The 57671-nt window shown below is 59.3% G+C and carries 46 protein-coding genes, 1 tRNA gene and 1 pseudogene (1 of these 48 running past the window's edge); 17 read left to right on the forward strand and 31 right to left on the reverse strand.

The features are described 5' to 3' along the window. Window positions 1-41: 41 nt before the first annotated feature. Both AC1DA5_RS07895 and AC1DA5_RS07900 read right to left on the reverse strand, forming a co-directional pair. Complete coding sequence (locus tag AC1DA5_RS07895; protein ID WP_058236156.1) at window positions 42-677, reverse strand: MarC family protein; 636 nt, start codon at window positions 675-677, stop codon at window positions 42-44. After that, window positions 674-1522 carry a PHP domain-containing protein gene (locus AC1DA5_RS07900; RefSeq protein ID WP_285016071.1) on the reverse strand — a complete coding sequence of 283 codons (849 nt, stop codon included), beginning with the start codon at window positions 1520-1522 and terminating at the stop codon, window positions 674-676. The genes AC1DA5_RS07895 and AC1DA5_RS07900 overlap by 4 nt, the downstream gene beginning before the upstream one ends. An 85-nt stretch (window positions 1523-1607) precedes the next feature. Here AC1DA5_RS07900 and AC1DA5_RS07905 point away from each other — a divergent pair, with 85 nt between their 5' ends. Further along, window positions 1608-3158 carry an aminopeptidase P family protein gene (locus tag AC1DA5_RS07905; RefSeq protein WP_480289803.1) on the forward strand — a complete coding sequence of 517 codons (1551 nt, stop codon included), beginning with the start codon at window positions 1608-1610 and terminating at the stop codon, window positions 3156-3158. A 34-nt stretch (window positions 3159-3192) separates the two neighbouring features. Here the strand turns inward: AC1DA5_RS07905 and AC1DA5_RS07910 are convergent, their stop codons facing one another. Then, window positions 3193-3879 carry a YflT domain-containing protein gene (locus tag AC1DA5_RS07910; RefSeq protein WP_480289805.1) on the reverse strand — a complete coding sequence of 229 codons (687 nt, stop codon included), beginning with the start codon at window positions 3877-3879 and terminating at the stop codon, window positions 3193-3195. 95 nt (window positions 3880-3974) lie between these two features. On the opposite strand from AC1DA5_RS07910, the gene AC1DA5_RS07915 reads away from it, so the two are divergent. The 4 genes from AC1DA5_RS07915 to AC1DA5_RS07930 all read left to right on the forward strand — a co-directional run bounded on the left by AC1DA5_RS07915 (window position 3975) and on the right by AC1DA5_RS07930 (window position 7790). Next, on the forward strand, window positions 3975-5282 hold the full coding sequence (locus AC1DA5_RS07915; protein ID WP_257590375.1) for a magnesium transporter MgtE N-terminal domain-containing protein: 1308 nt from the start codon (window positions 3975-3977) through the stop codon (window positions 5280-5282). Continuing rightward, on the forward strand, window positions 5275-5859 hold the full coding sequence (locus AC1DA5_RS07920) for a DUF1003 domain-containing protein (RefSeq protein WP_058236161.1): 585 nt from the start codon (window positions 5275-5277) through the stop codon (window positions 5857-5859). The genes AC1DA5_RS07915 and AC1DA5_RS07920 overlap by 8 nt, the downstream gene beginning before the upstream one ends. 66 nt (window positions 5860-5925) lie before the next feature. After that, on the forward strand, window positions 5926-7071 hold the full coding sequence (locus AC1DA5_RS07925; RefSeq protein ID WP_371935796.1) for an Mrp/NBP35 family ATP-binding protein: 1146 nt from the start codon (window positions 5926-5928) through the stop codon (window positions 7069-7071). 65 nt (window positions 7072-7136) lie between these two features. Further along, on the forward strand, window positions 7137-7790 hold the full coding sequence (locus AC1DA5_RS07930; protein WP_070725563.1) for an O-methyltransferase: 654 nt from the start codon (window positions 7137-7139) through the stop codon (window positions 7788-7790). A 67-nt stretch (window positions 7791-7857) separates the two neighbouring features. Here the strand turns inward: AC1DA5_RS07930 and AC1DA5_RS07935 are convergent, their stop codons facing one another. Both AC1DA5_RS07935 and AC1DA5_RS07940 read right to left on the reverse strand, forming a co-directional pair. Beyond that, window positions 7858-8022 carry a DUF3117 domain-containing protein gene (locus tag AC1DA5_RS07935; RefSeq protein WP_070725565.1) on the reverse strand — a complete coding sequence of 55 codons (165 nt, stop codon included), beginning with the start codon at window positions 8020-8022 and terminating at the stop codon, window positions 7858-7860. Between the two features lie 125 nt (window positions 8023-8147). Further along, window positions 8148-8897 carry an LOG family protein gene (locus AC1DA5_RS07940; RefSeq protein ID WP_058236163.1) on the reverse strand — a complete coding sequence of 250 codons (750 nt, stop codon included), beginning with the start codon at window positions 8895-8897 and terminating at the stop codon, window positions 8148-8150. Between the two features lie 88 nt (window positions 8898-8985). On the opposite strand from AC1DA5_RS07940, the gene AC1DA5_RS07945 reads away from it, so the two are divergent. Both AC1DA5_RS07945 and AC1DA5_RS07950 read left to right on the forward strand, forming a co-directional pair. Then, window positions 8986-9849 carry a purine-nucleoside phosphorylase gene (locus AC1DA5_RS07945; protein ID WP_058236164.1) on the forward strand — a complete coding sequence of 288 codons (864 nt, stop codon included), beginning with the start codon at window positions 8986-8988 and terminating at the stop codon, window positions 9847-9849. 26 nt (window positions 9850-9875) lie between these two features. Next, window positions 9876-11573, forward strand: a complete 1698-nt coding sequence (locus tag AC1DA5_RS07950) for a phospho-sugar mutase (RefSeq protein WP_092648265.1) — start codon at window positions 9876-9878, stop codon at window positions 11571-11573. A 6-nt stretch (window positions 11574-11579) separates the two neighbouring features. Here the strand turns inward: AC1DA5_RS07950 and deoC are convergent, their stop codons facing one another. The 12 genes from deoC to AC1DA5_RS08010 form a co-directional block, all read right to left on the reverse strand. Further along, window positions 11580-12233 (reverse strand): deoxyribose-phosphate aldolase, encoded by a 654-nt coding sequence (deoC, locus tag AC1DA5_RS07955; protein ID WP_058236166.1) that lies wholly within the window; start codon window positions 12231-12233, stop codon window positions 11580-11582. 22 nt (window positions 12234-12255) lie between these two features. Next, window positions 12256-12804 carry a hypothetical protein gene (locus AC1DA5_RS07960; RefSeq protein WP_092648264.1) on the reverse strand — a complete coding sequence of 183 codons (549 nt, stop codon included), beginning with the start codon at window positions 12802-12804 and terminating at the stop codon, window positions 12256-12258. Further along, on the reverse strand, window positions 12801-14096 hold the full coding sequence (locus tag AC1DA5_RS07965; protein WP_480289808.1) for a thymidine phosphorylase: 1296 nt from the start codon (window positions 14094-14096) through the stop codon (window positions 12801-12803). Before AC1DA5_RS07965 ends, AC1DA5_RS07960 begins: the two co-directional genes overlap by 4 nt. Next, window positions 14086-14526, reverse strand: coding sequence for a cytidine deaminase (locus AC1DA5_RS07970; RefSeq protein WP_257590374.1), 441 nt, complete (start codon window positions 14524-14526; stop codon window positions 14086-14088). Before AC1DA5_RS07970 ends, AC1DA5_RS07965 begins: the two co-directional genes overlap by 11 nt. 28 nt (window positions 14527-14554) lie before the next feature. Next, the gene (locus AC1DA5_RS07975) at window positions 14555-15820 is read right to left on the reverse strand and encodes an ABC transporter permease (protein WP_058236170.1); all 1266 of its coding nucleotides are present in this window, start codon (window positions 15818-15820) and stop codon (window positions 14555-14557) included. Beyond that, on the reverse strand, window positions 15817-17043 hold the full coding sequence (locus AC1DA5_RS07980) for an ABC transporter permease (protein ID WP_257590373.1): 1227 nt from the start codon (window positions 17041-17043) through the stop codon (window positions 15817-15819). Before AC1DA5_RS07980 ends, AC1DA5_RS07975 begins: the two co-directional genes overlap by 4 nt. Beyond that, complete coding sequence (locus AC1DA5_RS07985; RefSeq protein ID WP_058236172.1) at window positions 17040-18617, reverse strand: ABC transporter ATP-binding protein; 1578 nt, start codon at window positions 18615-18617, stop codon at window positions 17040-17042. The genes AC1DA5_RS07980 and AC1DA5_RS07985 overlap by 4 nt, the downstream gene beginning before the upstream one ends. A 105-nt stretch (window positions 18618-18722) precedes the next feature. Then, the gene (locus tag AC1DA5_RS07990; protein ID WP_480289811.1) at window positions 18723-19853 is read right to left on the reverse strand and encodes a BMP family lipoprotein; all 1131 of its coding nucleotides are present in this window, start codon (window positions 19851-19853) and stop codon (window positions 18723-18725) included. Window positions 19854-19966: 113 nt separating this feature from the next. Further along, complete coding sequence (locus tag AC1DA5_RS07995; protein ID WP_058236174.1) at window positions 19967-21028, reverse strand: mannose-1-phosphate guanylyltransferase; 1062 nt, start codon at window positions 21026-21028, stop codon at window positions 19967-19969. Between the two features lie 70 nt (window positions 21029-21098). Beyond that, window positions 21099-21731, reverse strand: a complete 633-nt coding sequence (locus tag AC1DA5_RS08000) for a 50S ribosomal protein L25/general stress protein Ctc (RefSeq protein WP_092648260.1) — start codon at window positions 21729-21731, stop codon at window positions 21099-21101. Window positions 21732-21892: 161 nt separating this feature from the next. Beyond that, window positions 21893-22873, reverse strand: a complete 981-nt coding sequence (locus AC1DA5_RS08005) for a ribose-phosphate diphosphokinase (RefSeq protein WP_058236176.1) — start codon at window positions 22871-22873, stop codon at window positions 21893-21895. Between the two features lie 255 nt (window positions 22874-23128). Then, window positions 23129-23199: transfer RNA gene (locus AC1DA5_RS08010), tRNA-Gln, on the reverse strand. An 80-nt stretch (window positions 23200-23279) separates the two neighbouring features. On the opposite strand from AC1DA5_RS08010, the gene AC1DA5_RS08015 reads away from it, so the two are divergent. The 5 genes from AC1DA5_RS08015 (at window position 23280) to AC1DA5_RS08035 (ending at window position 28864) form a co-directional block, all read left to right on the forward strand. Beyond that, window positions 23280-23903, forward strand: a complete 624-nt coding sequence (locus AC1DA5_RS08015) for a TetR/AcrR family transcriptional regulator (RefSeq protein ID WP_058236177.1) — start codon at window positions 23280-23282, stop codon at window positions 23901-23903. 43 nt (window positions 23904-23946) lie between these two features. After that, on the forward strand, window positions 23947-24453 hold the full coding sequence (locus AC1DA5_RS08020; protein WP_058236178.1) for a MarR family winged helix-turn-helix transcriptional regulator: 507 nt from the start codon (window positions 23947-23949) through the stop codon (window positions 24451-24453). Between the two features lie 38 nt (window positions 24454-24491). Then, window positions 24492-25253, forward strand: a complete 762-nt coding sequence (locus AC1DA5_RS08025; RefSeq protein ID WP_058236179.1) for an ABC transporter ATP-binding protein — start codon at window positions 24492-24494, stop codon at window positions 25251-25253. Next, window positions 25238-26941 carry a hypothetical protein gene (locus AC1DA5_RS08030; RefSeq protein WP_157886311.1) on the forward strand — a complete coding sequence of 568 codons (1704 nt, stop codon included), beginning with the start codon at window positions 25238-25240 and terminating at the stop codon, window positions 26939-26941. The genes AC1DA5_RS08025 and AC1DA5_RS08030 overlap by 16 nt, the downstream gene beginning before the upstream one ends. Window positions 26942-27088: 147 nt before the next feature. Continuing rightward, a complete protein-coding gene (locus tag AC1DA5_RS08035; RefSeq protein ID WP_480289815.1) occupies window positions 27089-28864 on the forward strand; it encodes an ABC-F family ATP-binding cassette domain-containing protein in 1776 nt (591 codons plus the stop codon). Between the two features lie 79 nt (window positions 28865-28943). Here AC1DA5_RS08035 and AC1DA5_RS08040 read toward each other — a convergent pair whose 3' ends face one another. The 3 genes from AC1DA5_RS08040 to AC1DA5_RS08050 are packed head-to-tail and all read right to left on the reverse strand — an operon-like array spanning window position 28944 to window position 32777. Further along, window positions 28944-30011, reverse strand: a complete 1068-nt coding sequence (locus AC1DA5_RS08040; RefSeq protein WP_480289817.1) for a substrate-binding domain-containing protein — start codon at window positions 30009-30011, stop codon at window positions 28944-28946. 58 nt (window positions 30012-30069) lie between these two features. Then, on the reverse strand, window positions 30070-31173 hold the full coding sequence (locus AC1DA5_RS08045) for an ABC transporter permease (protein WP_058236186.1): 1104 nt from the start codon (window positions 31171-31173) through the stop codon (window positions 30070-30072). A 17-nt stretch (window positions 31174-31190) separates the two neighbouring features. Next, complete coding sequence (locus tag AC1DA5_RS08050) at window positions 31191-32777, reverse strand: sugar ABC transporter ATP-binding protein (RefSeq protein ID WP_480289819.1); 1587 nt, start codon at window positions 32775-32777, stop codon at window positions 31191-31193. 237 nt (window positions 32778-33014) lie between these two features. Here AC1DA5_RS08050 and AC1DA5_RS08055 point away from each other — a divergent pair, with 237 nt between their 5' ends. Beyond that, on the forward strand, window positions 33015-35714 hold the full coding sequence (locus AC1DA5_RS08055) for a glycoside hydrolase family 172 protein (RefSeq protein ID WP_480289821.1): 2700 nt from the start codon (window positions 33015-33017) through the stop codon (window positions 35712-35714). On the opposite strand, the gene AC1DA5_RS08060 is transcribed toward AC1DA5_RS08055, so the two are convergent. From AC1DA5_RS08060 to AC1DA5_RS08090, 7 genes are all read right to left on the reverse strand, one after another. Next, window positions 35694-36644, reverse strand: a complete 951-nt coding sequence (locus AC1DA5_RS08060) for a 4-(cytidine 5'-diphospho)-2-C-methyl-D-erythritol kinase (protein ID WP_058236188.1) — start codon at window positions 36642-36644, stop codon at window positions 35694-35696. The two genes, AC1DA5_RS08055 and AC1DA5_RS08060, sit on opposite strands and share 21 nt — an antisense overlap. Next, a complete protein-coding gene (rsmA, locus tag AC1DA5_RS08065) occupies window positions 36637-37575 on the reverse strand; it encodes a 16S rRNA (adenine(1518)-N(6)/adenine(1519)-N(6))-dimethyltransferase RsmA (protein WP_480289823.1) in 939 nt (312 codons plus the stop codon). The genes AC1DA5_RS08060 and rsmA overlap by 8 nt, the downstream gene beginning before the upstream one ends. A 27-nt stretch (window positions 37576-37602) precedes the next feature. Then, a complete protein-coding gene (locus tag AC1DA5_RS08070) occupies window positions 37603-38931 on the reverse strand; it encodes an aggregation-promoting factor C-terminal-like domain-containing protein (RefSeq protein WP_257525363.1) in 1329 nt (442 codons plus the stop codon). Between the two features lie 89 nt (window positions 38932-39020). Beyond that, on the reverse strand, window positions 39021-40148 hold the full coding sequence (locus AC1DA5_RS08075) for a transglycosylase family protein (protein ID WP_480289825.1): 1128 nt from the start codon (window positions 40146-40148) through the stop codon (window positions 39021-39023). 147 nt (window positions 40149-40295) lie between these two features. Then, entirely contained in the window at window positions 40296-41219 is a 924-nt protein-coding gene (locus AC1DA5_RS08080) for a TatD family hydrolase (protein WP_480289827.1), read from the reverse strand. Between the two features lie 78 nt (window positions 41220-41297). After that, window positions 41298-42569: an HNH endonuclease signature motif containing protein gene (locus AC1DA5_RS08085; RefSeq protein WP_480289829.1), complete on the reverse strand. Its 1272-nt coding sequence runs from the start codon at window positions 42567-42569 to the stop codon at window positions 41298-41300. 106 nt (window positions 42570-42675) lie between these two features. Next, window positions 42676-43140 carry a maltose acetyltransferase domain-containing protein gene (locus tag AC1DA5_RS08090; RefSeq protein WP_058236243.1) on the reverse strand — a complete coding sequence of 155 codons (465 nt, stop codon included), beginning with the start codon at window positions 43138-43140 and terminating at the stop codon, window positions 42676-42678. A gap of 123 nt (window positions 43141-43263) precedes the next feature. Here AC1DA5_RS08090 and AC1DA5_RS08095 point away from each other — a divergent pair, with 123 nt between their 5' ends. Continuing rightward, on the forward strand, window positions 43264-45795 hold the full coding sequence (locus AC1DA5_RS08095) for a DUF4268 domain-containing protein (protein WP_058236190.1): 2532 nt from the start codon (window positions 43264-43266) through the stop codon (window positions 45793-45795). A 447-nt stretch (window positions 45796-46242) separates the two neighbouring features. Here AC1DA5_RS08095 and AC1DA5_RS08100 read toward each other — a convergent pair whose 3' ends face one another. Together AC1DA5_RS08100 and AC1DA5_RS08105 are read right to left on the reverse strand one after the other, a co-directional pair. After that, a complete protein-coding gene (locus AC1DA5_RS08100; RefSeq protein WP_257525367.1) occupies window positions 46243-46926 on the reverse strand; it encodes a hypothetical protein in 684 nt (227 codons plus the stop codon). Window positions 46927-47150: 224 nt separating this feature from the next. Further along, a complete protein-coding gene (locus AC1DA5_RS08105) occupies window positions 47151-48803 on the reverse strand; it encodes a hypothetical protein (protein WP_257525369.1) in 1653 nt (550 codons plus the stop codon). On the opposite strand from AC1DA5_RS08105, the gene AC1DA5_RS08110 reads away from it, so the two are divergent. Further along, window positions 48772-50130 carry a hypothetical protein gene (locus AC1DA5_RS08110; RefSeq protein ID WP_154955681.1) on the forward strand — a complete coding sequence of 453 codons (1359 nt, stop codon included), beginning with the start codon at window positions 48772-48774 and terminating at the stop codon, window positions 50128-50130. The two genes, AC1DA5_RS08105 and AC1DA5_RS08110, sit on opposite strands and share 32 nt — an antisense overlap. A 2-nt stretch (window positions 50131-50132) precedes the next feature. Next, the gene (locus tag AC1DA5_RS08115) at window positions 50133-51584 is read left to right on the forward strand and encodes a hypothetical protein (protein ID WP_058236193.1); all 1452 of its coding nucleotides are present in this window, start codon (window positions 50133-50135) and stop codon (window positions 51582-51584) included. A gap of 218 nt (window positions 51585-51802) precedes the next feature. Here the strand turns inward: AC1DA5_RS08115 and AC1DA5_RS08120 are convergent, their stop codons facing one another. Together AC1DA5_RS08120 and AC1DA5_RS08125 are read right to left on the reverse strand one after the other, a co-directional pair. Then, window positions 51803-52243 (reverse strand): hypothetical protein, encoded by a 441-nt coding sequence (locus AC1DA5_RS08120; RefSeq protein WP_257525370.1) that lies wholly within the window; start codon window positions 52241-52243, stop codon window positions 51803-51805. Between the two features lie 620 nt (window positions 52244-52863). Continuing rightward, window positions 52864-53118 (reverse strand): annotated as a pseudogene (locus AC1DA5_RS08125) (GMP synthase (glutamine-hydrolyzing)); the annotation flags it as partial. Between the two features lie 853 nt (window positions 53119-53971). Between AC1DA5_RS08125 and AC1DA5_RS08130 the strand changes: the two are divergent. Next, on the forward strand, window positions 53972-57671 hold the 5' portion of the coding sequence (locus AC1DA5_RS08130; protein ID WP_257525371.1) for an LPXTG cell wall anchor domain-containing protein. It continues 758 nt past the right edge of the window; the window shows 3700 of its 4458 coding nt (coding positions 1-3700); its start codon is at window positions 53972-53974; its stop codon lies beyond the right edge, outside the window.

Raw genomic sequence — 57671 nt, forward strand, 5'->3', positions numbered from 1 at the left:
AATGACTCAACCATAGATATGTCAACAAAATTAGCTCAGCGCTACAACCCCGCATGACGCACAAAAGTGAAGATCGCTGTCATCACCATCTGTGTGGCAATCGCCGCCAGCAGCAAACCGGCGATCTTCGTCAGGATCATGATGCCACCCTGGCCTAGGAATTTGGCCAGCTCAACGGAAAAACGCATCGTCAGCCAAATCACCACGTGCATCAGCACGACAGCCAGGGCAACTGCCACCCACCCGGAGATCGTCTTACCCGAATTCGTCACCGCCACCATGACGGCAACGATTGCGCCCGGACCGGCCAGGAGGGGCGTGCCCAGCGGAACCAGCGCGACGTTGACATTGTGATCCCCGGTGTCAGGTTCGTCCTGGTCTTTTTCCGTCAGCAACTCCATCGCCACTAGGAACAACAGGAAACCGCCCGACAGCTGCAGCGATTCAGTGGAAATCTCCAGAAACTGCAAAATGTACTGTCCGATCGCAGCGAACAGCAAGATCACACCCAGCGAGGTGACCGTGGCCTGCACTGCGGCGCGCCTCTTGTCGGCCACCGAATAGCGCCCCGTGAGCGACAAAAACACCGGGACCGTCCCAATCGGGTCCATGATGACAAACAGCTTCGTAAACGTCGTGGCGAGCAAACCGATATTGAGGATCTCAGCGACGTTCACGGGCGTACGACCTCCAGGCTGGCTTGTTCTTCCACTGCCCGATAAACATACTCTGATGTCAGATTTTCTCCAAGCTGGTTCGGCTTTCCCTGGCCGTGATAGTCCGACGATCCAGTCACATGCAGTCCCAGCCGATCCGCGATGCGCTCCACTTCCTCACGAGCAGCAGCGTCGTGGTCGCGGTGGTCACGTTCCAGACCGAATAAACCGGCTTCCGCCATGTCAGCAATGACGTCTTCGCTCAGGATTCGCTGCCTCGCCCTCGCCCTCGGATGCGCCAGAACCGGGACACCGCCCGCGCGACGAATCAGACGAACGGTATCAACCGGATCAGGAGCCCAGTAGTGCACGTAGTACTTCAGTGACGGATGCAGGGCGCCGTCAAATGCAGCCCCGCGATCAGGGAACACACCTGCCTCGACCAATGCGTCAGCAATGTGAGGGCGCCCCACCGGCACATTCTCGCCCCGCGTCTGCGCAACGACAGCGCCCCACGTGATCGGAAAGTCTGCTGACAGGTTCTGCACAATCTTGCGCGCCCGTCCCTCGCGCGACTCCCGCGAGCGCCGCATCGTCTCAACCAGCTCAGGGAACGAGGGGTCAGGCATGTACGCCAGCACGTGAGCACTGATCCCGTTCGACGCTGTGGACATTTCAATGCCACGCATGAGCGCCACCCCGGTGCGCTCCACCATCGCCGCCGCGTCCTCCCATCCGGCGGTCGTGTCGTGATCAGTCAGCCCCACCACGTCCAGGCCCACGCGGGATGCAGCCATCATGAGTTGAGCGGGAGTGTCCGTCCCATCCGAGCAGGCCGAGTGAGTATGCGGGTCAATGCGGATCATGTATGTACCGTATCGGCACACGCGCGCTAAGGAAAACTGGCGGGCTCAGCGCAGCATTGATCGCTGAAAGTGAGAACATAGAAACATGAGTGAGAACGAAACCGAATCTGAACAATCAACTGATCAAACGATGGCTGACCGCGGCAATACGCGCTCCCGCCGTCCCACCTCAGAGGCGTTCCGCGCTTTCATCGGCTCGAACTGGGGTCCTCGTCCCAGTGACCCGCCCGAACGAGGCGGAGCAGCGGACTTCCTGGCAGCCCGGCACCAACTCGCCGGCGCACCCTTTGCCGGACAGCGCCTGGTTATTCCAGCCGGCACCTACAAGGTACGTTCCAATGACTGCGACTACCGTTTCCGCCCGCATTCAGCGTTCGCGCACCTGTCCGGCCTGGGTGGAGAAAAGGAGCCTGACACCGTCCTCGTCCTCGACCCCATTGACGAGGGCGACGCATCAGGCGCTACCCATGAAGCTGTCCTGTACTTCAAGCCGCGCGCTTCACGATCCTCAGAGGAGTTCTACGCTGATTCACGCTACGGCGAATTCTGGGTGGGAGCACGCCCATCGATCGCTGAGATGGAAGCAATGACCGGCCTCAGGTGCGCGCATATCGACACGCTGCGCGACGCGCTGGCTAAAGATGCCGGCCAGGTTCAGCTGCGCATCGTGCCCGGTGTTGATGGGAACGTGGAAGCAATGGTTAACGAAGTGCGCCAGCAGGCGGGGCTACCCGTCGGCGGGGACGCACTGCCCGATGATGAGAAGCTCCAGGAGCATCTGTCTGAGATCCGCCTCAAGAAGGATGAATACGAGCTGTCGGAACTGCGCCACGCGGTTGAGGTCACCAAACAGGGTTTTGATGACATTATCCGCAGCCTGCCTCGCGCAGTCGGACACCGCCGTGGGGAGCGCGTCATTGAAGGTGCATTCGGTGCTGTCGCCCGCGAGGAGGGCAACGGCCTGGGCTATGAAACAATCGCCGCTTCCGGTAATCACGCAAACACTCTGCACTGGATTGACAATGACGGTCCCGTTCGCGAGGGCGACCTGGTTCTGGTCGACGCCGGCATCGAAGTCGACTCCCTCTACACCGCCGACATCACCCGAACACTGCCTGTCAACGGCACCTTCACCGAACCGCAGAAGAAGGTCTACCAGGCTGTGCTCGATGCGTGTGAAGCAGCCTTGAAGCGTGCAGGGCAACCGAACACCCGTTTCCGCGATATTCATGACGCGGCGATGGAGGTACTGGCGGATCGCCTCGAGCAGTGGGGCATTCTGCCGGTCAGCGCGAAGGAATCACTGTCCAGTGAAGGCCAGCAGCACCGCCGGTGGATGCCGCACGGCACGTCTCACCACCTGGGTCTCGACGTGCATGACTGCGCGCAGGCTCGTCGCGAGCTGTATCAGGATGCGCTGCTGGAGCCAGGTATGACCTTCACCATTGAGCCGGGACTGTACTTCCGTGCCGACGACCTCGCTGTTCCCGAGGAGCTGCGCGGAATCGGCGTGCGTATTGAAGATGACGTGCAGGTCAACGCTGATGGTTCAGTGACCCGCATTTCCGAGGACATTCCCCGCACCATCGACGATGTCGAAGCATGGATTGCCGAGGTGCAGGCCAGCGGCAAGTAACCGCTGACCGTTCGCACGAAGGCGGGGGCTACTGCTAAGCGGTGTCCCCGCCTTCTTTGCTGGGCGCCGCCCACGGGTCGACCGATTCATTCCGTGGAGCCTCGTCCGCCTGTTCCTGGTCTTGCTCGCGCTGTCCTTCTTCCAGGCGCACACCGAAACGTGGCTGTTCATCAGCACGTGAGCCGTACTCAGTCGGACCAGTCGGTTCCGGGCGCTGCCTGCGCTGACGGATCGGCTGGATCAGGTTGCCACGCGTATTTTGCAGCAACTTGTAGGCCTCTTCAATCTGCGCCGCTGCCAGCACCGCGTAGCGTGAGGCTACGGTCTGTGAATGCGACGTGAAATCTCGACGCGACCCTGTCAGCGCGTAGAACAGCACCGACATGATGACACCGATCAGTGCGCCACCACCCAGCGACAGCAGCATGAACGGCAACATGTTGCTTTGGAGTGAAAAGGACATCAGCAGCCCGATGAAAGCGCCCCACAATGCGCCCGACGCAGCACCCGACGCGGCGACCTTCCCGGTCGTCAGCTTGCCGGTCACACGCTCCACCATGTGCAGGTCCGTGCCGACAATCGTGATGAACTGAACATCGAATCCCTGATCACTCAGATAGTCAACCGCATCTGACGCTTCCATATAGGTCTTGTATGAGCCAACCTCTGTACCGGATGGCATTGTTGGCGCAAGGAGCGCCGAACCGTGGCGGCGTGCCATTTTTAATCCTCTTTCACATCACACCATAAAGTTTTCCTACGCCTCGTGAAACCTCACATCACCTGACGCGTATGAATTCAGCCTAGACTGATTGTGTGAATACTGCTGCTCCAACCACCGTGACGCCCGGACGTCGCCGCATCTTCGTCGCCAAGCTTGCCGGCACAGGCGTTTTTGACCCGTTGGGTGAAAAAGTTGGCACCATTCATGACGTCGTCGTGGCCATGCGACTCAAGACCCCGGCGAACGTCATCGGCTTCGTCATCGAGGTCGGACCGCGTCGCAGGATCTTCCTGCCTTTCACTCGCGTCACCTCCATCGAATCCGGAGCTGTTATCATCACGGGCCTGCTGAATCTGCGCCGCTTCAATCAGCGGCCAGCTGAAGCACTCGTCATTTCCCAGCTCTTCGACCGCATCATCACAATGAACGATGGCAGCGGCGAAGCAAAAATCCTCGACGTGGCGATGGAGCAGCGTCGCCCTCGTGACTGGGTGCTCACCAAACTGCACGTCCAGCGTCAGCGCCTCAACACGTTGGGATTCCGCCGCGGAGGCGAAACCCTGACCGTCGATATTCCACAAACCACCGGACTCTTCATTGCCGACTCCGACCAGACCGCCACCGCACTCATCCAATACACCGAGGACATGAAGGCAGCTGACCTGGCGGACTTCCTGCATGACCTGCCCGCTGACCGCCAGCTCGCGGTCGCTCAGGAACTGCCTGAACACCGACTGGCCGACGTGCTCGAAGAACTCGGTGATGATGACCGCGTGCAAATCGTGTCCGCATTGGAGACTGGACGCGCCGCCGACATCCTCGACGAAATGCAGCCTGACGACGCGGCCGACCTGATCTCTGAGCTGCCTGATCCGATTGCGCAATCCCTGCTGGCTCGGATGGGTCCCGAAGAAGCACAGGACGTGCGAAGGCTGCTGACCTATGCCGAATCAACGGCCGGCTCGCTGATGACCACCGAGCCCGTCATCCTCGGCCCTGACGCAACCGTGGCGCAGATGCTGGCCGCTGTGCGGCGCACTGACCTGCCCGCATCGCTGGCATCCATCGTGTGTGTCACGCGCCCACCCCAGGAAACACCGACCGGCCCGTTCCTGGGGGTTGTGCACATCCAGCGCGCGCTGCGTGAACCACCCCAAACACTGCTGGGAACGATCCTCGATGATGACATTGAGGCCGTCTCCCCCACCGTTCACATCGCGACAGTCACTCGTCTGATGGCAACGTACAACCTGTCTCTGGTGCCCGTCACCGACGAGGACGACGTTCTTCTGGGCGCTGTCTCCGTTGACGACGTCCTGGACGCGTTGCTGCCGACCGACTGGCGTGACTTTGATGATGACGTGACCGACAAGTTGATGGCAAGGAGCATCGATGGCTGACCGTTTGGACACACCCGCTGACCGCCGCCGCAGGCTCCCGCGCATCAACCTCGAATCGGAAGGAATGGGGCGCGCAGCCGAACGCCTCGCGCGTTTTTCCGGCACCCCGCAGTTCATCGTCTATCTGACGGTGTTCGTCGCCCTGTGGATCGGCTGGAACACTCTGGCGCCCGACAGGCTCCAATTCGACAAGGCAGAACTAGGTTTCACCGCACTGACGCTGATGCTGTCACTGCAGGCATCGTACTCGGCACCTCTGATCCTGCTGGCGCAGAACCGTCAGGACGATCGTGACCGCGTACAGGCCGAGCAGGACCGGCAGCGCGCCGAACGCAACCTGACGGACACGGAATACCTCACGCGCGAGATCGCCGGTTTGCGTTTGAGCCTGCAGGATATGGCCACCCGCGACTTCGTACGCTCCGAACTTCGTGACATGCTCGACGAACTCCAGGAAGGCAACGGAACCGACGAGGCGTCCCTACGCGCCCGGATCCGCGCCGAACTGGAAGACGAAGTCCGCCAGGAAGTGACCCAACAGGTCCGCGCCGAACTGGCTGGGCAGAAGGACGCCTAGCATTATCCGTCCCCGTGTGGCGTGACCCACCTGGCGAGTTTGTGTCGGCCAAGTACGATGGATTACATGTCTGAAACGTCCATTGAACACGCTGTCCACTCCGCTCTTGAAACGGTGATGGATCCGGAACTGCACCGCCCGGTCACCGACCTCAACATGATTGACGAGGTCCGTATCGACGGGACCACCGCTCATATCGGTGTCCTGCTGACCACTGCGGGCTGTCCCCTCCACGAGACGATCACGCGCGACATCAAGGCTGCGGTGGGTGCCGTTGACGGTATCGAAACCGTCGAGGTCACGATGGGCGTCATGAATGACGAGCAAAAGAAAGCTTTACGTGAAAAGCTCAACGACGGGAAGGCCGAACGCGAGATCCTCTTCAACAAGCCCGATTCACTCACCCGCATCATTGCGGTCACATCCGGCAAGGGCGGGGTTGGCAAGTCGTCCATGACGGCGAACCTGGCCGGAGCAATGGCGTCCGCCGGCCTGAAAGTTGGCGTCCTCGACGCTGACATTTATGGCTTCTCCATTCCGCGCATGATGGGCGTGGTTCATGAGCCGCAGGTTCTGGACGGCATGATCATTCCGCCGATCGGTGCCGGCGGCGTCAAGGTCGTCTCAATCGGCATGTTTGTTCCGGACGGCCAGGCCGTCGTGTGGCGCGGACCGATGCTACACCGCGCACTCCAGCAGTTCCTCGCGGACGTATTCTGGGGTGACCTGGACGTTCTGCTCATCGATATGCCTCCCGGCACCGGTGATGTGGCAATCTCCATCGCACAACTGCTGCCAACCTCTGAAATCCTGGTCGTCACCACTCCGCAGGTTGCGGCGGCAGAGGTTGCGGAACGTGCCGGCTCCATCGCAGCGCAGACCCAGCAGCACGTCCTCGGCGTCATCGAGAACATGTCCTACCTGGTCCAGCCGGACGGGTCGCGCCTCGAAGTGTTCGGCACCGGCGGCGGCGAATCCGTATCGGCACGCCTGAGTGCACAACTCGGATACGACGTGCCGCTCCTGGCCCAGATTCCGCTCGACATTCACTTGCGCGAGGGCGGCGACTCCGGCTCCCCCATCGTCCTGAGTGGCGAAGGTGACGCAGCAACCGTCTTGAAAACGGTGGGCGCGCTGCTGGGACAGCGCAAGCGCGGACTGGCCGGAATGCACCTGAACGTGACACCTGCACAGGGAGGGCGCCTCGGATAGCGCGGCACGTGAAATCACCAGCCGCCGTTCAATCAAGGTAGGCTTGAGGACAACGTGAATGATTCATGTGGGTGTGGGAGGACGTCGTGACATCAGATAAAGCGCAAACCTGGGTTTTTTCAGAAGAATACGTCAGCGAATCTGAGACCATTCGGCGCGCGCGCGACGTTGCCATCGAGCTGGGAGCTGAGCCTATTTCAACAGGTGTCGGCGCAACGCTGCGGATGCTTGCCTCGTGCACCGGAGCGAAAGCTGTCCTGGAAATCGGCACGGGTGCAGGTGTGTCAGGCCTGTGGATGCTTGAGGGGATTCCGACCAACGGTGTGCTCACCACAATTGACGTGGAACCTGAATTCCATCGTCATGCCCGCCGCGCATTTGAATCGGCCGGCCGGGGTTCCGGCCACACACGCCTGATCTCTGGCAGGGCGCTTGATGTACTGCCCCGCATGGCAGCCGGTGCCTACGACATGATCGTCATTGACGCTGACGTGAAGGAAACGCCCGAATACCTCGACCATGCGCTGCGCATCCTCCGCCCAGGCGGCACAGCGGTGGTGGTACACGCATTGTGGCATGACCGAGTCGCAGATCCGGCCCGCCGTGACGAGGAAACCGTTGTCATGCGTGAAGTGATTCGCGTGATGGGTGAAACGGAGGATTTCGTCACCTCGCTGCTTCCGGTCGGTGACGGCGTCCTGGTTGCTGTCAAAGCCTGACCGGGCATAAACGAAGGGTCTCACCATGCATCTGCCGCACGATGAGACCCCTTGGTCCAGCTACACGTCACACAGCCTGTGACAGTGCCTCGGAGAGGTCTTTCGCCTCCTCAGGCGTGAGCTCGATGACCAGCCGTCCGCCACCTTCACTGGGAATACGCATCACAATGCCGCGCCCTTCTTTGGTGGCCTCGAGGGGACCGTCACCAGTCCGAGGTTTCATGGCTGCCATGTCTCACGCTCCTTGGTATGGTTTTCACTGCTGCCGACACGCAATCTGCGCTTGGCAGTGGACACATCCATTCTACCGTGACTGCCGCAAAATGGGATGCGCACAGGCGAAATTACGCTGAAAAATCACTCTTTCGTGCGTTCACGAATGATGGCGACAGCTTCACGCGGATCGTCAACGAGCGTGAACAGGTCCGGGTCACCGGGCGAAATCGCACCGTGAGTCACCATTGTGGAACGTACCCACTCGACCAGCCCACCCCAGTAGTCTGACCCGATCAAGACCAACGGAAATGCCTGGACCTTGCCGGTCTGCACCAGCGTGACCGCTTCGAACAGTTCATCCATCGTGCCAAAACCACCGGGCATGACGATGAATCCACACGAATACTTCACGAACATGGTCTTACGGGCGAAGAAGTAGCGGAAGTTGATCCCCATGTTCACCCACTGGTTCATTGCCTGCTCCATCGGCAGCTCAATGCCCAGGCCGACGGAAGCCCCGCCCGCTTCAAAAGCACCTTTGTTCGCCGCCGCCATCGCCCCCGGACCACCGCCGGTGATGACGGCATATCCCGATTCGACCAGCAGTCGGCCAATCATCTGCGCGTATTCCCAATACGGATCGTCTTCCTGCGTGCGTGCCGAACCAAAGACCGACACAGCCGGCCCCAGCTCGCTCAGCGCTCCGAACCCTTCAACGAACTCCGCCTGGATCCTCAGCACGCGCCACGGGTCTTCATGCACCCAGTCAGTGTCTTTCTGTGGCCGCAGCAAGCGCGTTTCCGAGGTTTCCTTCGGTATCTGGTTTCCTCGCAGCATAACGGGGCCGCGCATATAGGTGCGTTTGTGGGGATGGTTTTCCTGACTTTCCATCAACCTCTCCTTGGTGTGATCGGCATGTCAGCGACGTTGCCCGATTGTTTACAGAAAAATAATAGGTCCTCGTTGTAGCGTTATCCTCATGACCCGATCTGACGTTCACACTCACGGCACCTGCGACGACTCTGCCGACCCCACACCTGGTGAACTTGCGCGGCACGCAGCGGACACCATTGCGCGCCGCTCCGGCATCGACCACCACGACATTGCGCTCGTGCTGGGATCAGGATGGGGCGGAGCAGCCGACCTGATCGGTGAAACAATCAGCGAAATCCCTGCAGCAGAAGTGCCGGGCTTCTTTGCTCCCGCAGTGGCTGGCCACGTTCCCGTCATGCGCTCAATTCGGGTGCACGGATCTGACACAGTCGCCCTCGTCCTGGGTTCACGAACGCACTACTACGAAGGCAAAGGAGTGCGAGCGGTTGCCCACGGGATGAGGACGGCAGCGGCCGCAGGAGCTCGCACCGTCGTCCTGACCAACGGGTGTGGAGGGCTGAACCCACAGTGGAGCCCCGGCCAGGCGGTTCTGATCCGCGACCATATCAATCTCACCGGCGCTTCCCCGCTGGAGGGCGCTACATTTGTCGACCTGACCGACCTGTATTCGCAGCGTCTGCGCACTGTCGCTCACACGATTGACCCGACCTTGCCTGAAGGCGTGTATGTCCAGTTCCCCGGCCCACACTATGAAACCCCCGCCGAAGTGAAGATGGCAGGGATCCTGGGCGGCGACCTGGTGGGCATGTCCACCACGCTCGAGGCGATAGCGGCGCGCGAAGCCGGCATGGAGATCCTCGGCATCTCACTCATGACGAATCTGGCAGCAGGAATCTCACCTGAACCCCTCTCGCATGCCGAGGTGATCGCAGCCGGTCAGGAGGCCGCTCCCAGAATTGCGCGCCTCTTGGCTGATATCGTTCAGGCAATCGCAACTGATGCTGAGTGATAGCGGAAGGACTGACAGTGACACACATGGATATCGACGTTGAAGCTGTTCGCCGGTGGATTGACGACGATCCTGACGAAGCGACCGCACGCGAGCTGACGGATCTGCTTGAGCAGTCCGCGACTAGCGAGGATGCGCGCATTGAACTGGCCGACCGTTTCAAGGGCCTCCTCGAATTCGGAACAGCCGGGCTGCGCGGCCATCTCGGAGGCGGGCCGAACAGAATGAACCGCGCTGTGGTGATCCGCGCTGCAGCCGGCCTCATGGAGGTTCTCAAACGCCATGCGGGCCCGGACTTTTCGATCGTCATCGGCTGCGATGCCCGATATGGGTCGCGCCAGTTCGCCCTCGATACGGCGGGGGTTGCGACCGCAGCCGGCGGCACTGCCTACGTCCTGCCGCTCGCCATGCCCACGCCCCTCACAGCGTTCGCATTGCGCCACCTGGAAGCCGATGCGGCAGTGATGGTGACGGCCTCGCACAACCCGGCCGAAGATAACGGCTACAAGGTCTACCTGGGTGGGCGCGTGGTCACAGATTCTGGTCAGGGCTCTCAGATCGTCCCGCCTTTCGATGCGGAAATTTTCGAGGCGATCCAGGCCGTCACTTCTGTTCGTGACGTTCCGCGCGCCCAGTCAGGCTGGCATGAACTCGACGACTCAGTCGTGGAAGCCTATCTGGATCGAGTCACCTCACTGGTGACGGGCGGGCCAGAAAATGCGCAGCTACGCATCGTCGTGACCTCCATGCACGGTGTGGGCGGAGCAACGATGAGTGAAGCACTGCGCCGGCGCGGCTTTTCCGATGTTCACGTCGTTGCCCAGCAGCAGGATCCTGATCCGGATTTCCCGACCGTGCGTTTCCCCAATCCTGAAGAGCCGGGGGCACTGGACCTGGCGATGCAGCTGGCGCGCGACGTTAATGCCGACATCATCCTGGCGAACGATCCAGATGCTGACCGCTGCAGCGCCGCGCTTCCCGATCCCTCCATCGAGGGTGGCTGGAGGCAGTTGACCGGAGATCAGGTAGGCGCACTGCTGGGACTGCGGGCAGTCACGCAGGCACGTGGCGGCGAGGGCAACCCGACCGTTGCCAACTCGATTGTGTCCTCACGTCTGCTGTCGCGCATCGCGCAGACGCACGGCGTGACACACCGTGTCACACTGACCGGTTTCAAGTGGATTTCCCGCGTACCGAACCTGGTCTTCGGCTATGAAGAAGCTTTGGGATACTGCGTCGATCCGGGGTATGTGCGCGACAAGGACGGCATTTCAGCGTGCCTGCAGTTGGCGCGCTTTGCAGCAGAACGCAAGGCTGACGGCTCTTCTCTTCGGGCAGTTCTCGATGAGCTGGCCTGCGAGTTCGGCCTGTATGCGACCTCTCCCCTGACTATCCGTGTCGATGACCTGGCCACAATTACGACCGGTATGGCGAATCTGCGCGAGCGCGGTGTGGATTCGCTGGCCGGCTCCCCCGTCATCGAGACAACAGACCTGACGAACGGCTCTGAGCAGCTCGATCTGCCCGGTACGGATGCGCTTATTTTCCGCACCGAATCCGATGACCGCGTGGTGGCTCGCCCCTCGGGCACTGAGCCGAAGTTGAAGTGCTACTGCGAGGTTGTGATCCCTGTTTCGGATGGGAATGTGGACGCGGCCCGAACACAAGCCGCCGAGCGCCTCGAGCGGGTCAAAACTGACCTGCGCGCAGCGCTCGGCGTGTAGCGCAACCTAGTCGTCCAGGCCGTCCAGCACGGCGGCCGAGGAGGACAGGCCAAGCCGGGAGGCGCCTGCTTCGATCATGGCGAGCGCGCTCTGAGCATCGCGAATTCCGCCCGATGCCTTGACTCCCAGGCGGTCTCCCACGGTCTGACGCATGAGTTCAACGGCGTGGACCGATGCGCCGCCCGAAGGGTGGAAACCGGTGGATGTCTTGACGAAGTCCGCTCCGGCAGCTTCTGCCTGCTTGCAGGTCTCCACGATTTCCTCATCGGTCAGGACGGCTGATTCGATGATGACTTTCAAAACCGAGTCGGGGCATGCTGCACGCACGGCCGCAATGTCGGCGCGCACACCATCCCAGTCTGCCTGCTTAACCAGCGCAAGGTTCACAACCATGTCAATCTCGTCAGCACCGTCACGAACGGCTTGAGCAGCTTCAGCGGCTTTCACCTCGGCCTTGTGCGCGCCGGAAGGGAATCCGCACACGCACGCCACGTGGAGTCCTTCAGGGGCGTCGATGGGCAGCATCGACGGTGACACGCACACGGAGTAGGTGCCCAGTTCCTGAGCCTGTGCAATCAGCGCGCGCACGTCCTGGTCGGTTGATTCCGGTTTGAGCAATGTGTGGTCGATCATCTGTGCGACGTCGGATCGAGTGGTCATGGGGTGTCTCCTTTTCAGTAGGTCAGGGCGCTACCACAAGGCTGGGCAGCGTCCAGTTTCCAAATTCTTGCCGAGGGTGCCCAGCGCGAGCCTGTGTGAACACGCTGGGAGAAGTAGTGATGACTTTCCCGCTGGATGGCTCGAAAACCACCCACTGCGAGTCAGCGGATTCCGCTGCGAGCACGGCGATGACGTGCCGAGGGATGAGGCGGTGCGCCCCCACGTAGACGAACGCATCGATTCCGCTGTTGACTGCCCGTTGAACCCGGTCAACACCCCCGCATTCCCATGGCGTCCAGCCGTAGCGCACTCCTACCGCGCTTGATGCCAGTGAAGCCAGTGCCCACGGCGAGGTGCCTAAGGCCTGCGGCCACGGGATCCCCACCCGCGCGGCCTGAGCGTGCAGCGCAACCTGGATCCGGTCAACAGCATCGCGCCGAGCATTCAGATAGGCGTGCTGCGGTCCGCCCGCCCGCGCGGCAACCGCTGCAAGCGCAGCGATCCCGCACGTTGTGCCGTCAACCTGATGCGGCATGACTGCGGGAAGTGGCCGAGGGTGCGCGGTGTTCACTGAGGATCCACTCGACCCAGCACGACGGAGTCAGCACCGCCGCGGCGATCAGGGCCAATCGCGATGGCTCCCGACAGGGCTTCACGCGCCCGCTCGATTCGCTCAGGTGTCTGCGTGTGCAGCGTCAACAGCGGCTGCCCCTTCGTGACGGCCTCACCCGGTTTGGCGTGGATTTCGATGCCTGCTTCCGCCTGCACGGCATCTTCCTTGCGTGCGCGGCCAGCCCCCAGGCGCCACGAGGCCACACCGATCGAGAGTGCATCCATCGCGGTGACATATCCGGAAGCTTCGGCAGCAATGACTTCCGTGTGCTGGGCAGCCGGCAGCGCAGCGTCAGGATCCCCGCCCTGGCCTGCGACCATTTCACGCCACTTGTCCATCGCGCGGCCATCAGCGAGCGCTTCAGCCGGGTCAACGTCTCCTCGTCCAGCCTGACGCAGCATTTCGCGTGCCAGAGCAACGGTCAGTTCCACCACGTCAGAGGGTCCGCCACCGGCCAGGACCTCCACAGCTTCACGCACTTCCAGCGCGTTGCCGACAGTACGTCCCAGCGGCGTGGACATGTCGGTGAGCAGCGCACAGATCGACAGACCTGCATCTGAACCAAGGTCCACCATCGTGCGTGCCAGTTCGCGCGCATGGTCAATGTCTTTCATGAAGGCACCGGAGCCGACCTTCACGTCCAGCACCAGTGAGCTGGTGCCTTCAGCAATCTTCTTCGACATAATCGACGATGCGATCAGCGGAATACAGTCAACGGTTCCGGTCGTGTCACGCAGCGCGTACAGCTTGCGGTCAGCGGGAGCCAACCCAGACCCTGCCGCGCAGATCACTGCCCCAACCGTATCCAGCATGTGCATGATTTCGTCATTGCTCAGGTTCGCGCGCCACCCGGGGATCGATTCCATCTTGTCCAGGGTTCCGCCGGTGTGCCCCAGGCCGCGCCCGGACAGCTGCGGCACGGCCACGTCATACACCGCGACGAGAGGTGCCAGCGGCAGCGTGATCTTGTCACCGACACCGCCGGTGGAGTGCTTGTCACTGGTGGGGCGCGTCAGGCTGGAAAAGTCCATCCGTTCCCCGGAGCTCATCATGGCCTGCGTCCAGCGCTCAATTTCACGGCGCTGCATCCCGTTGATGAAAATCGCCATCGCCAGCGCCGACATTTGCTCATCGGCAACGACGCCTCGCGTGTAGGCATCGATCACCCAGTCGATCTGATGGTTGTCCAGCTCACCTCCGTCACGCTTGGTTGAGATGACGTCGACAACGTCAAACTGTTCAACGCTCATTGCTTCCTCCGTTCTCAGGGTCTTCACCTGTCACTTCACGCACATTCCACGGGCCAAAGCCGCGCGGCAGTACCTCGTCCATCCGCATCAGGCCGCCAGGCATGGCGAGCATCAGGTCAGGGCCGCCATGTTCGAACAGGATCTGTCGGCACCGTCCGCACGGAGCGGTCGCCTCCTGGTGGGCATTGACGCACGCGAACGCGACCAGGTGCCCTCCACCTGTGTTGATCAGTTCAGATATCACGCCACATTCAGCGCACAGTGTCACACCGTACCCGGCGTTCTCAACGTTGCATCCCGACACGATTCGACCATCGTCGACGAGGGCGGCCGCGCCCACCGGATAGTGCGAATACGGGCAATAGGCTCGCTGCATGGCACTGACGGCTGCCTGGTGAAGGTCAGCCCACGTCTGGTCTGTGATCTCCATAGTTCTCCCTTGCCGTTCCATTTCTACTTTACGGGTAGGGAACGCCTTCTGCGGCTGGCGCGCGCACACGACCCACGAAGCCTGCAATCGCCAGAATCGTCACCACATAGGGGATCATCAGCATGATCTGTGACGGCATGGGTGATCCGATAATGGACAGCGTGTAGCCCAGGTTCATGGCGAAACCGAACAGCAGTGCTGCGGCCACTCCGCCGATCGGGGTCCAGCCGCCCAGAATCATGGCGGCCAGGGCGATGTAGCCGTTGCCCGATGCCATGTCCTTGGCGAATGCCAGGCCGTGCCCGATGGTGAAGAACGCACCGCCCAGGCCGGCCAGAGCGCCACCCAGGATCGCATTGTTGATGCGTGTCCTCATCACGTTGATGCCCACTGTGTCGGCCGCCTGCGGGTGCTCGCCGCACGCCCGCATACGCAGGCCCCATCGTGAGTGGAACAGCATGAACTGCAGCACTCCAACCACAACGTACATCGTGTACACCAAGATGGTCTGCTGGAACAGCACCGGGCCGATCAGAGGGATCCTGGACAGGATCGGAATCGAAATGACCGGCAGTGATACACCGGAGTTAAAGGCTTCGCGCGACTCCGCTGACACATTCAGCACCGTGGAGTAGAAGAAGCTGGTCAATCCCAATACCAGCACGTTCAGCACAACACCGACAATGATCTGGTCGACGCGGTATTTCAGTCCGAACAGCACCAGGAGCAGTGACACCAGCATGCCGGCGATCGGCGCGGCAATCAGGCCCACCCATGCGTTCCTGGCCAGCGAGGCGACGACCGCGCCGAGGAACGCTCCGAAAAGCAGCTGACCTTCAATGGCGATGTTGATGGTTCCAGAGCGCTCCCCCACCGTGCCGGCCATTGCGCCGAAAATCAATGGAACTGACAGGGTCAGTGCGCCCGCCAGCAATGTGACGATCGGGATGACGGTGTCGCGCCCCGCTCCAGCCCAGGTCAGGAACACGAGAATGAACAGCACGCCGACGATTGCATGCATCCACAGCGGAGTGCTCACGCGGCGCTGCCGCTGCATGAATGCGACGGCTGTCAGGGCTGCCAGAATCAGCGTGGCCACGATGGCGAAAGGCCGTGCAGGAACAGAGAAGTCCGGGATCGCCACGAAGTCCGAGGACCGTCCCAGCGCAAAGCGCGTGGAACTGTGGCAATAGAACGCCAACAGTGCGCTCAGTACCGCCGCCAGCGCGTAGGAAACAACAACTTTCACCGGCAGTGCGGGCTGCACAGACTGTGTAGTCGCTGTGGTACTCATGCTGCCACCTCTTTCTTCGCGATACGGGAATGCGGCAGCGGTTCAGGCAAACGGAAAATCGCGCGAACCAGTGGCGGCGCGGCAATGAACAACACGATCGTGGACTGGATGACCAGGACAATGTCGATCGGAGTCTGCGTCGCAGTCTGCATAATCGCACCGCCCGCTTTCAGCGCGCCGAACAGCAATCCGGCCAGCACCGTACCCAGTGGGCGTGACTTGCCCAGCAGCGCCACGGTGATCGCATCAAAACCGATTGATGCGGCAATGCCGGTAGTCAGATAGCGTTCAGTGCCCAGAGCCGGGGCCGAACCAGCCAGACCGCACAGCGCACCAGAAACAATCATGACCAGCGTCGTCACTTTTTCAACGGAGATACCCGCTGTGCGTGCCGCCGCAGGATTCAGGCCCGTCGCGCGGAATTCGAACCCGATCGTTGAACGCTCCAGCAGCCACCACACGAACAGTGCAGCCGCCAGAGCGGCAATGAATCCGAAGTGCACACGGAAGGAATCTCCCAGCAGCCTGGGGTACATCGCTGTTTCGAGGACCGGCATGGATTTCGGGTTCGTGTTCCCCTCGCCAATGAACGAGGGCCGGGTCAGGACGTACCCGATCAGCAAACCGGCGATCGAGTTGAGCATGATCGTCGTGATGACTTCGTTCGCGCCGGTCTTCGCTTTCAGGATGCCGGCAATTCCGGACCACAGTGCACCGCCGAGGGCGGCTCCGCACATGGCTGCCAGCAAGTGAATCACGGGTGGCAGGTGCCAGGCGAATCCCACGTAGCTGCCGAAGATTGCACCGAGCACGACCTGCCCCTGCGCACCGATGTTGAACAGGCCTGCCCGGAATCCCACTGCCACACCCAGGCCCGCAAAGATCAGGGGAACCGAGTTGGTGAGGGTTTCGGTGATCGGCCGCCACATGCGTGCTGTGCTGGACGCTTTCCAGTCAAAGACTGCACCGCGCAGCATCGCCTCGTAGGCGTCGCCCACTGCGGACCACAATGCGGCGAACGTGTCGACGGGGCGTGCGAAGAAATACCCGGCCGCTGTCTGAACGTTTGGGTTTGAAATGGCGATCAGCACTGATCCGACGACGAGTGCCACGACAACGGCCAGAACCGATACGAGCCAGGAGCCCGACATGACGCGTCGGATGAGGGAAGCCTGCGCACCGGAGCGGTCGGACACGTCTGGTGTTTCCTGTGCCTCTTTCACTGCTCCTCCTTTTCAGCCTGCTCGTCGGCAGCGCCCAGAATTGTTTCATGGTGAGCGGCCTGGCTGCGAGCTTCGTCGGCGGGCACACCCGCCATCATCAGTCCCAGCACGTCGCGCGGTGTATCGGCGGGGACGATGCCGACGATTCGTCCGCGATACATCACGGCGATCCGGTCAGCCAGCGCGACAACCTCGTCCAGTTCACTGGAGATGATCAGCACCGCGGTTCCTTCGTCACGCTCAGCAACAATGCGGCGGTGGACGAACTCGATCGATCCGACGTCCAGGCCGCGGGTCGGCTGCGAGGCCACCAGAAGGTCCAGGTCGCGCGAAATTTCACGTGCCAGCACGACCTTTTGCTGATTGCCGCCCGACAGAGTGGAGATCGGGTCAGAAACGTCGGTGACACGAATGTCGTACTCGTCAACTTTTTCGAGCGCGTTGGCGCGCACTTTCTTCGGATTTAACGACGGACCTGCGCCAAACTGCGCACTGTTCGAAATATCCAGGATGAGATTTTCGGCAATCGAGAAGCCTGCGATCATGCCGTCGGTCGAGCGATCCTCGGGCACGAACCCCATGCCGTGATGGATGCGCTGGCGCACACTCATCGGGGAGAGCTGCGCTCCTGACATTGTCATCGTCCCGGACGTCGGTGTTTCCAGTCCGAGCAGGCATTCAGCCAGTTCGGTCTGACCATTGCCCTGCACGCCGGCCACCGCCAGAATCTCTCCGCTGCGAATACTCAACGTCACATCATCGAGTGCAACTGCGCCCGCCGCATCAACCAGCGACAGTCCGTCCACATCCAGCACAACCTCGCCAGGTGAGGCCGGGCCTTTTTCCACCGTCAGATTCACGTCGCGGCCCACCATCATCGAGGCCAGCTCGTTCTCGCTTGAATCCGGAGCAGCTTCACCAACCACTTTTCCGCGCCGGATCACCGTGATGCGATCCGCGATTGCGCGCACTTCGCGCAGCTTATGCGTGATGAAAACGATGGATGTGCCGTCCTCTTTCAGTCCGCGCATAATCTCAATAAGTTCATCGGTTTCCTGCGGGGTGAGCACGGCAGTCGGCTCATCGAGGATCAGCACTTTAGCTTCACGCGAGAGTGCCTTGATGATCTCCACGCGCTGCTGAGCTCCCACAGGCAGGTCTTCGATTCGTGCTTTCGGATTCACGTCGAATCCGAATCGGGCTGAGATTTCAGTCACCTTACGGGCGGCGGCGACCTCGTCGATCACTCCAAACGTGCCGGTGGGTTCGTAACCCAGGGCCACGGATTCGGCAACGGTGAATACGGGGACGAGCATAAAGTGCTGGTGCACCATGCCGATTCCGGCTGCCACAGCGTCGCCGGGACCTTTAAAGCGGACGGGTTCCCCGTCGATGAGGATTTCACCGGCATCTGGTTGGTACAGGCCGTACAGCACATTCATCAACGTTGATTTACCTGCGCCGTTTTCACCCAGCAGGGCGTGAATCTGACCAGGTTCAACGGTCAGATCAATATGGTCATTGGCGACGAGGGGCCCGAAAACCTTAGTGATGCCTCGTAGTTCGAGTTTCACTCGCTGACTCTTTTCTGAAAGAACGAAGATGCCGTCGCCACCTCATATTCGGTTGCGACGGCATCTTCATCATTCGGTCGGTGTTACACGCTCACAGAGAGCGCATCACTTTGCCGGGTCGTACTGCGTGGACACATCCAGTGATCCGTCCACAATCTGCTGCTTCAGCTCTTCGACCTTGTCCTTGAGCTCCTGAGAAACCTGGGAGTCCATGTCGTAGAACGGAGCCATCGCCACGCCCTTGTTCTTCAGGTTGCCGATGTATGGCGTGGAGGAGAAGTTGCCGTCCTTCGCGTCCTTGACAGTGTCGAACACGGCATTTCCGATTTCCTTGACGACGGACGTGAAGATGGCTGGATCGCCCACTGATTCGTGACCGTCAGCGTCAACCCACACTGCCTTCAGTTCGCCCTTGTTCGGTGCTGCGTTGATGGCTGACAGGGTGCCTGAGCCGATTGGGCCGGCAACCGGCATGATGATGTCGGCGCCCTGAGAGATGAATCCTTCAGTCAGAGTCTGTCCCTTATCGATCGAGGAGAAGTCGCCCACGAATGAACCGGTCTTCTTCTCGGTGTCCCACCCCAGAACCTGGATGGCGCTGCCGTTGTCTTCGTTGTACTTCTCAACGCCCTTGGCGAAGCCTTCCATGAAGATCTGGACGGTCGGAATTTCCATGCCGCCGTAGGTTGCGACTGTGCCGCTCGTGGTGGTGCCGGCTGCAACATATCCGGCGAGGAACGCTGCCTCAGCCGTGTTGAAGATGAGCGGGCGGCCGTTTTCCAGTTCGATCGGGTTCTGCTGTGCGTCCTGGAACTGCGAGTCAACGAGTGCGAACTGGATATCCGGGTTGGCCTGTGCTGCCTCAGCCATGGTGATAGCCAGCTTGTATCCAACGCCGACGATCAGCGTGCATCCGTCCTGAATCATGGCGTCAACGTTGGTCTGGTAGTCACCGTCTGACGTTGATTCCGCGAACTTGACTTCCACGCCCAGTTCCTGGCCAGCGCGATCCATGCCTTCCTTACCGGATTCGTTGAAGGAGCGGTCGTCGAAGCCGCCCTCGTCAGAGACCATACAGGCCTTGACTTCACTGGAACCCGCCGCCTGACCGGACTGGCCACCGGCTCCTGATGCCGGTTCGGTTGATCCGCTTGATGCTTCGGGTGCTGCGCTGCATCCTGCGAGCGCGAGCGCTGCGATCGCTGCAACAGCGCCTAGTTTGAAGCTCTTCGTCATAGTCTTCCTCTCACGAATATGGCATGCCCTCGGTGGACATGTCGTCGCTGCAGAATCCTCATAACGATAGCGCAAATCGTAAGGGCGTTTGGACAAAATTACGGATTCTTGATCTAGATCATGTCCAGACGTCCGTTTTCACGCGCCAGCTCCACAACATGAGATACGTCCTGAGCGCGGTCATTGCTGACCACCAGAATCGCATCGTCCTGAACGACGACGGTCATGTTGTCCACCCCGACCAGCGCAATCATCTGATCGGTCGACGAGTGCACGCTGGTGCCCGGCGCATCAACGCGTACGACCGATCGCTCCGATTGGCCGAACGTGTTGAGCGAGGGATAGTCCCCCACGTCAGTCCACCCCAGATCCTGCGAAGGCACCACCGCGACGCGTCCGCGCGCGGCGAGCGGCTCGGCCAGGGCGTAGTCAATGGCGATCGATTCAATGGACTCCCATAGTTCTTCGCGCTCGTTCGGGTCGGTGTCAGGGTCCACGATCGCGTTCAAGGCGCGGTCCATCTGTGGATTCTCATGGGCGAGGGCGTCCCTGAGCGTGCCCGCCCGCACGATGAATATTCCAGCGTTCCACAGGTAGCCGTCCGTCACGTATCGCCGGGCGGTTGACTCGTTGGGCTTTTCCACGAATTCGCTGACTGTATAGGCGCCGCTGGCTCCCCCAAGTGCAGGCCCGGGATGGATATATCCGTACGCGGTCGATGGCGAGGTGGGCGCAATGCCAATCGTTGTCAGGTAGCCGCTGCGGGCTGCCTGAACTGCCCGCCCGATCGCCTGGTGCAGCTGATCGGGGTGCGCGATGGCATGGTCAGCTGCAAATGAGCCGACAATCGCGTCCTGCCCAAAACGCCTGAGAATGGAGTAGGCTGCCCACCCGATCGCTGCCATCGAATTGCGTGGAGCCGGTTCCGCAAGGATTGTGCACTCGTCGTGCAGCTGGGCGGCGACAGCGTCACGATGCCTGGCGCCGGTGACGACCGTGATGGACCGGGAGACAGGCGTCAGCCTCGTCACTGTCTCCTGCAGCATGGAGCAGCCGCTGCCCGTCAGGTCGAGCAGGAATTTCGGGCGGTTTCGGCGCGACAGTGGCCACAGGCGTGTACCTGAGCCTCCAGCCGGAATAATCGCGTGAATGGTCGGGGCGATATGGGTCGTCATGGCTCCAGAATATGCATAAACCTCCGGCCGCTCCACGGCGACCGGAGGCTTATGACCAGAGAGTCGGGTCTTACTCTTCTTCAGATGCTTCCTCAGCGGCTTCAGCGGCTTCTGCGCCTTCAGATTCGCCTTCTGCAGCTGCTTCAGGTTCAGGAATTTCGTTTTCCTGAATCTCGGCGACCGACAGAATGTCAACCTCTTCGTCGGTGACCAGATCAACGTTCTCAGGCAACTTCAGGTCGCCTGCGTGGATCACCAGGCCGTCCTCGGCGCCCTCGATGTCGACCTCGATGAACTCGGGGATCGAGGTAGCAGGCGCAGCCACCATGACCTGGAAGGTTTCGACGGTGTGCGTCAGGCCGGCCTGCGGCTCGCCCACGACGGAGATCGGAACCTCAACATCAACCTTTTCGCCGGCCTTCACGGCCAGCAGGTCGACGTGCAGGATGTTGCGTGACACGGGGTGACGCTGGACGTCCTTCACTAATGTCAGGTAGGTTTCACCATCGACCGACAGTTCAACGACTGCGTTCGGGTTAGAACGCACAATCAAAAACGTTTCGTGCGAGGGCAGTCCCAGATGCATCGTGTCGGAACCGTGTCCGTACATGACTGCGGGGATCACGCCGTCACGACGTGCGCGGCGTGCTGCACCCTTACCAAAGTCATTGCGCAGCTGCGCATCAAGATGATTTTCACTCATTGAAGCCTCCATTTTTCAGTCGTTTCTTCGCCGACGACACCAACAAGGCTTCTCTCTGCGCGCGGGCGCACCGCAGGTAAAAGCTTCGTCGATCACGGCACCGCAGATATGCGACGCCCTCGCCGGAGCAACGACACATAGCCTAACCCGAAAGGGGCGCTCTATGCGACCCCGTCGAACAGTGATGTGACCGATCCGTCTTCGAAGACCTCTTTAATGGCGCGAGCCAGCAGAGGCGCAATCGACAGGATCGTCAGCTTGTCAAAACGCTTCTCCCCAGTGATGGGCAACGTGTCAGTGACGACCACTTCAGTTGCTCCACACTCAGAGAGGCGCTGGGTTGCCGGGTGGGACAGGACGCCGTGCGTTGCCGCCACGAGCACTGACTTCGCACCGGCCTTGTACAGTACCTTGACCGCTTCAGCAATCGTGCCGCCCGTGTCGATCAGGTCATCAACCAGCACGCAGTCACGCCCGTCGACTTCACCCACCACGCGGTTGGCGACCGCGACGTTGGGGCGAGTGGTGTCACGGGTCTTGTGAATGAATGCCAGCGGGCAGTTCCCCATCTTCGCAGCCCACTTCTCAGCCACGCGAATGCGGCCGGCGTCCGGCGACACGACAGTGGCGTGCGACAGGTTCACGCGTCCGCGCACGTAGTCGACCAGCACGGGCATGGCCCACAGGTGATCAACAGGACCGTCGAAGAAGCCCTGTTCCTGCGAGGCGTGCAGATCCACGCTCATCACGCGGTCAGCTCCGGCTGTCTTGTACAGATCGGCCACGAGGCGAGCGGAGATCGGTTCACGACCCTGATGTTTCTTATCCTGACGTGCATAGGGGTAAAACGGTGAAACAGCGGTGATGCGCTTGGCTGACGCGCGCTTGGCGGCATCAATCATGATGAGCTGTTCCATCAGCCACTTGTTAATAGGGGTGGTGTGCGACTGCAGCACGAAGACGTCAGCCCCACGCACAGATTCGTTGAATCGAACGTAGATCTCTCCGTTGGCAAAATCGTAGGCAGTGGTCGCAGAGACACCGCAGCCCAGATGCTCACCTACCTGATTTGCAAGATCGACGTGTGCCCGTCCTGATACAAGCACGAGTCGTTTTTCACCACTGGCGACCAAGCCACTCATACGGTTGTCCTCCCCTTCAACCTGCCGCTACACGGATGCGGCGTCTCTTATGCTATAGGTTCATCCCCCTGATCCGTGAGTTGATGTGGCGTGCTTTACTCGATACAGGCCCCTCAAGGCTATTTCGGGATCGATTAGCACTGTTGTTCCGGTGTCGTGCAGGCACGAGATTATTTCGGGGAACGCGACCCCCCAGAGAGGATGACGCAAAACCGTTTTTCGTTGCTATAGTGCAACTTTGCTCAGTACATTGAGCTCCGCCCCCAGGATTCGAACCTAGACTAAGGGCACCAAAAACCCCTGTGCTGCCGTTACACCAAGGCGGATAGACCACCCGATTATGTCACAGTCGCGCGAAGAATCAGAAGCTTAAAGTGTGGAGCTCAACACGTTCTAGAGTACTGCTATGGCAGAAAAACGAGTCCGGATGAGCGGTGTGGCGCGACGTGAGCAACTCATTGAAGTCGGTCGCGCCCTCTTTGCAAAGAAAGGTTTCGACGGTACGTCCATGGAGGAGGCAGCCGCGCAGGCAGGCGTCTCCAAACCGGTCGTCTACGAGCACTTTGGCGGAAAAGAAGGTCTGTATGCGGTGATCGTGGACCGTGAGGTGCAGTCCCTTGTCTCCGCGATCCAGACGTCGCTGGAATCGTCCACGCATCCGCGTGAGATCCTCGAGGCGGCCGCACTGACACTGCTGGATTACATTGAATCGAATACGGATGGCTTCCGCGTCCTCGTGCGCGATACACCCAACGACCGTACATCCAGTTCTTTCTCATCGGTGCTCGGCGATGTTGCGATGCGGGTGGAATACCTTGTGGCCGAACAGTTCGAACGCTCGAATATGGAACCGGGGTGGGCACCGCTGTATGCGCAGATGCTTGTCGGTTTGATCGCGCAGGTCGGGCAGTGGTGGCTCGAAGACCGCTCCATGCCGAAGGAAGTTGTGGCTGCACACGCCGTCAACCTGGTGTGGTACGGGCTGCGCAACCTCAAGACTGATCCGTCATTGCGTATGCATTCTGCGTGAGCCCCCCTCGCGAAAGTATCTCGAAAACAAGTATCTTGGTGTCATGAGAAAAACGCAGCGAGACGAGGTCGATGCGATCGTTCAGGGGTGGGCACGTCAACGCCCGGACACTGACCCCTCCCCCATGCTTGTGCTCTCGCGCGTAGCCAGACTGGCGCGCCATCTGGATCTCAAGCGGCGCGAGGCATTCGCCCAACACGATCTTGACCCGTGGGAATTCGACGTGCTCTCCTCCCTGCGCCGCGCCGGAAAGCCGTATTCGATGACGCCCGGGCACCTCATGGACGAACTGCTCGTCACCTCCGGGACAATGACGAACCGTATTGACCGCCTCGAACGTCGCCACCTTGTAACGCGTTCACCGGCTCCGGATGACCGGCGCGCCGTCCTCGTCACCCTGACCCCCACCGGCAAGAAGCACGTTGATGCGGCGCTGATCTCCCTGCTCGAATGTGAAAAGCAGATTCTGGCGCCGCTTTCCCGAGGCGATCAGGACGATCTTGCTGACCTGCTCAGAATTATCCTCGCATCTTACGAAACGAAGTACTAGCCTAAAAGTAGCGTCCGACCACTACCGCGAGGGGACTTATGACTGACCAACCACCGGCACTCGCATTCGATCACCTGGTCAAGGTGTACGGCAATCTCGTCGCAGTAGGCGACCTGAGCCTGAATATTCCCGCCGGCTCGTTCTATGGAATCGTCGGCCCCAACGGTGCAGGCAAAACCACAACCCTGACAATGGCGACCGGCCTGTTGCGTCCAGATGAAGGAACAGCCTACGTCCACGGCGTTGACATGTGGGCCAATCCAACCGAGGCTAAGAAACTGCTCGGAGTAATGCCTGACGGTATGCATTTGCTGGACCGCCTCTCCGGCCCGGATTTCCTGACCTACGTGGCCTTGCTGCGCGGGATGGACACTGACACTGCGCGCTCACGTACCCAGGACCTGCTCGAAGCCCTGGATCTGACTGAAACGTCTGACAAAATGATCGGCGACTATTCGGCCGGCATGACCAAGAAGATCGCGTTGGGCGCATCCTTGATCCACTCCCCCAGCGTCCTGGTTCTGGACGAGCCGTTCGAATCGGTCGACCCGGTTTCGGCCGCCAATATCCGTGAGATTCTCAAATCGTTCGTGCGCCAGGGCGGCACAGTTGTGCTGTCTAGTCACGTAATGTCAACCGTGCAGAAACTGTGCAGCCACGTTGCGATCATCCATCACGGTCAGGTCGTAATTTCCGGCACGACTGACGAGGTAGCTGCAGGCGGTGACCTCGAAGAGCGCTTCACTCAGATCGTCGGAGGCCGCATCACTCACGAAGGGCTGTCATGGTTGCACTCCTAATGCGGATGAAAGCGAAGCTGACGTGGAACTCGATGAAGCGTCAGACAGCCTTCCTCGTCCTGTCAATCCTGGGGGCCCTGGGCATCGCCGGCTACGTCGGAATGATTGCCGTCGGAGCCGTGTTTTCCATCTTCGAGGGCTACGCCGACCTGGCCAGCGTCATGTTCACTTTGATCAGTGCCTTAGCTGTGCTGGCATGGGTGATAGCTCCTGCGCTTATGGCATCGGCTGACAACACGTTGGATCCGGTTCGCCTCGCACCGTTTGCCGCACCTTCACGGCGTTTCGCGATCGGCATGATTGCCGCAGCTTTCGTGGGATTCTCCGGCATTGGCACTGCGTTATTTCTTCTGGTTCCCTTCGTCGCCTGGATTGTCTCCGGCCATGTGGTGGTGGCGCTCGTCAGTGTGATCAGCGCCTGCCTGGCACTTGCTATATCGCTGGTGTGGTCACGTGCCGTGACGACGTGGATGAGCGTTCAGATGACGGCTTCCACCCGTAGGCGCGATCTACAGGGCGTCATCGCAACGGTCGCGCTGTTTCTCTTCGTCACGCCTCTGGGTCTGTACATCAATGCCGGAATCGACAACTTCAACGCCGCTTTCGTCACCCGACTCGGTACGATCGTCGGCTGGACACCGATGGGCGCCCCGTTCGCGATCAGTCAATCCGTCTATGAAGGCAACTACCTTGTCGCCCTCGCGCGGCTGGCCATTTCACTGGTCACTTTGTGGGCAGGATGGAAGCTGTGGCAGTACGTACTCCCCTTCGCCATGAATGGCAAGGCACGGCCAGTCAGTGCTGAGGCCCGTCAGGCGATTGCAGAGGGACACCACTTGATCGATCCCACGCAGGCTGCTCCCTCGGCGCGCGCTGACCAGCGCTCCTTCAAGCATGTCGATCCGTGGTTGCGTCTGGGTTTGCCACGGGCAGCGGCCGCGCTGGCGGCCCGCACCAGTCACGAGTTTATCCGCGATCCGCGTCTGCTCTCACAGCTGATCGCGGTCGGCGTCCTGCCCGTGCTGGGTATCGCAATTTCGTTTATGGGGTCGAATTCGGACTTCAGCTTTGGCAACACGTTCGCCATTTTCTTCACGCTCTTTGGTGCGATGCTCTTCGGCGGTGTCGTCGCGACCCTGATGGCATGGGATTCAACGGCGAACTGGCTGAGCATCACTGCTGGAATACGCGGACGCGACGAGCGTCTGGGTCGTCTTGTGGGCGCGTTACCCTCAGCGATCAGCCTCTTCGCCGTTGTCATGGCACTGCTGGCTTTCGCCGCGGGGATTCAAGGGCGTTCGCTCATCTACCTCGCAGTCACCACGGTGCTCCTGTTCTGCGCGACTGCCGGCGCAGGCCAGATCCTGCATGCACGCTGGCTCTACCCTGTTCCTCCGCCCGGCGCGAACCCGATATCGACAAAATCCACCGGCAGCTTCACTGCCACGATGCTGGTGCAGTTCGCCCAGTGGCTCGCGGCTCTTGTGGCGTCTTTGCCGGCCTCAGTCGTTCTGCTACTCGGCTTCTTCGGCATCCTGCCAGATTGGATCGGCTACATCGTTGCCCCAGTCTGGTCGCTGGTATGTCTGGTCGTCGGCGTCATCGTGGGCGGTCACATGTGGGATCGCCACGCAGTGACGCTTCTGCAGCAGATCAAGGCCTGGCCAGGCCACGCGAAGACGGCCTGATCGGAATCCATGCGCACGATCCCACCATTTACGCAGGTAAGCGGCCATTTAGCCTGCTCTTCGAACCCCGCACTCACATCATCTCGATTGATATGAGGATTCTGAGGTCTCCTCACCAGCGCATTTTGACGTACCATATGTGCCGATATGGCACATCTTCTTGGCACAGACAACCTGCATATGGAATACCCCACGACCGTCGTCCTTGATCAGGTCACCGTCGGAGTTGACGAGGGCGACCGAATCGGCGTGGTGGGTCGCAACGGAGACGGCAAATCCACACTCTTGCGGCTACTGACCCGCCAGATCACACCTGACAGCGGTCGCGTCACTCATCGTCGCGACCTGCGCCTGGGATACCTCAGCCAGTCTGATCGTCTGAATCCGTCTCACACCGTCAAAGAAGCACTAGTGGGAGATCGCCCGGAGTATGAGTGGGCGTCCGACGCGAATATCCGATCCATTATTTCTGGACTGGCTTCGGATATCGCATGGGATTCCCTCGTCGGTGATCTTTCAGGTGGACAGCGCCGACGCGTCGATCTTGCGCGCCTGCTTGTGGGCGAGTGGGATGTGCTGATTCTGGATGAACCAACGAACCACCTGGACATCGAGGCGGTCGCGTGGCTGGCTGACCATCTCAAGTACCGGTGGAGTCCGCGCGACGGTGCGCTCATCGTTGTGACGCACGATCGGTGGTTCCTTGATGAGGTGTGCACCCGCATGTGGGAGGTGCATGACACAACGGTTGAACCGTTCGAAGGCGGATACGCAGCGTACGTCCTGCAGCGTGTGGAACGTGACCGGATCGCGGCTGCGACCGAAGCGAAGCGCCATAACCTGATGCGCAAGGAACTTGCCTGGTTGCGTCGCGGAGCGCCGGCGCGCACGTCCAAGCCGAAGTTCCGTATCGAAGCGGCGAATGAGCTGATCGCTGACGTACCGCAGGTGCGCAACCCGATTGAACTGCAGCGGCTATCTGTGGCACGCCTGGGCAAACAGGTGGTGGATCTGCTGGACGTGTCGGTTTCGTTTGATACGAACGAGGTTCTGCGCGACGTGACGTGGAGGATCGCACCCGGAGAGCGCAGCGCTATCCTCGGCCCGAACGGTGCGGGCAAGTCAACCCTGCTCAACGTCATCAGCGGTGCGCTGAAGCCGACGTCGGGGCGAGTACGTCAGGGTAAGACTGTTCGTATCGGAGTGCTCGACCAGCAGTTTTCGCAGCTGGATGAGATCTCGGGTGACCGCGTGCGCGAAGTGCTTGGCCGCACCAGAACAACGTTCGTCGTGGACGGTAAAGACACCACTCCAGCGCAGATGCTGGAGCGCCTCGGATTTCGCCACGAGCATCTGTCAGCGCGCGTCGGAGAACTGTCGGGCGGGCAGAAACGCAGGCTGCAGATTCTGCTCGTCCTGCTTGACCAACCCAATGTCATGATTCTGGACGAGCCGACCAACGACGTCGATGCCGATATGCTGACCGCCCTGGAGGACGTCCTCGACACGTGGCCGGGCACGCTGCTGGTTGTGTCGCACGATCGGTACCTGATTGAGCGCGTCACCGACCAGCAATACGCCATCATTGACGGCACGTTCCGCCATCTGCCCGGTGGGGTCGAGCAGTACCTGAAGATCCAGGGCCAGACTGAGCCCGCGGAACCATCACCTCCTGAGGAGGAAACCGAGAATTCCAGCGCTCGCGCCTACGCTGCACAAAAAGAGCTGTCAGCGCTGGAGCGAAAGATGGACCGCCTGACACGCCAGGACGAGGATCTGAAAGCGCAGATGGCAGACCATGATCCGACTGACTACGTGGGGTTACAGGACCTTGCGGATCAGGTTCGCGCAGTTGAGGACGAGGTTGGCCAGCTCGAAGCACAGTGGCTGGAGCTGTCCGAGGAGCTCGAAGATCAGAGGTAACTACTCGTGATCTTCCACGCTCTGCCTCTCTTGTGCCGGCGCCGGGGAGTTCCTCGGCGCCGGCCTCGTACAAGCCCTCTTACTTCTTGTTGGAGAAGTCGTTCAGCTCGTACTGTTCGGCAGCGTTTTCAGGTGTGATCGGGGTGGTTTCAAGGACCTGCTGGGCCTCGACCGGCTCGCCCTTGATCATCGCCAAAATGGTGTCAACTGTTTCCTTAGCACCTGTCGGATAGATGAAGGTACCTGCCAGCTGGCCTTCCTGAACGGCTCGTATGCCACCGTCAGGAATTGCGAGGCCGTCAATACCGATGAACTTGATGTCCTCGGCTTTGCCGGCACCTGCCGCAGCCAGGTAGGCGCCCAGCGCCATTGGGTCATTGTGCGCGTAGACCAGGTCAATGTCTTCACCGGACTGCAGCCACTGCTGCATGATCTTGGTGCCCTCTTCCTTGATCCACTTTGCGTCCTGATCCTTGACGATCTCGATCTTCGGGTTCGCAGCGATTGCGTCACGGAAGCCCTGGTCGCGGTCGATCTGAGGCTGGTTCGAGGTAATGCCTCGCAGCTCGACGACCTTACCGCCATCAGGCAGAAGCTGGAGTGCCAGTTCACCTGCGGCCTTACCGATTGCCACGTTGTCACCGCCAATGAAGGAGGTGATGCAGTCCGTGTTCACAGCGCGGTCCAGCACGATCACCGGGATACCTGCTTCACATGCCTGCTCAACTGGCGGGGTCAACGGGTCAGACTCGTTAGGCGAGACGATCAGAATGTCAACGCCCTGCTGAATGAACTGCTGGACCTGACTCACCTGACGTGAGGAATCCTGCTGAGCGTCAGCAATCGGCAGCAACTCAAGGTTCGATTCCTGCCCGATGTAATACTCCAGCTGTGCGTTGATCTGCGCACGATATGGCTCAGCGTTGTTGGCCTGTGAGTACCCGATGACGTACTTGTCCTTTTCGGGCAGCAGACGTCCGTCGCTTGCGCCAGCCGCGCTGCTCTGATCAGTTGTGGCACTCGATGCGCCTTCATCTGCCTGTGAGCCGGATGTCGGCTGATCGTTGGTTGCGCACGCGCCGAGCGATGCTGCGGCGACCAGGGCACCCGCCAGGAGTACCGGTAGTTTGCGTCGCGTGATTGTCATGAGAGCTCCTTCGCTTTCTTAGTGTTGTGTTTACCTTGGTGTGGACTTCCCCCTCGGCCTACTCCTTCGCGTGTCGCGTCGAGGATGCCTTAACGGGATGCGCGGTTCGTCGTTTCAGGCGAGCCGCAGCGTTGGGAATGAGGTCGGGATGTTGGATCACAACGGCGACCACGAGGATGATGCCTTTAATGATCATCTGCCAGTTGGCACTGAAGTTGTTCAGGCCCAGCACGTTGTCGAGCAGGGTCAGGATCAATGCGCCGATCGACGTTCCGATCACTGTGCCTCGGCCGCCAGCCAGGCTCGCACCACCGATGACGACGGCTGCAATCGCGTCCATCTCATAGGTCATGCCGGCTTGAGGATCTGCTGATGCGTTATAAGCCGCGTTAATCGGACCGGCCAGGCCGCACAGCAAACCAGAGATCATGAAGACAATGACGAGCACTGCTTTGACGTTCACACCCGACAGGCGCGCCGCGGTGGGATTGCCGCCCACCGCGTACACGTGCCGCCCGAACGTCGTGCGTGACAGCAGCAGATGGACGAGGATAATGACCACGATCAGCGCCAGCACAGGGAAATACCCTATTAACGGTATAGGGAACAGCGTTTCGCCTGGCGTCCCCAGCATTCGGAACTGTTGAGATCCCGGAGCCACCTCCCCGTCCGGTCCGATCACATTCGTTCCGATCGACACGTTATGGGAGAACTCGCGGGTAAAGCCTCGTGCGATCGTCATGATGGCCAGCGTCATGACAAACGACTGGATCTTTAAGTACGCGGTGCCGATACCGCTGATGATGCCGAAGAGGGCGCCCACAGCCATTGACGTGGGAACAATCGCGATCACCGGCCAGTTCATTTCCGTCAGCAGCCATGCTGACGTGGTTGAACCGACTGCCATGACTGCGCCCACCGACAGATCGATGCCGCCGGTGATAATGACCAGAGTCATTCCCACCGCCAGGATGCCTCGCGGAGCGAAGTACCCAATGGCGTTCGTCAGGTTTCCTATGTCCGCGAAGCGCCCTCCCTGGCTCCACAGTCCAATCAGGACGATCAGGAGAAGGCCGATATAGCCTTGGGACTGGCTCAACATCAGGAGCCATTTCTTGCGCTGCACGACCGCACCCGATCCGCGCTGCGACTGTGTGCTCATGGGGTTGTTCTCCTTCACTATTTAGCAGTTTCGATGGCATCGACGGCGGGCGCATCCTCTCTGACTGCCTGCCCTTGAATCGGCATTGCCGCGGTGAGTAGGTCTTCCTGAGTGGCTGTGCCGGCGTCAAATTCAGCGGTGATTTTTCCTTCGCACAACACCACGATTCGGTCGCACATTCCCAGTAATTCGGGAAGCTCTGACGAGACAACGATGAACGACACTCCCTGCGATGCCAGCTGCGCAACAAGTTCGTAGATTTCTGCTTTCGCACCGACATCGATACCGCGTGTCGGCTCATCGAGCAAGATCACTTCCGGGTTGGTCAGCAGCCATTTTCCGAGGACGACTTTCTGCTGGTTTCCACCCGACAAGGTGCTCATGAACGCATCCATCGACGGGGTCTTCACCCCAAGAGTCTGAACCTGCTCCTCGCTCGCCTTCTTTTCTCGAGTTTTCTTCACCCATCCGCCTATGCCGGCAAAATCCGACAGGGCGGGGAGCGTCATATTGAAGCGCACGGAGTTTTCCAGGATCAGGCTCTGCAGTTTTCGATCTTCACATACCAGGGCAATCCCGGCGTCGATACTGCGTGCGGGCGTCCGCTTGGTCAGCGCCTTGCCGTTCAGGGTGACCTGACCGATCATGTCCGAGGATGGGGGTGTTCCAAAAATGGATTCGAGTACTTCTGAGCGACCAGCTCCCATCAGGCCGGCGATTCCCAGCACTTCGCCGGGCTCAACCGACAGCGAGATGTCGTGCAGTGCTGCCCGCGACTCGCGCGCATTGGGCATGAGGGAGAGGTGCTCCACCGTCAGTCTGGCTTCGCCGCCCTCGGCGCGGGCACCGGTTTCCTCGGGACGCTGGTGCAGTTCCGAGATCGGACGACCCACCATCATGTGGATCAGTTCTGATCGACTGACGTCCCTCATCTCGCGTTCACCGATGAACTGTCCATCTCGCAGCACTTCGACCCGGTCAGCAATCTCTTCGAGTTCTTCCAGACGGTGAGAGATGTAGATGATGCCGACTCCCTCGGATGCAAGTGACCTGACAACCTCGAACAGGCGTTCAACTTCAGCATCTGCCAGCGCCGACGTCGGTTCGTCCATGATCAGGATTCGGGTGTTCAGGCTCATCGCCTTTGCCACTTCAATGAGCTGCTGTTCTGCCAGTCGGTATTGACGCACGAACTTTCTAGGATCTAGATCCAGCCCGACTCGCGCCAGCAGATCCCGGGCCGTCGAAATCGTGCGCTGTTTCTTGACCCACCCTCCGGTCGCCTGTTCTCGTCCGAGCCAGATATTGTCTGCCACTGACATGTCGGGGACGAGGTTCAGTTCCTGGTGGATGGTGGAAATCCCCAGCTGTTGTGCGGTGCTGGGGCTATGCAGCGTGACCGGCTCTCCGTCGACCTTGATGTGACCGTCGTAGTCGTTGAAGACTCCAGAGAGCACGTTGATCAGCGTGGACTTGCCTGCTCCGTTTTCTCCCAGCAGTGCCACAACTTCACCGGCGCCCAGGCGCAACGACACATTATCGAGTGCTCGCACTCCTGAAAACGATTTCCCGATATGGTGCATTTCGAGCAACGGTACAGTCACGACGCGCCTCCGATTCGCCATTGATGTCAAGCGCCTAGATTGATCTCCACACCGTATACCAGCTGTTTAGACGACTCAACGATTTCACAGGTAACGGTTTAGCGACATTAGTATTACTATAACCTATATATCACATAGCATTTACTATGCACAATCGCTTGACACTCATTTTTGCTCCATTTAAGCTGATTTTGCCCGAAAACGAAGTGGCGATGCCGCCACTCGACCCAAGGATCAATGATGAATCACCTCTCTCGACCGGGAAAGATCGCACTGGCCGCGTCAACAGCCCTGCTGCTCAGCATCGGCGGACTCGCCCAGGCAGCGCCACCCGACGAAAATCCCGCAACAGGTTGGCAAACCTACACTGACATCACTCGCCTTCCGGAACTGAGCACCGGCACGCAGAGCCGCCAGTTCTCAAGTTTTGATCGCGAAGGTGGCAACGACCACGACGGATTCAGCGGAAAGTACTCCTGCCTGCGCACCACCGATGAAGGATGCGTGCTGGCAGAAGCCACAGGCGCCGGCGAAATCCAATCCATCTGGTCAACGTGGGATCGTGGCGACGTCACCAAGGCCGGCAACATCATCATCGAACTCGACGGCACAGTCGTTCTCAATGCACAGTTCCAGGACGTGGTTGAAGGTAAAGCCGGCGCACCGTTCATCTATCCGTTCGTTGCCGACAAGATGCAAACCTCCGGTGGCGTGTACATCAAGATCCCCATGCCCTACCGCGAATCCATGCGCGTCACGGTGCAGAACAATCCGTTCTTTTACCATGTGTCGTACCGCTCGTTCGCCACCGCTGACGGCATTTCGACCTTCGATCCCTCCAACGTGCCCACCGACCTGCTCGAACAGACTAAGACTTGGGGTACGCAGCCGCCGGCCTCCCTCGTCAATGAGCCGAACCTGCACGCAGACTTCAGTCTTGCTCCGGGCGAATCCACAACAATCGCGACACTGGATGAGCCCGGAATGCTCCAGGCTTTCACCCTTGGCCTGCCAGGTCTCAAGGGCGCGCCGGCACCTGAGCGCATGAACGATGACGGTCGCGCAACGAAGGATTCGACCAGCTTCACCGTGGCGATTGATCCCGCGAACGAGGGAGTCACGCTCACGCGCCGCTATGACCCGATTTCACCTGATCAGAAGGCACGCATCCTGGTTGACGGCACGCAGGCCGGCCAGTGGGATGGCACCGAAGGCAAATCAGGGGTGTGGCGCGAAGAATCGGTTGAACTGCCCGCCGACGCCACCGCTGGCAAGTCATCGATCCGTATCACCAACGAATTCATCTCTGCGGGCAACGACTTCAACGAATTCCGCTACTTCGTCGACTCCAAGGTGGGCGGCGACATGATCCGAACCGACGAAGTCGACGTTGGCGAGGGAACCGACGAATCGCGCGCCTCTGAACAAGCTCACGACTATTCGATCGTGAACGAACGTTGGCACGGAGACCGGACCTATGCGCGCGAAAATACAAACCCCGCTGACGCCGAGCAAATCGCGGCGTCCGACGATTTCCTGACGAATACACATATCCAGATCCACGCCGACGGCCAGTTGACCGTCGACGCGCCGATCGGAGAATTCTTCGGTACCGGTCTGGGTCAGGCGCCCGTTACCTCGCTGATGTTCGGTGTCGATCCCGAAACAGGGACATATTCGTCGTGGTGGCCGATGCCGTTCGGCAAGACGATGACGATCTCACTGGTCAACAACTCTCAGTACACGCTGAACAACGGTACGTGCGATGTCACATTCAACGCGGATGCGAGTGTGGCCGAGCGTTTGAGCGGACCGGTCCCCTCCCTCGGATATTTCTACGCCACGCACCACGCGGGTCCGACCGAAGACGGGCGCGACTGGGTGTTCCTCTCAACTGAAGGCCAGGGCCGCTTCATGGGAGTCAGCCACACCATGTCCTCGTCACAGGGCGACGGCAACGTTCGCGGCTACCTGGAAGGCGATGAGCGCATCTACGTTGACGGGCTGCGCACCCCACAGTGGCACGGCACCGGCAGTGAAGATTTCTACGAGGGTGGCTGGTATTTCGATTACGGACCGTTCTCCGCATTTACCAACGGTGCGCCACTGGAGAAGATCGCTGGAACGTACGGCTGTGACTATCAGTGCGACTCGGCCTACCGACTGCTGATCGGTGATGCGATCGATTTCCAGAGCTCGATCAGCGCCGGATTGGAGCACGGGCCGGATAATCGCCATCCAGCTGAATACTCTTCGACCGCTTTCTGGTACGGCCACGCGGCTGCGCCTGTACTGACCCTTACTGATTCACTCAACATCACCGACGTGGACAGCGAGGCGGCTCACGCGTACTCAGGTGGCGGCGAACCGCGCTCCCTGACCAGCACATTCGAAGGCAACGATGACACGGTCAGCGTGACCGATTCTCTGCGCGACTCGACTGATCCGATCACTTTCACCGCGGCAGTCAAGAAGTCGAATCAGGGTGTACGCCTGCATCGCATGTCGGACCAGTCGAGTGGCTATCAAAGCGTCGATGTGGCCGTGAACGGCATGCATGTCGGCACGTGGCTGCAGCCCCTGGCCAATCAGACTCATCAGTGGCTGGAGGACACGTTCGAAATCCCCCGCGCCATCACTGAGAACGTCGATAGCATCACGGTTGAGCTGACTCCGCGCGATGGTTCGGCACCGTGGAGTGCTGCGCGCTACGAGGTGTACACGATTGGCGGCGAAGAGGCGGCGACGCCAGTCGAACCGCCGGAACCGGCTGAACCGCCCGCACCGCCTACATCGCCCACGACTGGCGAGCGTCCTCAGGCCGACAAGCCGCCTCGCCTCAGCGCGACCGGCTCGTCTGCACCGATCCTCGCACTCACAGCACTTGGAGCGCTGGGCGTAGGAGCGTGCGCACTGTCAGTTCGCAGACGCCACTGAGCCGTGGGCGGGGCCGCGCGTGGTGATGACCCGATCAACCTGATCAGCCTCACGCCATGCTGCGGCCACGCTGTCAGCGGCGCGTTCGTCGGCAACGAGGGCTGCAACTGTTGGCCCCGATCCGGACAGGATCACCGCGAGCGCGCCGCTTTCGCGTCCGATCTCAATCGTGTCGGCCAGTTCGGGTCGCAACGTGAACGCGGCCGCTGCCAGGTCGTTATGTAAGTACGGTGCCGCCTCGCGCGCACTGGCGGTGAGTGCGGCGAGCGTCTGTTCGTCTGGCCGGGTGAGTTCGGCCCATTCACCCATCTCATCGCGCCGCCTGAAAACCTCCGGCGTCGATAAACCTTCGTGGGCGGTTGCGCATACCCACAGGTGTTCATGTTCGCTGTCCAAGACCTGCATATGGTCGCCGTGCCCGGTTCCCAGCGCGATTCCGCCGACCAGGCAGGCCGGCACATCCGCGCCCAGCGTGCGGCCGACCGCCTGGAGCTGATCTGCGTCCAGTCCTAATTCCCACAGTTCGTTGCAGGCGACGAGGGTGGCTGCCGCATCCGCTGACCCACCGGCCATTCCACCGGCAATCGGCACGCGCTTATCAACGTGGATCCTCACGCCTGCCGCGGTCGACGCCCACGGGCCGCTTTGTGCGAGGCGCTGCAAGGTGCGTGCGGCTCGTGCCGCCAAGTGCCGGTGCGGGTCGAGCTCGTTCATCATGGCGCTTGCCTGACCGTCTACCTCGCCCTCTGGCGTGTACACGGTTGTCGATACCGCGATTCCGGGGGTGCGAGCCGTTGTCACTGTGACGGTTTCACGCAGGTCGAGCGCCTCGAACACGCTGATCAGCGGATGATATCCGTCTTTTTCCGGCGCGCCGACGCGCAGCAGCATGTTGACTTTGCCCGGGGCGCTGGCCTGAGCTTCACGCATGTGCCTCTCCGTTTCGTGTGGAGGCGTAGGCTCCCTCGGGCGTGGAGGGATCGCATCTGGCGGCGACGATAAGCCTGCCGAGGTCGACGAACTGGCCGATGGACAGCGTTTCGCCACGAGCCTGCGGGTCGATGCCGGCACGGGTGAGAAGGTCGGCGGCCGCTTCCCCGGATCCCGCCCAGTCACGCAGGGCCGCGCGCAGAGTCTTGCGTCGTTGCCCGAATGCGCGGTCGATCGCATCGAATGTGGCGTCGCGCAGGACGGCGTCACCCAACGGCTCATCGCGCCTGGTGAGCCGCACCAGTGCGGAATCGACGTTCGGAACCGGCCAGAACACGGCGCGCCCGATGCTTCCGGCTCGTTCAGCGTGGCCGTACCACGCGGCTTTCAGGGAGGGAACACCATAGGTTCGTGAGCGGGGCCCTGCGACGAGGCGGTCGGCAACCTCTGCCTGCACCATAACCAGGACATCGCGCAGCGTCTCGAAGCGTTCGAGCAGTCGCAACAGTACCGGCACAGCCACGTTGTATGGCAGATTGGCGACAAGTTTGGTGGGCGCAGCGTCGCCCAACTCGTCCGGCGTCACTTTCATCGCATCCATACAGGTGACGGTGAGGCGCTCTGCTGCCTCGGGCATGCGGGCCCGAACGGTTTCCGGCAGCGCACGAGCCAGGCGTGGATCAATTTCGACCGCATCGACATGTGCGCCGGTTTCCAGGAGCGCCAGTGTGAGCGACCCCAGTCCCGGCCCGACCTCAAGCACGTGGTCATCTCTCCCTACGCCACCTGCTCGCACGATGCGTCGAACGGTTCCGCCGTCGTGCACGAAGTTCTGCCCCAGCACTTTGGTCGGGCGAATGTCGAGGGCAGCCGCGATTGCGTGGATCTCGGCAGGTCCCAGCAGCGCGGATCGTTCGTCTGTTTCGTTCACGTCACGAGGGTATCGCGTGAGCGCGGATCAGTACCAACCGACAGAATTGGAATGCCCGAGCGCGCCGCATGGGGTTCCGTAGCGGCCGGCGACGTATCCCAGGCCCCACGTGATCTGCGTGGCCGGATTCGTCTGCCAGTCAGCACCGGCAGATGCCATTTTCGATCCGGGGAGAGCCTGCGGAATACCGTAGGCGCCTGACCAGGCGTTAGCGGCATAGGGGTTCCAGTGCGATTCGCGATCCCACAATGTCAGCAGGCACTGGAATTCACTGTCTGACCAGCCGCGCTGACTCACCATTTGCTGCGCGATGCCGCGCGGATCTTCGCCCGAGTATGTTCCGGTCGGTGTCGAGCTGATCGTCAGCCCTTCGGCTTCAGCGATGCCGCGAATCTCATCGAGTTCGGCCTGGCTTGAGATGTCACCGGGTTTGGCTCGGAATCGTACGGACGTGCGGCCATCTGATTCAGTGCCTTCTTCCAACTGGGCTTTCGGATCGATGCCGGCGGCCAGGAGAGCTTCGGGCGTGACTTTCCTGGTGCCGACGGTGACGATTTCCGGTCGCGGTTCCGCTTTCTTGTCGGCCGACAGCACGGCTGAGTAGGTCACTTCGCCGTCGACTGTTTCCTGCCACACCACAGAGCTGTTGGCACCGTGTGTGCCTTCCTGTTCAACGATGCGTTCGCCTTCGAACAGTGCGTCGGACTTGCGTTCTTCTTTCGAGAAGTTCACCGGGGTGTCTGTGCTGACGCGTCCGCGGGTGACGGGCTGGACGCGCACGGACAGTTCGCCGTTTGCCGATTCGAGGGTGACCCGGTCCAGCGGCGACAGCTTGATTCCGTTGTTTTCAATGACGTGTCGTATGTCCTGGCCTGCCCGGACGGCAACATTCTGGATCACGTTGCCGTTTGTTTCAATGACTGGCAGTGTGCGTGCGCGTGACACGAGCGGTTGAAGTTCGGCTCGCATCGAGGAGCGGCTCGCGCCTATCGCCACGGTGGATCCGTAGGTGTCGGCATCTGCCAGGATCGTGTCAATTGAGCTGGACGTCGACCATACGGTGCGTTCTTCGCCGTCGATCGTCAGGTCGTAGGGTTTGGCCGTGCGCACAACGACATGGTCAACTGACGCGATGTTTTCGCTGGGTGTGGGCGAGATCAGGTCGTGTTCACCGACCTGTACGTCGATGCTGGCGAGCGCGTCGGAGACTGTGCCGCCCCACACGGTGACAGGCTGACTGACTCCGTCGACTTCGAGCATCACTGTGTGACGAGCCTGAGCAATACCACCAACCGCGATGCCGGCTACTGCAAGTGACGCTGCACTTGCTGTGGCAATGATGCGTCGCGGGGTCACGGCAGGCTCCTTCCAATCGGCTGTTCCTACCGTAACCGTTTTGTGACTATTTGTGGAGTCGGACCGGAAAATTGTGGTGAGTTGCGCGCTCAGTACAGTCCGAGGCTTGCCGCGCATGCTGGCCACTGGCCCCATCCAGCTGCCGCCTGCAGTGCCTGAGCGCGGGCAGTTTGCTCAGCTGCCGATGCGTCCGAGGGCAGGCCGGTGCCGCCCATCGATTGCCACGTGGGCAAAGTGAACTGGTACATGCCGTAGAATCCGTTGCCCGTGTTGGTCGCCGGATTTCCGCCGGATTCACACTGAGCCAACGCGGCCCACACGTCCGAACCAGCAGTGGTTGCGGGAGCTGCAGTCGGCGTGGAAGCTGTCGTCCTCTGTTGGGCGGCCGCTTTCTTCGTTCCCACCGCGACGATCTTGCTTTGCGGGTCGGTCTTGCTGGTCGATACGGCTGCCGACACGGCGATTTCTCCGCCGACTTTTTCCTCAAAGTACTTGGTCGTCACCGAGCCGTCTTTGCCTTCCTGAATAACCGACGTCGTTCCTTCAGTCAGGGTGTCGTCTTTTCGCTCTTCAGTTTGGAACGGCACTGCGTCGGTCTGCGTGCGGTAGCCGCGCTCAACTCGTGTCACGACGATCGTGATGGTGCCGCCGCGGTTTTCCAGCTTCACGCGATCCAACGGGCTTGTTGTGACGCCCAAGCGAGCCAGGATTGAAGCCGTGTCGTCACCGGTTTCGGCAGCTGTGTCAAGGGTCTGGCCGTCTACCTCAACCTTGATGCGTTCGCCGGGCGCTGCCAGCGGCAATGTGGCACGGGCAAAGGATCGGTCAGCGGCGATGATCGCCGTGCCGTGCTGGGAGAATTCGTCCAGTAAATCGGCCATTGATCCTGCTGTGGACCACAGTTCCACCTGGTTCCCGTCCAGATCCACCGTGTACGGCGATGCAGTCCGTACAACGACGGTGTCACCGTTGGACACTCCCTCGCCCATCGCCGGTGCGACCAGATCGTGAGGGTTGACTTCAACGCCTGCAGCATTGATGACGTCTGAGACGGTGCGGGAGAATCCGCTGACGGGCTGCGAGACTCCGTCGACCTCGAGAGTCACGGTGTTGTGTGCTGCTGCTGCGCCCACTCCGGCCACGCCCACAACTGCGAGCGATGCGGCGGATGCGGCTGCGATAACGGTTCGTCGGCTCGGTGAGAATTCCAAATTCACAAGTGTCCTGAGGTCGTTCGGCTCCGTCGGGCAGACGGACTGACTGGTGCCACACTAATAGGTTTTACCCAAACGTGACATCCGACGTCGCACATCTCACATGCGTCGCGTTTGCTTTTCGCCGTCGCACGTGGTTGCGTCCACCCCTTACGCCCACGCGCCGTATACGTGCGTCGTATTGCGCCACAACCGGTCACACGCAGCAGCTTCGTCGACGTTCCATAGCTCGGCAATTGCCCGCACAGTGTGGACAATTGAGTAAGTCGCGTTCGGATGACCACGCCACGGCACTGCTGTGAGATAGGGCGCATCCGTTTCGACCAGCACGAGTTCAGGCGGAAGTTCGACCAGCGCTTGACGAAGGTGGGCGTTAGCCGGATACGTCATATTGCCGGAAAATGACGCATACCACCCGTTCTTCGCCAGTTCGCGCGCCATTGCCGCGTCGCCGGAGTAACAGTGAAAGACGATGAGCTGGTCGGCCGTGGCGGTTTCGTTCAGGATCGCGAGTGTGTCTTCATGCGCATCACGATCATGAATCTGCAGCGGCAGGCCCGCTGCGGCTGCGAGTCGAATGTGCGCGCGAAATGATTCCGCCTGCGCTTGTTTGCCGGCATCGGCTGTACGGAAGTAGTCGAGTCCGGTTTCACCGACGGCAACGATGACCGGGTCATTCAGACGCCGTTCAACCTCCGCGAGTGCTTCGTCCAGCGGAACGTGGTGCTGTTCAACGTGCGGGACGAGGCCATCTGGCGACGGTTCAGCAATCCCGGCATGCAATGCTGCTTCGTTGGGATGAATCGCAAGCGCCACTCGTATCGCGAGGCCGGACGCGCCCTCACGCGCAAGCTGCATCGATCCGTCGAAGTCAGGGATTTCGCAGGCAGAGGTGATGAGTCCGCGCACACCGACCTGCTGAGCGCGCTCGAGCTGTTCGTCAAGCGCCAGCCTGATTCCCTCAGCGCGAGGAATCTGTTCCTCATACAGCGGCAGATGAGTGTGGTTGTCGATCACATGACCTTCGAGCGGTTGCGCAGCTGGTGGCCATTCGCGCTTCTTTTTCTTCGACACCGGACCGGTCACTTCCTTCACTGTGGTGACGTGCTTATTCCTCTGAACCGATCCTAACGAACCCGCCGCGTTTGCGGCTCATTCCCCTTGAGGCGGCATATGTCCGCGATAGCGGGTAATTCCGTTGACAACGTCGTACCGGAAGCCAAGTGGAGTTGTCCACTGGTACACACCAGGCTCTGGCTGGTCGAGGTCCCAACCTGCATTCGTTTTTGCACGGTGAACACTTCGCGACAGTGGACCCAGATTCGCCAGATTTGTTTGCCCAGCCGAGCCACCTTCCTCATATGGGACCGTATGGTCCAGGTCGCACGAGGTTGAGGGCGTGTTCGAGTAGGGGAATACCTCGAACGGTTCACGCTGAAGCAGTGCCCTGCGCATCGTCGATGTCGGATCGTGCCGGTCACCGGCAGGCAGCGATGAGTAGTCAAGGACGGGGCGAATCGTGACCCGAGTATGCGCAAGCATGGATGCGAGTTGCGCGACGGGAACAGAACCGCCGTCGTCGATACTCGCGCAGTGCGGCGAATCCGGGTAGATATGAGCAACGATCTCAGCTCTGCGCTCAGTTTTCGCTTCACGTCCATTTAACAGTGCCCCCGCCTGCTCGGGGTTCGCCAGCAAGCCGAGTGCACGCGAGCGCCGCTCATCAACCGACTCATCTGGATGCGAGGCGGCCAGCGCAGATGCCAGACTTGCGACGGTGCGGTCAAGATGGAGGGCATCTGTAACGGCGAGTTGCGCATGCATATAGGCGCTGCCAGCTCCCTCGTCCATGTCGAACACGACGCGTCTGGCACGCTCGGCAAGTTCTGCACGCACTTCGATCATCTGCGGGGCAACGCGGGCGATCAGAAGGTTCACGTGACGGGTGATGCGCCCCTGGTTCCATGAGCCGATCTGTCCGAGCAGTTCATCGAGCGTCGCGCATTGAGATTCGCCGAGTGTGGACGTCAGCGAGTGAACATGGCAGGCCTTCCAGACGGGGATTTCAGCATCCATGACTCGGTCCCACAGTCTCGGGAGGCGGAAGCGGACACCAAGTAGCGAGTAGAGTTCCTGCAATGTTTGAGAGGGTGAGCATCCTAAAGCGGCAGCAAGTTCGAGATGGGCGAACTCGGCAATGAGCGGGGTGCCGCTGCTTGAGCGCGGCACAAGAGCCTGCTCTCCTTTGAGCGCGGCAGTGACCGTCAGAATCGTGTCGATGATCATGCGGGCGCGCTCAGCTTCAGCTTTCCGCCAGCGGGCATCCGCCTCGCGCAGTGCGTTCACCTGCTCGATGGCAGCATCAAGCTCACTGGCGGAACCGCCGCCGTCGGGTGCACCTGCACACACACAAGTATCGAACATGTGTTCTATTGTGAGGGATGGCATGTGCATCTGCGTCCCACGAACACCACTTAACGGGACACAATTTAAGTGATGTGTGTCACATTTGAGCCAGCAGGGCGGCTTCCTATTTTCCGTTCAGCTGCGCGTAGTCAATGCGGCGATCTTTGAAGTGGAACTCCTTGTCGCGGTCATTGATTCCAGGCAGGATATTGACACCCGCACCGATCCAGCAGCCTGAGCCGATGCGAACCGGCATGTTGTACTGGTAGCCCTTTCGGCGAAGCTCCGGGATAATCGGGTGTCCCGCCGCTGAGATGGTGACGTTCGGGCCGAACATCGTGTAGACACCGACGTAAATGTGTGTGTCGTCTACGCAGGTGAAGTTGAAGTTGACGTAGATGTTGCTACCGAAGTTCGCGTAGAACGGAGGCTCGATGTAGCAGTTCTCCCCTATTTCAGCGAACATTTCCTTCATCATCGCCTGGCGTTTGACCTGTTCGGATGGGCGCAGCTGATTAAATTCGTGGAGCCGCTCGAGGCATTTCGTTCTTGCATGACGCTCATCGCGCAGTCTTACTTGTCGTGTCAAAGGCGGCTGGTCTGCGAAACATTCTAGAAAAGTCACTGCCTCTTCGCACAGCTCAATGCCACTAAGACGCCGCCGTGCGGTACAGTGCCTCAAAGAACTGTTCGGCGAAAGGCGCCCGCTCTCATGACTATGAACGCATCGGCTCGTTCGCTCATCGGGCTTGTGACAAGCCAGAACTTACGTTTCGTCATCCCTGTCTATCAACGCCCCTACTCGTGGGACGAGGAGCAATGCGAACAATTGTGGGAAGACGTGTTGTCGGTTGGAAAGCGCCCAGATGATAAGCACTTCACCGGTTCTATTGTGTGGATCCAAGATGGTGTGATGTCGGAGGTGACGCCGCTTCTCTTAATCGACGGTCAGCAGCGAGTCACAACTGTCGTACTCCTCATGATTGCGCTGGCTCGATACGCTAAGAACAACCCTGACGAAAAGCTCAACTTTTCCTACTCTCGGCTGGTCAACAAGGGGTACCTGATAGATGACGACAGGCATGGTGACGAGCGTTACAAGCTGCTTTTGTCTCAGGGCGATCGAGCTACCCTTATCTCGTTGCTCGAGCATTTAGTGGACGAGGACTATCGAGTCGTCAACAACTCATCACGTTTAATTGCCAACTTGGAGTTTTTCGAGCGAAAGCTGGCCGCCCTCGACAATCCGAATACAATATGGGATGGTCTGCAGCGTCTTGAAGTTGTATCGATTTCTCTGGATGCAACTCGCGACAATCCTCAGCTCATTTTCGAATCGATGAACTCGACAGGTAAAGATCTTTCGTCAGCCGACCTGATCCGAAACTTTGTCCTCATGGGATTACCCCGAGGCGAACAAGAAAAGCTCTATCAGAACCACTGGCGGCGTATTGAGCAGACCCTTGGCGAAGACACATACGACAGAGTTTTCGATGAATTCATCAGAAACTATCTGACCATTCTGTATGCGCCTGAACCGCTCACGCGTAAAGATGTGTACCCCATTTTCAAGCGCCACGTCACCGAAAACGGGTTTGCCAAGAAAGGGCGGATGGTCAACCTTCTCAGTGAAATGGAAGACGTTGCTCGCTACTACGCGGCAATCACCTCTGGGACCGAGGAGGACCCCCAGCTCAAAGAGCACTTCGACACAATAGCAACACTGGATATGAGCGTCCTCAATCCGCTCCTCCTGTCGTTTTATCAAGATTACGAGGCAGGAGCCTTCGAAAAAGAAGATTTTATCCGCCTGCTTCGTCTGACCGAAAGTTACGTCTTGAGGCGAGCAATTTGCGATGCTCCCACAAATTCGCTGAATAAGTTCTTTCCCAGCATTATCGGAAATCTCAATAAAGTGCAGGAAGAGGGCGGTGATTACGTCGAAGCCTTCCAATCGTTGCTATACATGGCAGCGGGGACCACGCGGCGTTTTCCAACAGATGACGAGTTTTCGCATGCACTACTCACGCGTGACTCTTACCTCTTCAGAAAGTCTTTCTTCCTGCTGACAAATCTTGAGAATTTCCACCACCCTAAAGATCCTCACGATTTCGCATCCGGCTCATACACAATTGAGCACATCATGCCGCAAAATGCGCTTGCTCATTCTGAATGGCGCCAGGCGCTGGGCGAGGCCCCTGAGGAAGGCTTTGAAGCCCTCGTCAACAACATCGGCAACTTGACTGTCACTGCCTACAATTCCGAACTTTCCGACGGTACCTTTACTGAAAAGAAGGAACGCTGCATCGGCGGTTACGCCAACGAATACATGGCGATCTCAGCAGAACTGAAAGATGCAGAGTCATGGGGTGAAGAGGAGATACGAAACAGAGCAGAAAACCTGACTGCAATTGCGCTCAAGCGCTGGCCAGGCCTTGATGTTTCGCCCGATACAGCCGAGCGATACGTCGCGCGCAAGCAGCCAGACAGACGCGCATGGCGAGTCACGATTCATGACCTCGTATCGGCAGGACTTCTTCATGTCGGCGACGTGCTGGAACCCGGTTCTGATCGTTTCACGCAAACAGTGACACTCACCGATAGGGGCGATTTAATCTTGCGCAACGGTGAGAAGTTCTCGAGCCCATCCTCGGCAGCTAGTCGCGTCATCGCCCTCGAAGGAGGTTCTGGAGGACGAAACGGATGGGACTTTTGGCGTCTGAATGACGGTGGTCCCAAGTTGAGCGAAATTCGCCGACGCTATGACGAGGCAGCGACCACGAGCCACCGCGACGCATCCATGGTGGAATTTTGGAACGGTTTCTATGAATACTGTGCGAATCGTCCTGGCTTTACCGAAGCTTTCCGCGACCCGTCGACACGTGAGCCTAATCGCGATAACTGGGCCTCATTTGGCATTGGTCTGCGAAAGTGCGATTTAACAGCATTAGTACGGTTGAGCGGGCAAGAAGTGGCCGTCCAGCTCCACTTTTCTGACGAAGAAAGCTACAAACCCGTCCTCGCACGGCGATCCGACATCGAGAAAGAACTGGAATTCCTCGAGGGTACGTTTGAGTGGGACGAGGGCGACCTCGACAAGACGACCCGCGTTGTGAACGTTGCACGCCCAGCCGATTTGACTGGTGATTCAGTCAATGAGGTGTACGAATGGCTGGCCACAGGTATGCACGCATTGCGGAAGGTAGCGCATCAATTCATAAAGCGGAATCTAGCCTCGATCTAACCCGCTACTCCCACTCTTTCACGCTCGTTTACTGTTGCGTCATTCCAGTTGACTCCAGTTGGCTCGTCGATTTTGACCGTCATACCACCGAATCCCGCTGCGTGACCTCGCGTAGGCGTTTGGGACAAATCCTGGGACAAAAGCGCGAACTATTTCGAAACCGCGAGCCCGCAGTTTCATTTTTGACCCGGGGACAAGAATGGGCTGGTTTTGAGGCTCAGAAACACCCGAAATGGATGCCAAAAGCAACAATCATCCTCATCGACGCCCGTTTAACGAAGTGAATCGTAGCCAGCGGCTTTATCGTCATGCGTTCCCGCAGGTCAGAAGGGATACACAAGAGCGATGACTGAAAGAATCGTCGCAGGTGGCTTCGTGCATGCCCCTAATCACGCTTCGGAACTGCTCAATAAGGCTGATCGCTTCACTTAGTGAACAAAGGAGCCCTCAGTTGATCGGAGCTCGAAAATCAACGATTCCCCAAGTCAGGTACTCCCATTCCCCTTTTTCCTTATCGAGCTCAGGATACTCGCTCAAAAACCTTTCAACGCCCCTTTCCATGCGCGCAAGCAGGGCAGTTAAGTTGATGTTGATCTTTATGCGGCAATCGCCTTCAATTCCATTCGCCTCTGGTGAGCTGGTGGCTCCATATCCAATGACCAGCTGGCTGTCGTCGTTGAAGACCTGTATATCGATCGAATGGAACGGCGAGTATTTTGCCCCCGCGCCGTCAACAACCGAAGATCCGGTATGGAGCACAGCGTTTCGCAGCTGGCAGAAATCGGATGCGGTGAAGTTGTCTTCCCGCATGAGCGCATTCATCGTTCGCTCGATATGGTCTCGACTTTGCTCGCGAGATCGGTCGATGTCGTCAGCCACAGGGGTGCTAGGAAACCCGAGATACCTCGTACACCAATCTCGCTGACCATCTTTATTGCTAGAGTCGATCAAATTCGAACAGACATCTGGAATGGTGACCAGAACCGTCAGGCATGAGATTAGCAGCCCGGCATCGAACGCCAAGCGAGCCTCCCCGATGAGATTTCTCGGCGAGCGCTCAATAATCCGCGGGGCGCCCTGGGGCGCACCCGCTTCGTTTTCGGAAACAGGAAGCAACAGGTCAAGCTCCAAGCACATCGGTTAACCCTCAATCTCTATGCTCTCGCCGCCACCTTTCGGAACCAGCTTCACAGAGTAATCGAGCTGCGCTGCCGTTTGACACAAGGTCTCCACCTTCATAGTCTTCGACTTTAGGCGCTGGTCTAGCGCCTGCGGGGTGAGACCGAGATCGATAGCAAGGGAGCGTTGGGAGCGGCCTTGCTCCTCGAGTATCGACTTGATGGCTTCTGCGGACCTCATAGCTGCAACATCCCCTGGTAGAAGGTCGACGGGAACATGAATTCGCGTTCTTTTTTCTTTTTGTCGTTGTCGAAACGCACGGCGATTCTGTCACTGCCAATCGAAACGACCTCACCATAGCCAAAGCTCTTGTGGAAGATCTGGGTTCCTTCCTCAATCCTGGAAAGGTCGGCTTCAGTGATAACCGGCTCTTCGGGCTCCAATGCCTTGGGCTCGGACTTTTTCGGATAGCCGGAAAGCCACCAGCCGGCCTTGAAGCTCGTTGCCTTACCGCCTTCCAACTTGTAGGTGAACTGCGCGCCGTTCGCGGCAAGCTCGTTCATGACGACGTCGAGCTCACCGCCGCCGATGGCCCAAAGGCTTCCGCCCTTGGGACGGCGATCGGCGATGCGGACGTTGTGGGACTCGAGGACGTCGATGACCCAGTCCTTCTTGACGGGCGCCTCTCCGAGCGTCGTTGCTTTCGCAGTCGACCTCGAAACGCCCGATGCCGACGGTTTGATCGCGGGACTTACCGCAACAGCAGGCGACGGAGCCTCCACCCCAGCGCCGTTGCCCAGAGTGGAACCGTCGGGGGCCACCATCGACTCCTGCTGCTTCGCGTAGAGGTAGTCGTAATTGGACAGAGACGTGTCGTAGAGGCCGACCTTCTCGCCCTCGTGCTTGTTGATGCCAGTGTAGACAAGGCTCGCATCCTCGTAGCGACGGAACTTGTAGACAGCGTCGTTCATGAGGGCGGAATTGAACACGCCAAGCGAGACGAGCAGGTTGAAGTCCGAGACGTCGAGGCCGGTGACCTTCTTGAACAGCCCCGGCTCCAACTGGGTGATGACGTCGTAGAGCGTCTCCTCGCGGTAGTCGGTGAGGTACATGAAGACCGGGATACGCGTGACGAACTTGATCAGCTTCTTCTGTATCTCCTTGCGCTTGGACTTGAACTCCTTCTCCTTCTTGACTTCCTTTACCGCTTCCGACTTGTTGATAATGGTCTTGATGTCGTCGTTGAGGCTTCGGAAGCCCTCGATGCTCATGAGGGCGTTGATTGCCTCGTCGTTGGCGAGCAGGCGTCGTAGCGTGTCGTTATCGACGTTGACGAGCAGCGCCGACTCCCAGCGCTTGGCGAGAAGCGTCGCGGAGGTCCCCGCCATGGCGATGTCGAGGATCTCGGAGGCGTTGATCTCCTTCATACGGCTGCCGTCGTAGGCGAGCACGGGCAGGAAGCGGATGAAGTCGCCGACCTTCTGCTCGGGGCCCTTCTTCTCTGGGGAGAGCTGCGTGGAGTAGTCGGACACCATGGTGAGGGCGCGGTCGAGCGCGAAGTCGAACACGTAGCACTCGTTCTTGACGATCTGCATGTTCCCGTCGTCGTCCTTGACCGTCCAGGGCGACTGCACGCGAAACGCCGTCTGGAAGTAGGTCTCGGCGCTCTTTACGTTGGAGAGCATGAAGACGCCGGTCCATGGCTTCACCGTGACGCCGGTGGTGAGTTTGCCGCAGGACAGCGTGATGGACTTCGATTCGAGCGGGTCGCGCATCGACTTCTGCACGGGCGGCAGGGCAGCAAGGCCGATGCCCGCGCCCGAGCCTGCGCACACGTTGACGCGCAGATAATGACCGGTGGTTAAATCGCTGATAGAGGCCAAATCCATTGGTGGGATAATGGCCTTAGATTGCATATGGAGAAAGGCAGGGGCGATGGGCTTCTTTGATAAAGGCTTCGACCCAATAAAAGAGGCGCAGAAGACTGCGGCTGCTGCAGGAAAAGGAATCGCAAGCGTTGCCGAACAGGCATCGAATGCCGCTCAAAGCGCCGTCGAGCAGACGGGGCAGGCTATCGGGGACATTGCAGGCAAGGCAAAGGGCGCTGTTCAGAGCATTGGGGATGCGATCAAAGACGTCCCGGAGCCGAAGAGCTTCAAATACAACACTGAGTTTGCCGATGAGCGAAACGTTGACGGATCGCCCCAATCTCAAAGGCTAGCTCCGGAACATATGGCGAAAATGCTTGGAGATGTGGCTGAAGGAGCCGCAAACGCTGCAAGCGTGGCAGCGGCCGGTGCCCAAGGCGCTGTCGCCGCCATCGCAGGTAAAGCGGGGGAAATCGCCGATGGGGTCAGGCAAGGCGTCGAGAATGCAAGGGCGAAAGAACCGGATGAGTACGAGCTCACCGTCATCGAATACAACCAAACCTATACCGATCTGGAATCGGGAGGGATCGAGCTCTACCAGTCTAGGCTGAGGAGCATCGACCTGCTGGACCTCGTTACCGACCTGGTGAACTCGATTGCGAACACGCCGAAGTCGTTCGTGGAAGATATCGAAGAGGTGTCACACAAAAAGCGAAGCTTCAAAGAGTCGGCGTCCTTCGCCCGCGAAGAGCTGGACTCGGCACGGAAATCGGCAGCCAGCGCTGGCGCCGGCGTCGCGGCAGGTATGGCCGTTGCCAGCATCGCCCCATCCGCCGCCATGTGGGTTGCCACAACTTTCGGTACCGCCTCCACGGGCACCGCGATCTCTACGCTATCGGGCGCTGCCGCGACAAATGCGGCGATGGCCTGGCTCGGCGGAGGCGCATTGGCCGCCGGAGGCGGCGGAATGGCCGGTGGCACCGCTTTCCTGACAATGGCGGGCCCCATCGGATGGGGCGTCGCAGGCGCCACGTTGCTGACCTCCATCGCTCTCTTTGTGAAAAAGCAGCACGAGATTGCCAGGGAAAAGCACGAAGAGCTCCTGTCGGTGAAGCGGAACACCGAGGCTCTCAGGGAGACGTCCGCAGCAATCGGGGCACTTAAGATAAAGACCAATACCCTTCGCGAAGAGCTGTCCGGGTCCTTTATGCCCTCATGCCGCATGTACGGCGCCGACTACCTTTCCATCTCCGACGACGAGAAACTGGCCCTGGGTGCCTTGGTAAACAACGCGAAGTCCCTGGGCAGCCTCATCGTCGAGAGGGTGGCCGCCCGGGACGGTGAATAGCCATGAATGCAGAGAAGGTACTCAAGAGCTCCCAGGAGCAGGCCGTCGCCGCATGGATCGGCTTGATCAACCAGATGAGAATCGACGACCTCATCGAGAATCTCAACCGCCAAGACCAGAACCTCGATTCCACAATGGAGTCCATGAACTGGGCGCTCGGGAAGATCGAGGACCTCGTCGTTGCGAACAGGGGCGGCAGCAAGGGCATCCATGGGTTCATCGCCGAGGTGGCCGAATGCGGGTTGGAGAATGCGCAGAGCCTCGTCCATGGCGATAAACCGGTAATGGAATGGGTGAACGACAACGGCCCCGCCGACCTTTTGCGCAACGGCGTCGAGATACAGGTCAAGTTCGTGAACGCCGGCGGCAAGTTCTCCTTGGACGCTGTGGCCGCCCATTTGCAGAAGTACCCTGATTTCCTCGACAAAGACGGCATCTATCAGATCCCGAAGGACCATCTCGACGCGGTGCGCTCCCTGTATGAGATGCCAAAGGAGGATGCAGCCAAACTGGCGTCCTCGACCGGCGGCCCATCCTACTCAACCTGGAAGAGCATCCATGAGTTCTTCGACTCAAGCGGGTTCAGTATCGATGACCTTGAAGCCTCCAAATTCGAGTACTCGGAGGTCCAGAAGAACGCTATCGCCGACAAGATGGCCGAGGAGAAGAGCAGGCTCGCAGACGAGAGCGAGCGGATAAAGAAAGACATCTACGAGGAGCACAAGCCCACGCCCCAAGAGGGCGCGAAAGCCGCAGCGGCTGGCGCCGTTCTGGAAGCGGGAACGGCATTCGTCATTTCAATGAAGCGCCATCTCGGGAACGGAAAGCGTATCGACGACTTGACCCAGGATGACTGGGAGGAAATCGCCAAAGATTCCGGCATGGGACTCGTCAAGGGCGGGGTTCGCGGTGGAGCTGTTTATTGGCTGAACAACTACACGGCCACGCCCTCATCTGTCGCAAGCGCGCTGGTCACTGCGTCATTCGGCGTCGCAGAATGCGCTTACAGGTTCCGCAGCGGCGAGCTGACGGAGATCGAGTTTATAGAACGTTCCGAAATCGCGTGCCTCGATGCGTCCGTGAGCGCATTCTCGAGCTTCGTGGGCCAGGTTATCATTCCGATCCCGATTCTGGGCGCCCTCGTCGGCAACGCCGTAGGGGCGACCGTGTACGAATTGGGAAAGGATTTCTATAACAAACGAGAGGCGGAGCTGCTCGCGCACTATGCCCAGGAGCTGAAGGCCCTCGATACAGAGCTCGAAAGCGAATACGCCGCATGCATCAGCGACCTTCGTGAGAATATGATCAAATACATCAGTCTTCTAGAAAAGGCATTCTCCTCGAATTCCGCCATGGCTTTTTCCGGCTCCATTGAGCTGGCGGCAAGCCTTAACGTTCCAGATAGCGAAATCCTGCACATGCGCGAAGAAGTCGATGATTTCTTTCTAAATTAGAATCAGTCAGGTTAAAGAAACAACGGCCGAGCGAAACCCAATCGCTCGGCCGTTTGCCGTCTAGAACGGATGAATCTCCTTGCACTACTATCATGCTCATAACAGCGAATGCTTGCCTAGGCAGGCAAACGGTCATCGTCTACATCACCCACTTGAACACAGCGCGGAACAGCCAGACGAAAAAGCCCAGCGTGACCTTAAGCGCCGCCTTGAGGAACTTACCAAGCCTCTTCATCGACGTCACCCCAATCTTCCTTGACCTTGCGGGCGCCATCCTCGGCGCTCTCTTCCTTCTCTTGCGCGAGCAGCCTCGCCAGCTCGTCCGGCACGCCCGGGACCTCCGCCCTCCCCAGCGCGCGCTGCAGGTCCCTTATCTGCGACTTCAGCGGTTTTGAGGGAGGCCCCACGTGCTCGCGGTAGCAGGCGCCGATCGCAGCCGCGTCACACAGGAAGCCCCGCACCCGGGCGAACGCCTCATCGCCGTCGAGCAGGACGCGACGGGCTTGCCCGAGCTCGGCCTCCGAGGCCAGCATGAAGCGCCACCCGCGGGACCTGCGCGCAGCCGGCATGTCGTCCGCAGGCGCGTCGGCGCGCCAGTCGTCGCGCACCTGGTGCCAGTTCGCCGTGAGCCAGAGCCCCCTCTCGGGCTCCTCGCGCATCTCGAGCTCGAACGCGGCGAAATAGACGAGGCCGCTTACGCCGACTGGAAGACCTCTTTCTGATATCTCCCCAGTTAAATTGACGTTTCCTTGCGAACAGCCTCCGGTTCTCCGGAGGCTGTTCCGTTATTCCCGCATGAAATCGGCACCCCGGAAGCTCTGTTAAGGGAATAATTACGTGCCCGAACACAGCAAGATACGCGGCGTTATTCGGCGGCATTCGGGGTCACTGAAACTGCGGAAACCGATTTTCGCGTTTTATTATTCCCGTTTGTTGACCTGGGCAAATGCAATTGACGAGGGCTTGAATCCACCTCGCAGTTTCAACTTAGTTTCGGCCGCGCGAAATCGCCCCTCGGGGGACCCGAATTGTGAATTATTCCCGCAGGGCCCCATTATTCCCGTACCGCCGAGTGCTCCGCCGTACCGCCCAGTAGGGGCATGCGGGAATAATTGAACCGTTTTCCCAGGTAGGAATGCAAAAAGAAAGCCCTCGAACCAGAGGGGTCGAGGGCTTTTATTCCCACTATTTCGCTGGCGGCTTTGTTCTGAGGCGATGCCGAAACAGCATCAGGTGGTACTCGGCAGCACCAAAACGCGAGTTCAGAAGCCAGTTTCCGCTATTCCCACTCAATCGTTGCCGGCGGCTTGCTGGTCACGTCCAGGACAACGCGGTTGACTTCCGGCACCGCGTTGGTGATGCGGTTGGAGATGCGGGCCAGGACATCGAACGGCAGGCGCGACCAGTCGGCGGTCATAGCATCCTCGCTCGAAACCGGACGAAGGACGATCGGGTGACCGTAGGTGCGGCCATCGCCCTGAACACCAGCCGAGCGGACGTCCGCCAGCAGCACGACGGGCATCTGCCAGACCTCGCTTATTTTCGGATCTGTTCTTCTCAGTCATAGTCAACGCAGTGAACCGCGAATTCGAGGACACCCATCTGCAGTTGTTGCTTATGCTCGCTGATCGTGGGTGCGAGGACACTAAACTACGTCCCTTCCTATATGAGGGTCACGTCGATGGCGCAATCGTCACCTTGCATCACCAGGTGCCGCACCAAATCCAAACTCTCCAAAATGCTCCTATGGTTTTCATCGGCAGACCTACCCAAGCCCCAACCTTTAACTCATGGGTAGACGTAGACAATACTGAGTCTGGACACCTCGGGGCTCGGCGGCTCATCGAAAGGGGTTCTCGCCGTCTGGCAATCATCACCAGCCCGGTAATCCTGGGCAGCGAGTTAGTGGAACGAGTCTCTGGCTAGGCGTCGGCTAATCTCGAAAACCATCCTTATACGCACCTAGAGACAGCTGGAACGTTTCTAATCGGCAGCCCGGTATCAACGGAGCGTGAATGGCGTGACAAAACCAGGAATACGACAGACTCTGCGCCTCGGAACCCTCGACTAACGGGTGAACTTTTTTGATCTACCTAGATTAGTTAACCGAACAGACGGTATTATTCAGTGAGAATGTATTTATTTCTGGCCGACGAATGGCCATCCGCTCACGACCCTGGGGGGAAATAATGGGTGCGACTAGGGAAAGAAAATTGCAAAGCAACGCCGCAATGCCTAAGCGAATCGTTGCTGCATCGTTGTCGCTTATTTTTGCGCTGTTTATGACACCAGCAGCGGCTTTCGCTGAGGATCAAGCCGGGGCGGAGGATGCCACGCCAAGCGCTACCGCGAGGACAACCCTTAGCAGCGCACCAGGGGAAAATGTCGTGGCTGCTTCTCCTCAACCCACCGAGGCGTCAAGCACCCCGACACCAAGCGCCGGCGATTCTGCCGCGTCCCCAACAGCAGAAAACCAAACCCCAGTCTCGTCGACCGCATCTGAGACAACGCTGAAAGCCACTACCGCCAACCAACCGCAATTACGCTCCCCGCAAGGTGTTTCTGAGGTTTGGGTAGATAGCAAAGCGGGCTCAGACGACAATGATGGCAGTCAAACCGCCGCCGTCAAAACTCTTGAGAAAGCGCTTGGTCTAGTATCCGATGGCGGGACGATACATACCGTCGGCGCGTTCACGTCCGGCACTGACCTGGCTATCAACAAGAACGTCACATTCACAGGCTCTGGCAATTTTCTAACCATCACAAGTGGTGCGAAACTAAGCGCCCCAGGCAAGACGGTCACAATGACCGGCTACAACACCGCATTGACCATCCAGGCTGGCGCTGAGCTTAACGATGGCAACTACATCCTCGACCGCAACACCATCGGCTTCGACCTAAAAGGCAAAATTAACGGCACCTCACGCGAGGCTTTAACTATCTCGGCAAAGAACAGCTTGGGGCGAGGGTTTGTCTATAACTCAGACGCCAGGTTCATCAATTGCACGGTGGACGTCCAAGCCACACCCGGAAAAAGCGAACAGTACGCCGGCCTCTACATGACGAATTCCTCGCTTACCACCCGCGGCGTTTGGTATTACTTCGACCCGGACAAGGGCAAAGGCGGGGTACACCTCGACCACTCTGACTTTTATGCTTACAAAGCTACAGGAGTCAGAGCCTACAAAAATACCCTCGCCCTATTGGGCGCGTCTGAGCTAGTCAACGGCTCCACTCTCACTGCCGATGGCTCACGCATCACGGTCTCGGCGAAATTATCGGTGACCGACTCAAAGGTAGTCATCAAGAACAGCACGGACGGCGGCCTGAACGTCAACTACAAGCCTGGCGAGGCGACATTCACCAACTCTGTGCTGGAAACCACCAACATGAAGTATTACCCCTCCTATGGCGCTGGGCAGTCGTCAGGGCCGTGCTCGATCACCTTTACTGGCAATAGCGTGGTCAATACCGACGCCAGCAATAACACTGCTGACAATGGCGGGGCTAACCGTGGCACCGGAAGCTCTTACGTGGTTACCGGCGGGTCATATTTGATTGCCTATAGCCCCGATTTCAACCACGATGTCGTTACGCCAACCAACGGCGACCAAAACGGTAACGAATGGCTTTCGCTATTCACGCTGGCGGACAACACCATTAATACCGTGAACCCGATCAACGCCAACGGCGTCAGGTACAACTATTCGGTAGCGCAGGCCTCCAAAGACGGGCAAAAGCACATTTGGGCGCCAGCCGCCACAGCCACCTTCAAATTGCAAAACGCTAATGCGTCTTTCGCCGACGGCACCACCGCTGACAAGGCGAAATCAACCGTTCGCGGCTACAAACTCGACGATGTGACGGGTAACACTGACCCCGACACACCAACTGACGCTAACGGCGTAAAGTTCCTAGGCTGGTTCTATAAGGACGCGGCAGGCGCAGAGCATACTTTCGATTATGCGAATGCCCAGCTCGATACCAACATCGAGGTTTATGCGAAATGGGACGCAAAAACCGTCATTTACCACAATGGTGCAGGTGAAGAGTACATCCAAAATGTTGACCCCAACGACACCACGGCCACTGCCCTAGCTTTCGACGAAGTCGCCGCCAAGGTCAGCGCCTTTGTACCGGCAGGAAAGACATTCGTAAAGTGGACGACGGCGCCAGACGGCTCTGGTGACGAGGTCGCACCGGGCGCTGGGCTAACATTCGCTGCAGAGACCACCCAAATTGACTTGTACGCCCAATATAAAGACAACGAATACCGGGTCGCTTTCTCGGCTAACGGCGGGATTTTCTCTGAAACAAGCATATTCAAGACAAATCCTGAAGAGTTTACTGTTGAGACCGACGCCAGCGGCGGCGAGATTGCCGTTCTGAAACAGCCAGCTACATACGGGCAGAAGTTCCGCACACTGCTGACTAAGGTGACTTATGGCGACATCACCCCAGCCAAGGCGGACGCCAAGAAATTGGGGTATTTGCTAGCCAACCAGTCTTATTGGAGCAAGGCTGCCGGCGCAGGCGGTTCGGGCGTCCGGTTTGATGACTCCAGCTTCTTTGGCATCAAGATACCTGGCGCAAACCCAGATATTACGGCTGACACCACGTATTACTTGTCTTGGAAAACTGACCCAACAGTGCTCGAGACCAAAGCGGATCTGACGATTGACGCCGATATGTGGGCTGACTCGATTGACGCGACCACCAAGATAAAGCGGGTTTACACGGAGGGCTCGAAGAGCACCTTCGAGATTACCGGAGCCGTTGATCCCGCCGGTATAAAGAACCAAATGACGGGCATAGAAGGGGTCTTCCCAGAGAACGCTAAGACCCCGGACAAGATTGCATTGTCCAGCCTGAGCTCGACGTTCACCGCGTCCATCACTTTCCCGGATGGCGTAGCTATCCCAGCTAACCCCACCGTTGAGATGGCGGGGTTGGGCGATTGCTTCGAGCTTGCAGGCACTAGCGTAACCGGTCAAACAGTGGACGTAACTTTCAAGTTAAAGCCCGGCATCAAAAACTACAAGCAGCTAAAGGATGCCGTCTTTTCGACCGGAGCTGGAAATCGAAACCTGATTACGGCCACCGTCAAAGGTCTAACCTTGGACGCCGCACAGGTGACCAACGGCCAAGAAATCACTGTAACCGGAACTGTCAAAGGCAATTTCAACGCTGTCGCGCAAGGCTCGACAGCCAGTAAAGTGTCTGCTCGTAGCGCTAGGGCGCTCTTTAGGGCTCAGGCAGAAAACCCTGCACCCAGGTTGCATAGATTCACTTTCACCTGGACAGGTGACCAAACCGATACGGCCAAGGACGTTCGCGCCAAGGACGACTCCACAATCCAGCAAACCTTGCTGGTGGTTAAACCTTATGAAGCTGTACTGCCTGGCGACATTCTGGTCGGAAACGACACTGAGAACACTCACGTTTATGACGCTTTTCAAGGCGAGAATATTGATTTCACCGGCACCCTAGGCTCTGAGGTCGTCAAGAATCAGATGAACGCGATTGAGCTCCAATACCCTGGTGTCACAAACTTGTCGAGCATCAACCTTAGCGATGTGGCTTCGACATTTGCCGCCTCTTTCACGATTCCGGACGGCATGACCTTACCCGATAACCTAACCAAAGATACGGTGAAAGCCGAAGGTCTTGCCGACACATTCACTATCTCTGACGTTTCAGTGGAGGGTAAAACCGTCACAGTGACCATGACACTTAAGAGCGGGATTGTGAATTATCAGCAGCTCAAGGACGCCGTCAACAAGATTGACTCGACCATGAAGGTGACGATCCCGGGCGTAACCGTGAATAAGGACGTCTCAGGCGGCACACAGCTGACTGTAAGTGGCGAAGTGTCTGGCACATTCAACGCCCTGGCAACCTCAGCCGCTGGCACACAGCGGGAGTTCTTCTTCAAGTGGATTGGGGAACAAACACCCGAGGGCAAAGACGTGATGGCACCCGCCAACAGCAAGGCTATCCAGTTCACTGTGCAAGTCCCGTCGCCGATAGCTGGCGAGCTGCCCGGCGACATGCTGGTCGGCACCGACACCGAGCATGATGAAGTCA

The sequence above is a fragment of the Pauljensenia sp. C0254C2 genome, assembly GCF_056583835.1.

Bases quoted from the DNA above. Each gene is read 5' to 3' on its own strand.
- AC1DA5_RS07900 (WP_285016071.1), bottom strand. From the start codon at position 1,522: ATGATCCGCATTGACCCGCATACTCACTCGGCCTGCTCGGATGGGACG.
- AC1DA5_RS07905 (WP_480289803.1), top strand. From the start codon at position 1,608: ATGAGTGAGAACGAAACCGAATCTGAACAATCAACTGATCAAACGATG.
- AC1DA5_RS07910 (WP_480289805.1), bottom strand. From the start codon at position 3,879: ATGGCACGCCGCCACGGTTCGGCGCTCCTTGCGCCAACAATGCCATCC.
- AC1DA5_RS07920 (WP_058236161.1), top strand. From the start codon at position 5,275: ATGGCTGACCGTTTGGACACACCCGCTGACCGCCGCCGCAGGCTCCCG.
- AC1DA5_RS07925 (WP_371935796.1), top strand. From the start codon at position 5,926: ATGTCTGAAACGTCCATTGAACACGCTGTCCACTCCGCTCTTGAAACG.
- AC1DA5_RS07930 (WP_070725563.1), top strand. From the start codon at position 7,137: ATGTGGGTGTGGGAGGACGTCGTGACATCAGATAAAGCGCAAACCTGG.
- AC1DA5_RS07935 (WP_070725565.1), bottom strand. From the start codon at position 8,022: ATGGCAGCCATGAAACCTCGGACTGGTGACGGTCCCCTCGAGGCCACC.
- AC1DA5_RS07940 (WP_058236163.1), bottom strand. From the start codon at position 8,897: ATGGAAAGTCAGGAAAACCATCCCCACAAACGCACCTATATGCGCGGC.
- AC1DA5_RS07945 (WP_058236164.1), top strand. From the start codon at position 8,986: ATGACCCGATCTGACGTTCACACTCACGGCACCTGCGACGACTCTGCC.
- AC1DA5_RS07950 (WP_092648265.1), top strand. From the start codon at position 9,876: ATGGATATCGACGTTGAAGCTGTTCGCCGGTGGATTGACGACGATCCT.
- deoC (WP_058236166.1), bottom strand. From the start codon at position 12,233: ATGACCACTCGATCCGACGTCGCACAGATGATCGACCACACATTGCTC.
- AC1DA5_RS07965 (WP_480289808.1), bottom strand. From the start codon at position 14,096: ATGAGCGTTGAACAGTTTGACGTTGTCGACGTCATCTCAACCAAGCGT.
- AC1DA5_RS07970 (WP_257590374.1), bottom strand. From the start codon at position 14,526: ATGGAGATCACAGACCAGACGTGGGCTGACCTTCACCAGGCAGCCGTC.
- AC1DA5_RS07975 (WP_058236170.1), bottom strand. From the start codon at position 15,820: ATGAGTACCACAGCGACTACACAGTCTGTGCAGCCCGCACTGCCGGTG.
- AC1DA5_RS07990 (WP_480289811.1), bottom strand. From the start codon at position 19,853: ATGACGAAGAGCTTCAAACTAGGCGCTGTTGCAGCGATCGCAGCGCTC.
- AC1DA5_RS07995 (WP_058236174.1), bottom strand. From the start codon at position 21,028: ATGACGACCCATATCGCCCCGACCATTCACGCGATTATTCCGGCTGGA.
- AC1DA5_RS08000 (WP_092648260.1), bottom strand. From the start codon at position 21,731: ATGAGTGAAAATCATCTTGATGCGCAGCTGCGCAATGACTTTGGTAAG.
- AC1DA5_RS08005 (WP_058236176.1), bottom strand. From the start codon at position 22,873: ATGAGTGGCTTGGTCGCCAGTGGTGAAAAACGACTCGTGCTTGTATCA.
- AC1DA5_RS08015 (WP_058236177.1), top strand. From the start codon at position 23,280: ATGGCAGAAAAACGAGTCCGGATGAGCGGTGTGGCGCGACGTGAGCAA.
- AC1DA5_RS08020 (WP_058236178.1), top strand. From the start codon at position 23,947: ATGAGAAAAACGCAGCGAGACGAGGTCGATGCGATCGTTCAGGGGTGG.
- AC1DA5_RS08025 (WP_058236179.1), top strand. From the start codon at position 24,492: ATGACTGACCAACCACCGGCACTCGCATTCGATCACCTGGTCAAGGTG.
- AC1DA5_RS08030 (WP_157886311.1), top strand. From the start codon at position 25,238: ATGGTTGCACTCCTAATGCGGATGAAAGCGAAGCTGACGTGGAACTCG.
- AC1DA5_RS08035 (WP_480289815.1), top strand. From the start codon at position 27,089: ATGGCACATCTTCTTGGCACAGACAACCTGCATATGGAATACCCCACG.
- AC1DA5_RS08040 (WP_480289817.1), bottom strand. From the start codon at position 30,011: ATGACAATCACGCGACGCAAACTACCGGTACTCCTGGCGGGTGCCCTG.
- AC1DA5_RS08045 (WP_058236186.1), bottom strand. From the start codon at position 31,173: ATGAGCACACAGTCGCAGCGCGGATCGGGTGCGGTCGTGCAGCGCAAG.
- AC1DA5_RS08055 (WP_480289821.1), top strand. From the start codon at position 33,015: ATGATGAATCACCTCTCTCGACCGGGAAAGATCGCACTGGCCGCGTCA.
- AC1DA5_RS08060 (WP_058236188.1), bottom strand. From the start codon at position 36,644: ATGCGTGAAGCTCAGGCCAGCGCCCCGGGCAAAGTCAACATGCTGCTG.
- AC1DA5_RS08085 (WP_480289829.1), bottom strand. From the start codon at position 42,569: ATGTTCGATACTTGTGTGTGTGCAGGTGCACCCGACGGCGGCGGTTCC.
- AC1DA5_RS08095 (WP_058236190.1), top strand. From the start codon at position 43,264: ATGACTATGAACGCATCGGCTCGTTCGCTCATCGGGCTTGTGACAAGC.
- AC1DA5_RS08105 (WP_257525369.1), bottom strand. From the start codon at position 48,803: ATGGATTTGGCCTCTATCAGCGATTTAACCACCGGTCATTATCTGCGC.
- AC1DA5_RS08115 (WP_058236193.1), top strand. From the start codon at position 50,133: ATGAATGCAGAGAAGGTACTCAAGAGCTCCCAGGAGCAGGCCGTCGCC.
- AC1DA5_RS08120 (WP_257525370.1), bottom strand. From the start codon at position 52,243: ATGCGCGAGGAGCCCGAGAGGGGGCTCTGGCTCACGGCGAACTGGCAC.